Below are 57,671 nucleotides of genomic sequence, written 5' to 3'. Positions count from 1 at the left end.
CACCAAGTATTGCTATATAAACACTTCGATATTTAAATCGCTTCGTAAAGCGGTATAATCATCAAACAATTTTTCTACTTCTTTAACTACATTTGGTGTAAATGCGCCCACATTTCTACGGGTAAAGGTCGAAATGTTTAAACCGCGTTTTTGCAGGAAATATTTAGAGACTACCGGGTAAACATTATGCATTACATCCATATTATCAATCAGGAATTGTTGCACAACTGCCACTTCATCTTTTAAATGGTTATCGTTATAGTGGTCGCAAAGCCAGACAATCAATTCTGGAAAATAATTGCCCTGAATGCAGGATAAGCCAGCTGAGCCTGCTTTGAGTGATTCTACAGCATGAACCACGTAAGCGTCGTACAAACCAAAAGCATGGCCTTCGGTCAGTTTTAATTTTTGTTTAATGGCGGCAAGATCCAACGAAGTATCTTTATGGTAAATTACACGACCGGTAGCCACAAAATCGGCCAGTTGCTCGGGTTTTATCACTCTTTTATAGGGTACAGGGCACTCGTAAAAGCCTAAAGGGATATCGTCTGTTTGTTTTAGCAAGTCGAAAACACGCTCACTAAAAATCTGATCGTTTTCTTTTTCATCAGCGAGTAAGCTGGTTATGGCAATCACTGCTTCAACACCAGTATCGCTCACTGCTTTTACAAAATCGGCCTGTTGGGAAATGGGGCCGCCAAAGGTTCCTGTAGCAACAACGGGTACTGCCCCATTAACTACTTTGATAACGTGTTTTATGGCCTGAATACGTTCTTTATCGCTTAGTTCGAACATTTCGCTCGAAAGGCAGTTGGCAAATAAACCCGATGATCCGGCCTGCAAATAAATCTCTGTAAGCTGGGTAAGTGCCGGATAATCGATATTTCCGTTGCTTAAAAAAGGCGTAAGCATAACCGGGATGAACCCTTTTTGTGAGTTTTCCATTGTATTCTGATGTGATAAAATTGTCCTAAATAATTGCCCGATTTAACCTTAGCCAGGTTTTAACTAGCAGTCTTGAATTTTCTGTTTTTAATTTTCGTCAGGAAAAGCCCTGCTAAAAAAATGGTTAGAGTACCGGTTACAATAATCATGTTTTTATGCAACGGATTTCTAAAAGCTTCATATTCCGGAGGAAGAAGGGAAGAAAATGTCATCCATATAATTACGGCAATGCCGATAATAGTTGCGGTTATGGCTTCGTGGTTTTTGGTTTGCCGACTTATGATGCCCAATAAAAACAAACCCAGCATACCAGCGGCGAAGATGCCCGAAAGCTCCCACCATACATCCAATATGCTTTTTACCCCAATCATGGCAATGCCGGCAATCATGCCCAATAAACCAAAGACTACAGTTGCGATGTGCAGCAGCGATAAATTCTGCTTTTCACTGATCTCGGGCTTAAAATACCTTTTGTAAATATCGACCGAAAAAACGGTTGCCGAAGCATTCATTCCTGAACTGATGGTACTCATGGCTGCTGATAATATCGCCGAAACTATCAGCCCTACTAATCCTACTGGTATTTTAGTCACCATAAAATGCGGCATAATTTTATCGCCGTAATCTGCCGGTTGCAAAGCGTTTTGCACTTTTAAAATCTCAGTTGCAGAAGCATGTAATGGCAAGCGCTCTATCGCTACCTGGTGTTTGATCGATTGTACCAGTTCGGGGTTAATTTCATAGTAGGCAAATAAGCAAGATCCTATAATAAAAAAGAGTAAGGATGCCGGAATATATAGCCATACACATAGCCAGATTGATTTCGAGGCCGCCCGGCTTGATGAAGCCGTGTGGTATCGCTGGATATAATTCTGATCCATACCGAAATTATTGAGGTTGATGAAAAAACCGTAAAGCAGTACCACCCAAAACGACGAACTGATAAAATCAGGTTTAAAGCTTCCCAGGCTAAATTTATCGGCGGTTTTACCAATCTCTACTATTTTCGCTACCCCACCAGGCATATTGCTGATCACAAGATAAAGGATGAGTAAAGCACCAAAAGTCTTTACGATGGCCTGCACAACTTCTGTCCATATTACCGCTTCAATTCCTCCTAAAACGGTATAAACGATGATACAGACGCCCATTACAATCATAATCATTTGCATGGAATAGCCGGTTAAAGCCTGTAAACTCAAAGCGATGCCGAAAAATATAGAGCCCATCCTTGCCAGTTGCGTAAGCAGGAAGCAAACTACGGCATATACCCTTGCCCAGGCACCAAAACGCTTTTCGAGATGGGTATAGGCCGATATTTCGCCCGTATTTCGGTAAAAAGGCACAAAATATTTGGATGCAACCCACGCGGCCAATGGCATCGAGATGCTAAATACAAAGGCATTCCAGTTACCACCAAAAGCTTTTCCGGGTACGCCCAAAAAGGTATTGCTGCTTAAAAACGTTGCATAAATAGATAAACCTATTGCCCATCCGGGAATAAGGCCCGAAGCTTTTGTAAATTGCTCGGAATTTTTATTTTTCCGCGAAAAATAAACACCAACTAATATCATTCCAACCAGGTAAATGGAGATAATCGCAAGATCGAATATAGGCAGACCCTTCATTATTGGTTGGCTCGTTTATTAATTTGGTTAAAACAAATATGCACGTCTAAAAAACAGTATTCATATAAGATTTTGGCTACATATTGTACCATCTTATCTTATTGAACATCCAAAGCATCAATACTCAATCCTTTGGTTTCAATGGCAGTAATTCTTAACTGATAGGCACCTGCGTTAATCATACTCCCCGTATTGGTGCTAAAATAGTTCCATTTACCAGCCTTGGTTGGTGAAAATTCTGCCTGCTCTGTTTTCATTAAAGTACCATCGGCCGACAAAAACTCGAGTTTAGCTTTGAGGTTTTGTTCAAAAGGGTTATGATATTTAATGGTTAAAGAATAAGTATCGGCAACGCCTACAGCGATATTCCAGGCTAAAACAGCATCAGTATTGGCTTTAAAAGTAACGCGCTCCTTGCCCATCAACTCTTCTTTTGTAATGTTATTGCCTTTTAAAATGGCATCGGTAGCCTTGTAGGTGGTAGTATTTTTTAAATCGTAAGCAGGTTGTAAATGTGTAACCGGTAAAACGAAAACAGTTGCAGTTCGGCTATCAAAAATGATCCGCTCGTTTGGATTAAGTCTTTTGCGGAACAGCTGAAAGTTTTCTGCTTTGCTGTTGATCAGGACCGTCTTAGTATCTTCAAATCCCGTTGGAGCGCTGCTGTTGGGGTTTAGTGCCACAAAGGTATCTACTGTATCGGTAGCAGTAAATTCGATCCCCTCCTGCCCGCGCGAAGCTTTTAGCCACTCGGCACCAAATAAGTTGGAAGGCAGGTTGGTAAAGTTTGTTTTTTCGTTGGTAAATTGTGCCTCTCCGATATCCAGCCAGTTATGCAGCTCTGCATTTTTAATTTTGGTTAAAAACGATTGGCTTGCTGGTGCAGGCTTAATGTTTTGATTTAGGCTGGCAATGGCTATGGCTGATATTACCGCCTGCCCCACTTTTATTTGAGGAAAATGAATCGTTAAAGCACCACCCTTAACGGTTGTTTTAATGGTTTTCTTCAATATTGTATTGCTACCCGCTTCTTTCCAGATATCTAAATCTTTAATGACGGTTTTGCCATTAAAAGCCACATCGAATAAGCGCATGCCTTTCGCATCTAAACCACTACCTATGCCCAGCCAAGGCTCTATAAAATAAAGTTCTACCAAATAATCGCCATCAGGTAAAGGAAAGTGGTATTTCAGCTGATCACGGCCATACCTGAAAGTCTGGAATAGTTTCCAGTCGGCTGTGCCTGCAATGGGTTGAAAAGTACGGCGCTGACTGGCGAAAAAAACAGGTACGCCAGGAAAATCTTTAGTCCAGGAGCTTGAACCAAAACAATCGTTCGCCGTTAAGTTCCTGTCGGCCGCCCATTTGTTACCGTTAGCATCAGTGTAATCATCGCCGCCACAGTTTAAACGGTAAACATAGTGGTGGTTTTTTTCGGGAACCGTTATTTTTTTGTCGGTAACCAGTTGATTAAAATCAGGGCTTTGTGGTAGATTTTGTAAAACGAGCTGATCTTTGGCGACAACTTTTCCGTTAACATAACCTACTGCATACAAAACATTATACTTAATATCAGGCTTGTCCCACTGAAAATGGGTGCCGATTACCCCTCGTTTTTTTTTGCCTAAAGATTGTCCGTTAATGTCGTTAAAAAGCTCTACTTCATCGCAATTGGAATATACCACCACACTATCTTTTATCCCAGGCGTGCTCCAGCGGTTTGGCCAGGTATGCGATACGATATACACCATCGGTTGTGTTGTTTTTGGCGCATAGTTGGCCCTAAACATGTAAAAAACATCTGTAGGTTCTTCCCAGGGCGTAAACATACCTTTATAATTTACAGGGCCAATGCGGTCTAGATCCCGAAGTCCTTCGCCACCCTGAACACGTCCCGGATTATCATGCGAGCTATACAGCCAGAAAAAATGACCTGCTGTTTTATCTTTTACCGTTTCGGCAAGGCGCACTTTGGTTTCCATCAAACTGGTCATTTTATTTTCGGTATACCCCTTGCCAGCTGCATCAACATCATGCAGATCGAGGGTTCGCCAGGCGCCATACTCGCCTACCAAAACCTGTCTTTGCAGATCTTCGCCATAAGTTAAGGGATTGCCGCCATAGGTGCCTGTCCAGTTTTGGGGTACATCCCAATCGGTCCCTTTACCGCCATTACAAGTGGTTACTTTCCTTTGTGAAGATGCGGTTGGATCGAGTTTGCGGATTAATTCGGTGCATTCCCGGGCGAAATCTTCAGGTAGAGTACTTTCGTTTTCCAATCCCCATAAAACCACAGCCGGGCTATTTCTTCTTTCCTTTACCCAATCGGTTAAGAGGGCTTTGAAGTTTTTTCTAAACTCAGGAGTATCGTACCAGATGTGCGCAGCCATTTGTGTCCAGCATAAAATCCCTTCCTTATCCCAATAATCTGAATACAGCAAGTTGTGCGGTTGATGCGCATCACGGAAGGCATTAAAACCTGCAGCTTTAATCTGCATTACGCGCGAGCGGATCTGCTCATTACTAAAAGCATGACTCTGGCCGATTAAATGTTCATATTCGGCAATCCCATTAATAAAGACAGGTTTTCCGTTTAAGAGAAATACTTTCTGATTGGCCTGATCGCTTATTGGCCAGCTAATCCAGCGGATACCGTAAGGTGTTTGCTGTTCATCTACCACCGTTCCATTTTCAATAAGGGTGGTTTTAAGGGTGTAAAGATAAGGAGTTTCCAGCGACCATAATTTGGGATTACTGATGGTAGCCGTTTTTTGTGCCACATCAATTTCTTTCCCTGGAGCAAGATGAACGGTACTCTTTAAGGTTTGTATCACTTTTCCATTCGCTTCTGTTAACTGATTGATCAGGCTGAGCGATCTACCTTTGGAACCATAGTTTTTAAGGCTTGTAGTTAAATTTAAAACAGCAGCCTTTTCTGAAATTTTATTGTCGTTCCAGATGTGAACGCCAAAAGGCTCTACCCGAACTTCATTGGTAACGATCAGGTTTACAGGTCTGAAAATTCCCATAGGCTGCGAGCCTTCTGAAAAGCCTCGTTCAGTAGAGCAACCGCCGTCAACCCAGGGTAAATCCTGAATGTTAGCCGGATGATCGGCCCTCACCGCCAGTACATTTTCTGTATTATTCAGTTTAATCGCAGCTGTAACATCGAGCGTAAAGGTAGTTCTGCCACCTGCGTGGTAGCCCACCTTTTTGCCATTTAACCAAATAGTTGCATAAGAGCCCACTCCTTCAAAATATAAAAAGAAGCGTTTCCCAGCCTTGATTTCATTTGTTTTAAAACTTTTGCGGTACCAGGCATAACCATGTTTGTTACCATGGAGTTTGCGTTGATAGCCTTCGTACTGATCCCAGTTGTGGGGTACATTTACATTTTTCCAGTTTTTTGTGTTATAAGCGGCTCCCTGAAAACCCTCAAAAGCATTTATATTTTTTTCATCGGCAACAGTAAGCCAGCTGGCGTTTAAGGAAATCGTTTTGCGTATTGGATTTTGTGCATTAACGAAATTAATGCTAAATAAAGACAGCAGCACAACAATTAGATATTTGCTATAGTTTGGTTTGTGTAGACACGAACCAAAGCGTTTGAAGTATCTGTTACAGGAGATTGCTTCGTCGTTCCTCCTCGCAAAGACGATTTTATTATTCATGTTTTAAAGCAATTTCAAATCCCCGTTCAGTTTATAGGTTTCGCCTGCTTTGGTGTGCAGTTGTACCACTAAATTTTTATAATGCAACCTGCAATCTCCACCAGTTTTAGATTTAAGTGTAAAAGAAGTTAATGTACCTTTATCCCAGCTCAAATCTACCTCAAAACCGCCTCGGGCTTGTAAACCTTTGATGTTACCCGTAGGCATCGCCGTTGGCAAAGCGGGTAAAATATCCAGATAACCCTGATGGCTTTGCAATATCATTTCGGCTATCCCGGCTGATCCTCCGAAATTGCCATCAATCTGAAAAGGTGGATGCGCATCGAATAGGTTTACGTAAGATCCGGCTCCATTATTGGCTGGTTTCATTAACATTTTTACCAGTTTCATGGCATGGTCGCCATCTTTAAACCGGGCCCAGAAATTTATTTTCCAGGCTAAACTCCAGCCGGTTGCATCATCTCCGCGATACAAAAGCGATTGTTTGGCAGCTTGCATCATTTTAGCATCACCATCCCAGGTAATGTCGTTGCCAGGATAAACACCCCACAAATGCGAAACGTGACGGTGTTTATTGGTTGTATCATCTTTATCGGTCAGCCACTCCTGTAACTGGCCGTATTTACCAATCTGGTTAGGTGCCAGTTGTTTTAGTTTTTCCTCCAGTGTTTTTTTGAAATCCGCATCAGCATGGAGTACATCGGCAGCCGCAATACAGTTCTTAAAAAGCGAGCGGATAATCTGGTGATCCATAGTTGGTCCGGCTACCAAACCTCCATTTTCAGGTGAGTTAGATGGCGTACTGATTAACCAACCTGTTTTAGGATCTTTCACCAGAAAATCTACAAAGAACAGCGCTGCCTGTTTCATTGAAGGGTAAGCTTCTGTTTCGAGGAATTTCTTGTCCTGGCTAAACTGGTAATGTTCCCATAAATGCTGACTTAACCAGGCCGCACCGCTCATCCAGATCCCATGGTTAGAAGCATTTATAGCAGCGGTTCCGTTCCATAAATCGGTATTGTGGTGTAATACCCAGCCGCGCGCGTTGTAATATTGTTTTGCAGTTTCACTACCAGTTTTGGTTAGACCTTTAATTTTCTGGAATAAAGGCTCGTTTAAGGCCGATAAATTTAAAACTTCTGTTGGCCAGTAATTCATTTCCAGGTTAATGTTGGTGGTGTATTTACTGCCCCATGGCGGGGTTAGCAAATCGTTCCAGATGCCCTGCAAATTGGCTGGTTGCGTACCAGGTCTTGAGCTCGAGATTAACAAATAACGGCCATACTGCATGTACAAAGCTGCAAAGGCAGCATCGTTGGCGCGTGCAAATTTTTCCAGGCGCTCATCAGTAGGTAATTTTTCATTTTCTGAACGACCAAAACTAACCTCAAACTTATTGTAGTATTGCTGATATTCTTTAATGTGGTTCCGCTTAATTTCAGTATAGGTTTTCCCTTTCAGGCTGTTTAATGCTTTAACATTGGCGGTAGCCGGTGAGCCTGAAACATCCTGCGCATTAATAAAATTGGTGCCTGCGGTTAAATAAAGTGTTACTTCATCGGCCTGATTTACACTGATTTTTCCGTTTACAATTTTTAAACTGCCTTTTTTAACAATAGCTGTTAACCTGCTTTCTCCTTTTAATGCACCATTTTTAACCGCAACTGTTAGTGCAAGTGTTTGCTTATCCAGCATTTTAACTGTCGACTGGCGGTGCGGGCTTGATAATTCGGCATCGAAGCTGATTGCTTTAGGTTTATCGGCAGTTAAATGAATAACTACGGCCTGGTTGGGTTGACTGGCCAAATATTCGCGCTGATAGTTTACTCCATTGCTGGTGAAGGTAGTTTTAGCAACCGCTGTGCTGATATCTAGCGAACGCTTGTAATTGCTTACCAGTGATTTAGTAAGTTTAAAGTATAGGTTTAAGTCGCCAAAGGGTTGATAACTTCCCTGGTATTGTGGTATAGCAGGTGGGTTTTCGTCCTGTATTTTATATTTCCATGCTTTTTCCAGTGAAACTCCTTGCGTAATATCTGATCCTACAGGATAAATACCAATTTTCTTGCTGGTGTCTTTATAACCAACCAAACCGCCTTTATCGGCATAGTTAAGCACCTGAATCGCGATGCTATTGCTGCCTGTTTTAATCAGTTTTGCCGGAATGGTGTATTTTCTTGGTTCGGTATTATCGGTATTGCCTACCAGTGTACCATTAATGTAAGTAAAATCCTGATCGCGAACACGGTTAAGATCGAGTACCAAATCTTTTCCGCTCCAGTTTTCGGGCACATTGAAAGTAGTTCTCAGCCAAACTGCCCCATCTAAATTGGCTAATCCAACTGTTTCCCAGCCATCAAAAGCAGGTACCTGAAGGGTTTTCCAGCCTTTGTCATCGAAATTAGCCAGTGCTGGATTGCCAGTTAAGCCTTTGCCGGCTTTCATCTCGTTTACCCAGGTATTTTTGTCTCCGGCTTCGCTTTGTAGGCCCATAAACTGTGCCTGTGCAAGCGTTTCGGCTTCTTTTTGTTTACCTTCAAAAAGTAGTTCTCTAACATCGTTTAAATATTTATAGGCACCTTTGCGGTTGTAATCTCTTGGCTTTCCGGTCCACAGCGTTTCTTCGTTAAACTGGATATGATCAACCATGGTACCTGCAAAAAGCATCGCGCCAATGCGGCCATTCCCAATCGGTAATGCATCTGTCCATTTTTCTGCAGGTTTATTGTACCACAAAGTATGGTTGTTTTCCTGCGCCCATCCATTCAATTGAACGGTTACCGCTAAAATTAAAGTGCCAAGTAAAAATTTAAATTTCATGTTATTGTCCTTTGTCGCCTGAAATAATTTCGATGGTGGCCGTTACTTCTTTTTCTTTTTTAACAGGCGTTTTCACCCTTCTGAAATTATTGTTGCCTAAAAATATGTTTTTGGTTTCAGCGCCGCTCAATTTCAGGTAAGTATTTATTTCGGCAGGAGGAAAAGCATTGTATAAAAACAGGTCAGAAACATTGGTTAAATCAATTACAGCGGCATTTGCAGGCACTTTGTAACTTTTTAAAGCATCTATAACCAGGTTACTTACTTGAGTGGCTTTTACAGCAGGACCAATTTGCGTATTAACGGCTACATTGTGTAGTTCGATATCCGTAGCATTTCCAATCGAAAAACCACTTTTTGCATCCAGGTTGATGTCGTTAAAAGTAATATTGCTAATGGGCATTTCTTCCAGCCCGTTTAAATAGGCTGCCTGGTTTACCTGCCCGGTAATATTGGCGAAATGAATATTCCGGAATGCCGGAGTACGTTCTGACACAGGCTCAACCTTGGTTTTAGCGTATTGCATATCGAGTACAATGGCTTGCTCGCGGATGTTTTTCATGATGATGTTACTCACCCTGATTTCCTCCACTACACCACCCCTTCCGCGTGCAGTTTTAATGCGGATGCCGCGGTCAGTTCCATCGAACACACAATTGGAAATGGTTATTTTACGCACATCGCCCGACATTTCACTGCCAATTACCACGCCGCCATGACCTGAGAGCATAGTACAATTGGTAATCACGTAGTTTTCGGCCGGAGCTGCCATTTTCCTGCCTGGCGCATCTTTACCCGATTTGATGGTAATACAATCGTCGCCCACACTGATGTGGCAATCGGAAATGTGTACGTTTTTACACGATTCTGGGTTAATTCCATCGGTATTGGGCGAATGCGGATTGTTTATGGTTACCGCATGAACTTTCACATTCTCACAAAACTCCGGATTAATTGTCCAGAATGGTGAATTGCGAATGGTAATGCCATCTATCAACACGTTTTTGCAAAACATGGGCTGGATAAACGGCGGACGTAAAAAGCCACGTTTCATTTGTTTGGGATCGTCAGGTAAAATGATATCCTTATTCAGACTGGCAAAGGTGGTTTGCCATTTGGAAATTGGCTGACCTTCTTTATAACCTTCAACAAAATCCCACCATTTTTTGCCATGACCATCAATAATACCACGGCCAATAATCGAGATGTTTTCGGCTTTATAGGCATAAAATAAAGGCGAAAAACTGGTTACATCTACCCCTTCGTATCGGCTTTTAACCATCGGAAGGTAATCGTCAAAGTTATCGCTGAAATGCAGTTCGGCTCCGGCATCAATTAAAATGGTAATATTGCTTTTTAAATGAATTGGCCCTGTTAAATATTTACCTGCAGGGAAATAAATGGTACCTCCACCAGCTTTTGAAGCAGCATCGATCGCATTTTTAATGGCTGTAGTAGCCAGCTTACTGCTGTCGTTTTTCGCTCCATATTTGATAACATTATAGTATTCCTGTGCGTTAGCACTAAGGTAACCAGTTAAGGCTATTGCAAAAATTAGGATCTTGATTAGATATTTCATCTGATTTAAATATTTTACTGTACCATCGTCCTCGTTTGTAACGAGGATGAGCGGGAAGTGCGATTGTATCGCTCTAGCTCATCTCTGTCCGTAGAGTTCCGAAGGGCTCTACGGATTTTAGCATGGAAAAGAGTCTCTGACTCGTTCCTGGTTGTTGAGTTAATAAACTCAATTTTATTCATTAATCCGTAGTGACGCTGCGCTTAACACTAAGGATAGGATTTGTTATTTAATTCATCACCACTTTTAAAGGCTTCAAATCTTTGCCTTTAAAAATCATTTTACCGTCTGCAAACACTAAAAACCCTTTGCCTTTGTGGTATTTGTTTCCGGTTTTATCCCACAATACCGTTAAAATTTTGTTGTGATAAGAAACATTATCGAGGACAAACCAATCCCATTGATTTTTGGGAATCAGTGGGTAAATTTCCAATGTATTGTCGGCACGTGGTTTAATCCCAACCAGATCATTAATAATCAAATCACAAAAAGTAGAGTGATTATAAAAACTGCTTCTCGGATTATCGCCTTTTAACCACTCGCCATTCTTCTCGTCCTGGTACTCGCCGATATAAGGTTTGCCGTTTTTGGTATGCGATGCAGCGAATTTATGTAACTCTTTGTAGAAAACGGCTGCATTCATTTTACCATGTTCTTTATAATTGGTAAGCAGATTAGCCAATCCTTTGAGCGTTTGCGAGCTGGCAAATGGCCAAAGCGCACCATCCCACTCGCAACTGTGCCCTGTACCGCGCGTTCTGAATGTTGGGTTTCTGCGTTCGGCTGTTGTTAAGCCCCAGGGTGCATTGAAGCCTGCAGTATCTAGTAACTGATCCCAGGCTTTTGCGTAACTGGCTTTATCGTCTGGCAGATTGAAATCCCATGGAATAAAACCTATAGCTTCGCGAACCTCAGCATGTCCACCTTTTGCCTTCCTGGTCTCGAAAAAAGCTGAAGCTGGATTCCAAAGACTATCCTGAACAAGTTTTTTAATCGAATCGGCCTTAAGGTTGTATTTAGTAACTAAGTTGTTGTCGCCAAACATTTTACCGAGCTTACTTAAAGCAATAGCATTGCCATACATGTAGCTGTTAATGGTTGGCCTTTGGTTTTGATCCTTCCTCGATCCGCTAATCGACTCCTCCATTCCATCTTTCACATCGTTTTGCCAGAATAAGCCGTTTTTAAGTTTACGCTCCGATTCCCATTTTGCATAATCTTTGTCTAAAGCAGGTAATATCTCCTTTAAGAACTGTTGATCGGGTTTTACCAGATTGTTTTGATATACCGCATCATCTACCCAACTGCTAAACTGGTGAAAACGTTGCTTGGTTTGACCTACATCAGCATGATAGAGCCAAAATTTCACGTAGTCCTGCAAATAGCTATTGTCTTTTAACCACCTGCCTTCGTAAAGGTGGTGACCTAAAGCGCAGCTAATTGAATTGTATTTACCTGCATGTTTTACCGGCTCTATAAATTCGGTAAAAATGAAACCCTCCGGTGTTTTTACCAGATGCTTGCGATAAGTCCACCAGCGGTAATAATAGTTTTGCTCCAGCACCTCGTCCGGGCATTCGAATAAAGGAATCTGCCCCGAAAGCCAGGTAAACGCTTCGGCATTGGGTACGTAGTTTTTTACAGCCTCAGTATCAATGGTATTAAAGTATGTGACATACTTTTTCAGTTTATCTGTTCCGATAATCTTTTTTTGTTGCGCAAAGCCTGTAAAAGCACATAGCGATAATGCCGCTGTGGCTATAAAATTTCTAGTGTTTATCATTATTCAAATAACCAATCTATATCTTTTCCATGTCCGTCCAGGCCTGCGTTAAAAATCCGCAGTTCCTGTTTATCATCAATAAAGCCCAATACCAAACAAGCACCTTTGCCTAAGTTTAAGGTATGCGTACCTGCGGCAAATGAATAAGCATGTACGTTTACCGGCGGAAAGCCTGCTGCAACCAGCGCATTCGATATCTTAATTTCCGACTGACCATAATTATTGGCACTTGCATCGGTTTCCAATTGTGGTGGCGCCAGGTATTCAGCGTTTTTCTGGTTAAAAAAGCCAACCAGCAATTTAACGGGCTGCGCGGTAGTAAACTTAATTTCGGTTCCGTTTTTAATTTGGCTGGCTTTGGAAAGTTGAATACCCTTTAAACCCAGCAACTCGTCGGCAACCTCTTTAATTTTAACCGTAGTATCGCTAAAAACTACAGCATCTTTAGCAATTGTATAACTGGCTGTATGATTTAAAACTTGTACTGCAACTCCTTTGTAGTTGATGATTTTAGCCGTTTCTCCTTGTTTAACCGATTTTAAAGAATCGATACTGTGCTTAAAATGATTAAGCTCCTTAGTGAAAACCGGTAGCATCTCTCGCCAGTGGATAAATGTCTTATCAACCCCGCGCATTGGGATTTTACGCTGCTTGGTTTGCATGCTGTTGGCATACAAATACGTTTTTTCGGTGTATTTAACCAGGTTGGCATAGTGTGCTACACTTTTTTCAAGAAAAGGGAGCGCCTGATCCAGATCGGCCACATTATTCGAGTATTTATAGCGTAAGATCCAAAGGGCAGCTTTTACTTTTTCAGCATAAAAATTGGCCATGGCATCATAACAATACATGTCGTTTTTAAGCCGGTTAAATTCTGCGGTATCTTTGGTTACGGTTGGGGCTGCGTTTTGTATAGCAGCTAAAGCTTTCTGACCATGTGCTACAACCTCTTTGGCAATTTGCACAGGTGTTTCGCCAATATGGCCTTGCTTTTTCCATTCTTTCTCGGCGTAATCGATAATCATCTCTCCTTCTGGCGCTTCCGATTCGTACATTAAGGTAAATACGCCATAACGGAAAGGATTAATCAGCTGCGTCATTAACATGCCCAGTGTTAAAGTTTGGCGGTTGCCATCGGTTATACCATACCTGCGCAGGAGTTTGGGCGAAATTTCTCCCGATTCTTCATAAGCATTTAGAATAGCCTTGCCACCCGTTAGGTTAGTACCGTATTTATTGGCCAGTGCTTTGCCCCAATAGTTTATTTCCTGCGTACGGTCTCTTTGCGAATTCCACGAATACCGGGCCCATTCCTTGTACCAGATCCAGTCGCGGTCTACTTCTAACAAGCGATCTTTTACGTTGTCTGCAGCATAAGGCCAGTCCCAGTAACTGGCTTGTGGGTAGAGGTGTAAGCCCTTGGCACCATAAATTTTGTTCATGGCCTGTACCGATTTTTGGATAAAATCTGCCGATCCATATCTGAAAGGCTCCAGATTGGCCAGGATGTGTACGTTTGAGATGTTTACGGTGCCAATATCAGCCAGTTTACGGTTCAGCTCGGCCCAGGCACCACGTGGTGTGTAAGTAGTTAAAGCTTCACCATTAAATTTATTCTCGGTATACAGATTTTTATAAAGTGGTAAAGCGGCTTTCATTACACTGGGCGCATCGGTATCGTGTGCGCGCAATACAATAGGCGGCTCTTCTTTTATACCGGCAGCTTTTAAACCGTCTTTTACACCGGGGATAATGGTTTTGGTAAACCAATCGATGTCATCCTGCCCAACGCCTTCCATCGCTTCGCCTAAAGCAACCATTAAACCTACGTTCGGGTATTTTTCTACAAAAGCTGCAATTGATTTTTGCGTATAATCGGCAATTAAAGGGATAATCGGGCGGTTACGGTCCTGCGTTTTTAAGCCATGTTTATCGGCAAAAGGTTTAGGAATAATGATATTGTAAAACATCTGGATTACCCAAATTCCACGTTTATCGGCCTCATGCGTTAAAAACCTGAAAATATCCTCGTTCTTTTTGAGGGTAGCATCGTCTACCTCTACCGCATAAGGATAGGTTTTTAGTCGCAATAAAGAAGAAAACGGGTGACCGTTCCACAGGTAAAGCGAGTTGTAGCGGTTTTCCACCATCATATCGAGGTACTTAATCCATAGAGCCTTATCGTAAAGCCAGGGAAAAGTTTCGGGAGTATACGGATATTCATAAACATCGTGTCCGGGTAAATAATCGGGCTTTTGCAAACCAATACAAGTGCCACGTAACACCATTTCAGGCTGATCAGTAAGCGATAAGGCAGCAGGTAACTTGCCAGAGTCTTTAATTTGGTCGGCTAATTCAATGCAACCATATAAAGTGCCCGATGCATCATGACCGGCTATATAAATGGTTCCGTTTTTATCGGTATAAATCGTATAAGCTTCTTTTTTAGCGGCGGCTACCTTGTTTTTTACGGCTGCCGGAAGTTTACCAGCCATAACCGCATCAGAAAATATGCCGATTACAATGCCCAGTTTGCCCGCTCCTGCTTTAGTCTGTTGTATTATTTTAGTCTGATAACCAATTTTATTCAAGGCCTTTAAAACCTGGTCAGCACCAAACTTTACCCTTACATGCGCAGCCGGAGATATTAAAATGTTTTTATCCGCGCGGTTGCCGGCACTTGAAAACGAGATCGATAAAAAATAACAGGAAATAAAAATCAGAAATTTTCTCATTCAATTTGGCTCTTATAACAAAGCCTTAAAAATTAGGCTTTTGTATGATATTTGGTTGTAATATTATTTAAATATAAAAATAATATTCAAATATAAGTAAATTAGCCTTTCGCTTATGTAATATTTATGCAAGGTAAAGCGCTTATAAAGGTTTGTAGCGGGTATGACAATATCTGTTAATATTTAGACAAGAAGATAAAATTTTTAATCAACAATATTTATTTTATTTGTAGTCGTATTCTAATCAATTATAACATTATGCCATTTTTTCGGCTTAGCAAGCTAAACCTATAATATTAAGGATGCGAAATCAAAATACGTATATTACATCATCAATCAATTTAAACAACAAACATGTTTTCACTCAAAAATAAAAAAGCAGTAGTTACCGGCGGTGGCAGTGGAATTGGCAGGGCTATAGCAACTATTTTAGCTAAACAGGATGCCGAAGTGCACATTATTGAACTGGGTATCGAGCAGGCACAAGATACATTGGATGAAATTAAAGCAGCAGGTAAGCAGGCTTTTAGTTATGCCTGCGATGTTTCAGATCATCAGGCGGTTAAAGCTGTTTTTGAACAAATTGGAAGCATCAATATCTTGGTAAACAATGCCGGTATTGCACACATTGGCAAAGCCGATACTACTGAAGAAAGCGATTTCGACCGGGTAATGCGCGTTAACGTTAAAGGTGTTTACAATTGCCTGTATGCTGCTATTCCGCAAATCCGTTTAGCTGGCGGAGGTGTAATCATCAATATGGCTTCTATTGCAGCATTAATTGGCTTGCCAGACCGTTTTGCCTACAGTACAGCAAAAGGTGCGGTAAAAGCCATGACCATGAGTGTAGCCAAAGATTACATTGGCGAAAACATCAGGTGTAATTCTATTTCTCCGGCAAGGGTACATACCCCATTTGTTGATGGCTTTTTACAGAAAAATTATCCGGATAATATCCCTGAAATGTTCGAGAAGTTATCTAAAACCCAACCCATTGGCCGTATGGCTAAACCCGAAGAAATTGGTGCACTGGCTTTATATTTATGTAGCGACGAGGCTGCATTTATTACCGGTTGCGATTATCCAATTGACGGTGGATTTACGACCTTAAACAATTAATATCCTTTTTAAATACAATAAAGAAAATATAACATGAAATTAATAAGATTTGGTGAAGCAGGAGCAGAAAAACCAGGCGTAATTATCGGCGATAATTATTATGATGTATCTGCATTGGTTAGCGATTATAACGAAGCGTTTTTTGGTGGCGATGGTTTGGAAAAACTAAAATCAGCTATCGCATCGGCTGATTTGCCACAAGTAGATAAAGGTGTTCGCCTTGGTCCGGCTTTGGCGCGCCCTTCAAAAATTATCTGTGTAGGCCTAAACTACAAAGACCACGCAGCCGAAACCAATGCCCCTATTCCAACCGAGCCGATTTTATTCTTCAAAGCTACTACCGCTATTGTAGGACCGAATGACGATTTGGTTATCCCTAAAAACAGTAAAAAAACCGACTGGGAAGTAGAATTAGCCATTGTAATTGGTAAAAAAGCCAGCTATGTAACTGAAGAAAATGCTTTAGATCATATTGCGGGTTACGTTTTGCATAACGATTACAGCGAGCGCGAATTCCAGTTAGAGCGTAACGGACAATGGGTTAAAGGAAAAAGTGCCGATACTTTTGCACCAATCGGGCCATTTATTGCTACGCAGGATGAAATTGCCGATGTGCACAACCTGCGCCTTTGGTTAACGGTTAACGGTAAAACTTTACAGGATGGAAACACTTCGAACCTGATTTTCAATGTGCCGTTTATGGTTTCCTACATCAGTCAGTTTATGACCCTTTTACCGGGTGATGTAATTACTACAGGTACGCCTGCAGGTGTTGGTTTAGGCCAGAAACCTGAGCCCTGGTATTTAAAACCTGGCGATGTAGTTGAGTTGGGTATTGATGGTTTAGGTACCAGCAAACAAACTGTTAAAGCTTACGGCGAAAATTAATATGAAAAGATATTGCCTGGCGCTCGATTTGGTTGACGATGTAAAGCTTATTGAAGAATATAAGCAATACCACCAATCGGTTTGGCCCGAAATTAAAGAGAGTATCAGCTCGTCTGGTATCGAAAACCTGGAGATATACCTCACTGGTAACCGCCTATTTATGATTATGGAAGTAAATGAAAGCTTTTCTTTTGAAGCCAAAGGAGCAGCCGATTTAGCCAATCCGAAAGTGCAGGAATGGGAAACTTTGATGTGGAAGTTCCAGCAGGCTTTACCGGGAGCCAAACCTGGCGAAAAATGGATCTTAATGGATCAGATATTTACACTTTAGTGCTTTTATAATATGATTGATACCCACGTACATTTTTGGAATTTCGACCCGGTTAGAGATAACTGGATTAACGATGATATGCAAATCATCCGCAAAGATTTTTCTCCGGAGAATCTTTTGGATGTGTATAGCGAACTGAATATTACCGGGTGTGTCGCTGTACAGGCCAGTCAGTCGGAAGAAGAAAATCATTTTCTGCTAAAACTGGCGGAAGAGAGCGAAATCATCAAAGGTATTGTAGGCTGGGTTGATTTACTTGATCCCAATCTGGATGAACGCCTAAGCTTCTGGCAAAATCATGAAATCATTAAGGGCTGGCGACATATCCTGCAGGCTGAAAACCGCGATTTTATCTTAAATCCGGCTTTTATTACAGGTGTTAAGCAATTAAAAAAATACAACTATACTTACGATTTGTTGTGCTACCACAACCAGTTGGAAACCATTATACAAATGGTTGATCAAATTCCCGATCAGCCATTTGTATTGGATCATTGTGGCAAGCCAGATGTAAAAAGCGGAGATTTGAAAGCCTGGACAGCAAACATTAAAACCCTCGCCGCAAACCCCAACGTATTGTGCAAAGTATCGGGTCTTTTAACCGAAGCCGACTGGCAAAACTGGACGGAACAGGATTTGTTTAATTGCTTTGATGTAATATTCGAGCAGTTTGGCCCGGAACGCGTAATGTATGGCAGCGATTGGCCGGTAATGTTATTAAGCAGGCCTTATCAGGATTGGTTTAATGTAGTAAATAAATACACCGAACGTTTTACCGTTGCAGAAAGGAGAATGATTTTCTCTGATAATGCAAAGCAGTTTTACAAACTTTAATAGCTGTTTTTAGTGTTGCCGAGGCTAATACCTGGCAACGCAGTGCTTTAAAGAAACCAAATATAGCCGATAGTGCAGGACGGAGATTACATTATATTGTGTTAGTTTTCGCTTTTTAATACGCCTGCGGCCAAGACAATAAATAAAATAATGAGTAAAAAAATTACCTTTCCTTATCATTCTCAATATCCTTCGGTAGCTGATCTTAGAAGTAAAGCAAAAAGAAGAATACCAAAATTTGCATTCGATTATCTAGAAGGCGGCTGTAACGAAGGGCTAAATCTGGCCCGTAACGAATCAGATTTCGATGATATCTATCTAAAGCCAAACTATTTACGCGTGGGCGGAGATATCGACATGTCGGTTGAGCTTTTTGGACGTAAATACAGTGCGCCTTTTGGTATTTCTCCTATTGGTTTACAAGGCTTGATGTGGCCCAATGCACCAGAAATCCTGGCCAAAGCGGCAGCCAAACACGATATTCCTTATACGCTGAGTACCGTATCTACCAGTAGTATCGAGCGTATTGCTGAAGTTTCGGAAGGAAAAGCCTGGTTTCAGTTGTATCACCCTACCGAAAATAAACTGAGGGATGATATTTTATCGCGATTAAAAGCGGTTGAATGCCCTGTTTTGGTGGTACTGGTAGATGTTCCTGCATTCGGTTTAAGGTACAAGGAAATTAAAAGTGGTCTTTCTATACCACCTAAAATGTCGGTAAACAATATTTTGCAGGCATTTGCAAGGCCATTGTGGGGCATTAAAACACTACAGCATGGTATCCCCTCTTTTGCTACCTTAAAACCGTACATGGAAAAAGGAATGGATATGTCGCAGCTGGGACAATTTATGAACCGGACCTTTACGGGGAAAGTCGATATCGAAAAGGTTTCTGCTATCCGCGAAATCTGGAAAGGCCCATTGGTATTAAAAGGCATTGCTACTGATGAAGATATGCAGGCAGCTATACAGATCGGTGTTGACGGGGTGATTGTTTCGAATCATGGTGGAAGACAAATTGATGCAGGTGAATCATCGATCAATTCTTTAATCAAACTGGCCGGAAATGATGCCTATAAATCAAAACTCAAGATCATGCTGGATGGCGGAATCCGTTCGGGAGTTGATTTGGCCAGGGCACATGCCGTAGGCTCCGAATTCAACTTTATGGGCCGTCCGTTTATGTATGGTGTTGGTGCATTGGGTAATGAAGGTGGCGAGCATACCATCAATATGTTTAAAACTCATTTGTACCAGATTATGCAGCAGCTTACGATCGAGAATATTTCGCAATTCCCTGATCGGTTATTGTAATTTCAGCCGGATACCCTTTATACAATCCGTCATTGCCAGCTTGACTGGCAATCTTAATACAATAAAAAAACCTCGCAGGTTTCAAAAACCTGCGAGGTTTATCACATATAAACTACTGGTTGTTGTCACATCAACCAGCTCATATCATTTTCGCATGATCAGCTCCAGTTCATCCCCCTGCCCCCTTCAAAGGGGGACGAGATAGGCTACTTGATTAGCTATAAGAATCATGCTATTCCGTGATTATCCGTGCTTCTGTGGCAAAAGCCTTACGCATAATAAAAAGCCCTCACAGGTTTCTAAAACCTGTGAGGGCTATCCAGTGTTTCGGTCGGTGAGACACCGACCGATAGATGAAGCTTATTTCGAAAACTTATAAGTAGTACTCGTTTTATACGTTTCTCCAGGTTTAAGTACGGTAGAAGCAAAATTTGGGTGATTCGGTGCATCAGGGAAATGTTGCGTTTCTAAACAAAAAGCCGAACGGTGTGGGTACGATTTACCACCTTTACCATCTTTATCTGCACCCGTTAAGAAATTACCACTATAAAACTGCAAACCAGGCTCGGTAGTAATTACCGATAAAACAATACCAGTTTTGGTACTTTTAACCACGGCTACCGGGGCTTTACCATCGTGGTGGGTTAAGGCAAAGTTATGATCGTAACCTTTACCAAATTTTAACTGCTCATCATTATCGCCAATCTGTTTACCAATTAGTTTCGCTTTGTTAAAATCAAAAGCTGTACCTGCAACAGGTTGTAATTTACCCGTTGGAATCAAGGTCGAATCAACTGGCGTATAAGCGCTGGCATCGATCATTAATTCATGATCTAAAATCGTACTGTCGCCTTCGCCGTTTAAATTAAAATAAGCGTGGTTGGTTAAGTTTACAATCGTTGTTTTGTCGGTAGTAGCTGTATAATCAATTTGCAGCGCATTGTCATCCGTTAAAGTATAAGTTACTTTCACGTCCAGTTTACCCGGATAGCCCGCTTCGCCATCATTAGATACATAACTCAATTCCAGCTTCGAGCTATCTATTTGTTTGGCATCCCACACTTTGCCGAAAAAGCCATCGGTACCACCGTGTAAAGTGTTTACGCCGTCGTTCAGTTGTAACTGGTATTCCTTACCATCTAAAGTAAATTTACCTTTACCAATGCGGTTTCCGTAGCGACCAATTAAGGCACCAAAAAAGGGCTCTCCTTTTTTACGGTAAGCACCCACACTATCGTAACCCAATACTACATCGGTTAGTTTATTGTCTTTATCGGGCACCAGCAGCGATACCACGCGGCCGCCGTAATTGGTAATCGATACCGAAGCACCTTGTTTGTTCTTCAGGGTATATAATTTAACCGCTTTACCATCAATGGTACTGCTGTATTTTAACGAATCGGTTTGGGTACTGGCTGCTGCTCCTTTATCCGTTTTCGGGTTGCATGCGCTGAAAGCAAGGGCTAAACATAAGGTAGCCAATGGTAAGGCCTTAAGAAGTGGTTTTTTCATCAGTTATGGGTTTTTATTTGATGAAGCAATCGTGATTTTACCGGGCAAAACCCCTGATGCTTACATCCAGATTTATTTTTGGTTACAGCTAAAGTAGTAAAAAATAATTAACGTCAAAGTGACGATTATAATATTATTTCGCTTAATATTGACCATCATTTCCCTACATCAAAAAAAATCACATAATTTAGCAAGAATATGCACGATTTTAATTTCAGACCTAAAGCTTTTCTTTTCGATTTAAACGGCACCATGATTAACGATATGGAATACCATACGCTGGCCTGGTACCGCATTATGACCGAAGATTTAGGCGCAAAACTGGATTACGCTAGTGTAAAAAAAGAAATGTACGGTAAAAACCACGAAGTGCTGGAGCGCGTTTTTGGTATAGGCAAGTTTAGCCCTGCAGAAATAGAACGCCTTTCGGTTGATAAAGAAAAGCGTTACCAATCGGGCTATTTCCCGCATCTGGCTTTAATAGCTGGTCTGGATCAGTTTTTGGAGCGGGCAAAGGCTGCGCAAATCCCGATGGCCATTGGCTCAGCTGCCATTCCTTTCAATATCGATTTTGTGGTAGATGGTTTAAACATCCGCCATTACCTGGATGCCATTGTAAGTGCCGATGATGTACAAACGAGTAAACCCGATCCGGAAACCTTTTTAAAGGCTGCAGCTGCACTGGGTATTGCCCCTGCCGATTGCCTGGTGTTTGAAGATGCACCTAAAGGCGTAGAATCTGCCCTGAACGCGGGCATGCCCTGCATTGTACTTACCACCACACATACCATCGAAGAATTTGACGGTTATCCGAATATTTTGGGTTATATTACCGATTACAACGAGACTAAATTAAATATGCTTTTTTAAAACATGGGAAAATATTTAAATCAAAAACCTGTACTGGTTGCTGTTGACTGTATTATTTTTGGTTACGACGGCGAAGAACTGAAACTTCTGGTGATTAAAAGGGCTATTGAGCCGGTAAAAGATCAATGGAGTTTGATGGGTGGTTTTATTGGCGAAAATGAAAACCTCGATGGCGCAGCCAAACGTATTCTTTTAGAACTTACGGGTTTGCACGATGTGTATTTAGAGCAGTTGCACGCTTATGGTAGTCCGGATCGTGACCCGATTGAGCGTACGGTATCGGTTGTGTACTTTGCCCTGATCGATATCAATAAGTACAGCAAACAAATTAACGACCAGTACCATGCCGAATGGTTTAAGCTTAAAGAGGTACCCGAACTGATTTTTGACCACAACATTATGGTAAAGGCAGCGATGGATAAAATCCGTTACCAGGCTGCCCTCCACCCTGTTTTATTTGAGTTGTTGCCTAAACGCTTTACCATACCGCAATTGCAGGCTTTATACGAGCAGGTGTACGATGCCCCGATCGATAACCGCAACTTTATCCGTAAAATAACCGCCAGTGGTTTGCTGATTAAGCAAACCGATAAAGATAAATCGAGCTCGCGGCGTGGTGCTTTCTATTTTAAGCTGGATAAAAACAAACACAAAGCGCAGTTTCAGTCGTTTTTAAACTTTATACCCAAGGCGGCTAAGTAAGCTTAGTTGCTGCCTGTTTAACTGGTATCGTTTTTTATTAAAAAAAAAATAAAAATTATTTTCCGGCTTAGCCATTTTAAAATCAACAGGTTACAAAAACATAACCTAATTTTAACGTTAAAGACCAAAAACATTTTATAAAAACATTTGCAAAGAAAGGATTAATCTCTATATTTGCACCTCCTTAAACAAAAGGAAATGATTCCGTAGCTCAGCTGGTAGAGCATTACACTTTTAATGTAGTGGTCCTGGGTTCGAATCCCAGCGGGATCACAGAAAGCCTCACAGAAATGTGGGGCTTTTTTGTTTTAAAAGTTTCGACAGCATTCACGACAGCCTGTGCTGCACAATTTCAAATGCATTATAAATATCCTAGTTCATGTGTTCCTTCTATTTCATACAAGAAATATGCGTACATTTTTTAAAGGAAACTCATGTCAGATAAAGCTTTGAGAAAATGTATTAACCCCATATGGATTCATGCTATTCAGATGCCTAATAAGCCACCCTATTTCTACTGCCTTTTAGGCTTTATTAATTCCCCTTCCATATTAACCCTGTTGCCGTATTGATCATAATATTCCATCAAACCTTGTTTTGATTTAGCATAATAATAAACCTTTCGGTTGATAATTTTAGTTCCAGATTTTTCGAGCAAAGTATCCTTGCCAATTTTACCATTGGAGCTTGTTCTACCCGTTCCTTCATCTCTGTTTGATTTATTTTGCTTATCATTAACTCCATTCCCAAACCGATCGTAATAAATAGTAGCGCCATTCTTTGCTTTTGCGTAGAAATAGTCTTTTCCATCTATAGTAGCTGTTCCGGATTTGATTAATTCTGAAGTGCCTACTTTAGAATTATTTGCGTACGATCTTGGGATAGCAGCTGACGGTAATTTTTCTCCGTTGCTATTGAGTTCATTACCATAGTGATCGTAATATTTTTTTATTCCGTTCTTTGTTATATTGTAGATGTAGGGTTTTTCTCCTGCAATTATCTTTGTCGATTTTTTTTCTTGCTTAATCGTATCTAATGTTCCATCTTCTAGTTTCTGTAAAACGATAATTGTATCCTTGATTTGCTCCCCACTGCCCTGTGCATGTGCTGTAAAAATGGACAGGAACAGACTTAGGATTAAAAGACCTATACTCATAATCCAGTTCCTTTTTGTTGCTGTTTGTAATTTCATAATGTAAAAGATTTATGTTTATTGAAAATAAGATTATTTGCTTAAATTATTTTTAAGAGATTAATTGCCTAATTCCAGCTGGTTCTTAACAAGGTTAAAATAATCTGATCTGTTCTGCACCAATTGGTGATGTGTTCCGATCTCTACCACCTTGCCGTGCTTTAGAACAATTATCTGATTCGCATTTTTTACAGTAGATAATCTATGGGCGATAACAATAGCTGTCTTTCCCTTATAAAAGGTCTGAAGATTGTCGTGAATGATTTTTTCATTCTCAGCATCTAAAGCAGAGGTTGCTTCATCAAAAAATATATAATGCGGGTTTTTATAAACAGCTCTCGCAATTAAAATGCGTTGCTTTTGTCCTCCAGATATACCATTTCCACTCGCTCCTATTTTAGTGCTTAAACCTAATGGTAGCTCAGCTACAAATGATTTAATGTTGGCTATAATTAATGCATTGTTCAATCTTTGTTTGTCGATATCCGTATCTTTGGTTACAATATTCCGTTCAATCGTGTCAGAAAAAATAAACCCATCCTGCATTACTACACCACAATTCTCCCGCAAATTTTTAGCGGAAAGTTCATTTAGATTATCCTCATTATAGTAAATATCGCCATCCGAAGGTGCATAGAATTTCAGTAACAATTTCATGAATGTGGTTTTGCCGCTACCACTTGCGCCAACAATAGCCGTTACTTGTCCTTTCGGAATTAAAAAGCTAATATCTTTCAATACATAGGGGGATTTTGGTCCTTCATATTGAAAGGAAAGATTTTTGATGTGAATGCCCTGAGGTTTATCAGCTGTTTCTAATCCTGAAAAAAAGGATAACATTTTATGATGATTTTGTTCTTCCTCCTTGTGATTTTGAACTTCATTAAGTCTTTCAAGGCTAAGCCTGGCATCCTGCAGCGAACGGAAAAAACCAACCAGTTGATTTACCGGTGAGTTTAATTGACCAATGATATAGGAAATTGCTAACAATTCACCTAAAGACATTGATCCTTTTACAACCAGTGTAGCGGCAAGAAAGGTCACTAATATGTTTTTGATCTGATTTATAAAATCAAAACCTGAAACCTGGAACTGGTTTACTTTTAAGATCCGAATATTGGTCTTAAATAATTTCTGTTGAATATTTTCCCATTCCATTCTTTTGAAATCTTCAAACTGATTCAGTTTCATTTCTGTCACCCCATTGATGATCTCATATATACTTTCCTGATTTTCTCCTTTTTGTTGAAAGCGATAGTAGTCTATGATTTTACGCTTTCTTAGCCAGTAAAACGACCAGAGCAGCGCTGCGCCCGTCAGTATTGCATATATAGCCACAATACCTAAATTATAATACCACAGTACCCCAAAAAACACAAGGAAGGTGATCATCGAAAAAAAAGTAATGAGGCTTTGAGAGGTTAAAAAATCTTCAATACGCTCGTTGTCCTGTATTCGCTGGTTAAAATCACCCAACATTTTGGTATCGAAAAATTTAATGGGTAATCGTAAAATTTTCTTCAAAAAGTCGGATATGATGGTAATGCTGATCTTCGTACCCACATAAAGCATAAGCCAATTTCTAATAATCTCTATTGTAATGCTTCCAACGTATAAGCATAATTGTGCCAGAAGCACCAAAGAGATCAAGTTTAGATTCTTACCATTTACGCCTTTATCAATTAGCTTTTCAGTTAAGAAAGGAAATATTAAGGAAACGATGCTACCCAGGAGTAATAATGAGAATAATAATGCTATTTGCCTTTTGTAAGGTAGTAAAAGCTTGAAAATCCGATTCAGCTTTATTTGTTCGATCTTAGGAGGAATATTGTTATCAAAATCAGCGGTAGGCTTTAAGAACAACACAACGCCCTTATCATTATTACTGATCCAGGATTGTTGAAATTCAGCAGCAGATAGCTTGATCCATCCATGCGCGGGATCCGCAATGTGATATTGATATTTCCCTGAAATTATGTTTTTTGAAATCCGATCTAAAACCAAAAAATGATTTTGGTTCCAATGTAATACACAAGGGAAAAAATCTCTTTGCTTATGAAGCTCTTCTAAATTTAAAAGTGCCGTGAAAGTCTGAAAACCAATTTTCTTTGCCGCTTCATTGATGCTCAACAAAGAAACCCCCTCTCTCGTCAAAAAAGAGTTATCTCGTAAATATTGAAGAGGATATACCTGTCCATAATGGCCGGCAATCATTGCCAGGCATGCCGGACCGCAATCCATTTGATCATGTTGTGCAACAAACTTAAGCAACTGTTATATTGTTTAGCATTAGTAAAAACTTATTTTTTACCACTTCTGTTTTTCTATCTTCATCAAAATCATACATACAATATTCTTTAGCATGCTCCAGCGCTTGCTGACTACATCCACCATTACAGATCGGTAAGAGCCTGCAGCTTAAGCAGGGCTTGTTTTTAAATTTTGCATCGAGCCGATGATAATATTTTTCGTTCCATTCAATCTCACCGTTTGTATTCAGTAAACCTTCTCTGTTTTTAGCGTCAAAATCTCTTGCAGTACATTTAAAAACATTACCGTCATAATTAATCGTAGCATGATTTTTTTTATCAGCGTAACAGGAATTTCTGACATAATCGACATTGCTGATGACTGCACTTACCTTAAAGCCATCATTTGAAAATTTATTCATTAACCCTAAAACCTCTTCCCTGCTTTCTTTTGAATCTTCGGCTTGCCATACTCTTTGGAAGTCAACTTTTAGATAAGCCCTGGCTGAAGCCTCAAGGTGTTGCAAGTCGTTATAGATGTCGTGTACAGTGGCAAGCTTCTCTTGGGTATAGTTTATACGCAGGGAAACAATAATGTTGTTCCGGCATAGTTTGAACACGTTCTCTAAAATTTCCCTGTAAGAACCTTTGTTCTTATGCACATACCTTACTTTGTTATGCTCTTCTTCATTACCATCTAAGGTGATCTGAAAACCATTGACCTCATATTTTTTAAAATCTTCAATCATTTCATCATCGATCAGATAGCCATTTGTCGTGAACGTACAAAGGAATTGTATTTCTTTTTCCTTACAACGCTCATGGGTAAACTTTATAATCGGCAATACATTCTGTGCATAATACAACAGTGGTTCTCCTCCAAACCACGAAATTGTAAAACTCTTAATGGGCTTTTCTGTCTCTTTGTGGATCAGGGAGGTAATCCGCATTAGATTTACATTGTCTAACTTGGAGCTTTTAATATGACTCTCATAACAGTACCAACACTTGAAATTGCAGTTCATCGTAGGGTTGATCGTTAAATGATAATGATCCTCGTTCATATCGATCTTTTGTCTAAGATCGATAACCTTTTTAACCTCATCCACTTCATCCTTAACAATGATTTCATTTTCAAGCAAAATATCATACAATTCTTCATGGTATTTTGATATTTCATCTATTTGGTTTTCTTTTGCCGCTGCCTGGTACAACTCATACACAATGGGTTCCAGCAGAATAAAATTATTGTTCAATGAATTATATAAAACAAATTTTCCGTTATAGAAAAAACTTGTGTTAAACTGGCTGTTTTTCATACCATTCTTTTTTTTAACCTTCACTCTGTTTTTTAACGCATCTAACATCCTTCTTACCAGAACAAGTGTTAGAAATTATTTAGCAATAGTAATAATGCTTCATTTTTCTTTTTATAATCCCACACTACTAATTGGTAGTGTGGGATTAACTCTTTCAATGGTCTAAGATGTAGATTTTGGACACTCGGTCTTATTATTAAAGCAAAGCCCACTATTTACCTCCTTATCGCAGTTGCCTGTATTGGTACAGGTACCCGAATTTTCAAAAAAAGCATCACTAGTAGCAGAGATTACAGCTATTCCGCCTTTCAGTTTTCCTTGGCGGTCTTCAGATAATCCATTCATCGCTTTCAACAACTCATTAAAAGACTTTTGTTCTTTTTTCATTTTAATAGATTTTGGTTTGTTTGATACCTACTCATTGCTGGCTTTTCGGTTTCCGCCATTTAAACGCTTTTGCATTAGCTTTTTACGTCCGGATAATTATGGCAGGTTCCGGTATTATTTTCGCCGGAGCAGTCGCCGTTATTTACACAGGTACCTGAGTTGGTACCAAGCAAATTATTTCCGGGGTCACTCACTACTGAAATACCTCCTTTTAGCTTACCCTGCTCGGTTTCTTTCAAACCTTCCATCTTTTTAGCAAGCTCTTCAAAAGCCTCTAAATTTTTCATAAGAAATTAGTTTATTTATGATACCTACTCATTGCTGGCTTTTCGGTTTCCGCCATTAGATTCTATTGATTACAAATGCGCTTCCTCCAGAAATCTAAAGCCTGTTTTTCTCCTCCTGATTTCCTGTTTGTCGGTCTATGCTCTTTATTTTTTTATTTCCAAAGCTGTACGCCGCGGATACTTTTAAATACCTATTGTCGTAGTAAACATTGGCTATTCTTGTTGTACCATTATTGTAAAATGTAGTCATATCTGGGTTGCTTGTTTTAAAAATATCGTAATAGTTTACCCCTAACTGCAGATTTTTCTTTAGGAACAATGCTTTAACCCCCAGACTCAAGGAATAAGCACTTTCTTCTTTATATAATCCCGATTTTTTAGGGGATAGGTACCAAAAATTTAATTCGCCGAGCAGGGTTTTATCCTTGTTGAAAATAAGAGTGGTATTATTGGAGAAAGTGTAAGCAAATCCGTTTTGCTCCTTTCCGATAAGAGCACTTCCAACATCCTGATTGAACTTTGTATCAGAGTAATATATTTGGCTATGGAAGAAACTGTTTAACCAGGCTAAGGAGCTAATGCTGTAAACCATACCCAAACCATAGTTATACTTCGTAAAGTAATTTTGACGGGTAAGCGCTAATATATTCGTGGAAGGATCTACTGAAGGGATTTGACCAAAACCATTGTCGGTCACATTTAAAAATGCAATCGCCGTTAAATTCCCTTTGTACAGATAGTTAAATTCATAATTATCACTATAAGATGGTTGCAAAAACGGATTACCCTCTGAATAAGTATAATCGTTTACATACCATCTGAATGGATTTATTTCCCAAAATCTTGGTCTCCTTATCCTTTTTCCGTAGCTTAATGAAAAGGTGTTATCTTTATCAGGTGCATAATTGACATAGGCTGTCGGGAAAAATTTACTGTAATTATTTTTGTTTGTTGTAGCAAGCGTTTGAGAAACGCCTTTGGTATTTGTATTTTCGAAACGTAATCCTAATTTAAAGCTCCATTTGTTATTAGCTAACTTGTGAGAAGCACTAAAGTACAGGGCTTGAATATTTTCTTTATAATTAAATTGATCGCTCTTTAAGGGGTCTATAACAGGTTTTCCAGATTTCAGATCAAAAAAGGATACAGCATTTTGATTGTTAATAAAACTGACTCTCCCACCATAATTCAAAATGATTTTTTTTACTGGCTGCACCATATCGGCTTTAAAACTATAATTATTTATATTTTGATTACTCGTATTATTGTATACGGAAAGATTATGCCCCGAAGTCCCATCCACAAAGACCGTTTCAGTTCTAAAATCCCTATCTTGATCTTCAATATATTTGAAATAGTCGACGTCAAGTGAAAGTATTGTACCCATAGTATCTAACTTGATTATCGCATAGCCGTTTAAGGAATGGCTTAAATTGCTCCTGTTGTTATTTCCGGATGAAATATTAAAGAATCAGTTGTATTTTCGGAGCCGGTAATGACTGTCTTGTTATTGTCTTTAATATCGGGGCCTTCAAATCCTCCGCTGTATTGAGTACCGATACTTACTTTTTTTGAAATATCATATTGTAGAGAAAGTCGGGTGGACAGGTAGTCTTTGCTATCTTTTCTGACTGTTCTTCCATTCCAAAATTGATTGGGATAGTAAATTTTAGAATCTTCTATGACACCTTCACTCCCTTTTTTACCATTTACATCTAAGAGCAGAGAGAATTTGTTTCTATAGTAGGACATATTGCCTCCAGCAACATATTCAGGATAAGTGGTTTTTAAAAAATTTCCATAAATTCTACCTGTCCATGAATTTTGGCGCTTTTTATAGATAATGTTGATCAGTCCATAATTATCTTCTGCTGCAAATTGGGAGGGTGGGTTGGTAATCACTTCTATTCGTTCCACTTCATTTGCTGGAATAGAATTTAAAAAATTAGTCAGTCCGCCACTTGGAATGGTTATCTCGCGGTTATTGACCATTAATTTTACTGCGTTTTTTCCAACAATAGAAACGTTATCATTCATCACGGAAACCCCTGGAGTTACTTTCAATACATCAATCAAATTTCCACCTATAGCATTAACGGAGTGGCTTACGTCAAAAACGAGTCGGTCTACTTCTTTCTTGATAAGTCTTCTATTTGCTTTAATAGTAACTTCATCCAATATCAGCGATTTATCAATGGGTATCTCGCCAAGATCAATATTCTGATCAATTGAAATTGTTTTTCTGAGTAATTCTCTGCCAAACTGTTTTAACAATAAGGTATAAACACCCGCTTTAATTTTTAACTGAAAAAAACCTATACTATCTGTAATACTTTGCTTGGTTGGTATATCGTTCTTTTGTAAAAAAACTACGTCAACAAATTCTAAAGACTTTTTTTCAACATCAAGAACTTGTCCTCTTATATTAAATTCCTGACCGAATGCGGAAATATTTATTATCATCAGAGTAAAGAGAAAAAAAATCCGATCTGTAATCATACTTATAATATCTATGTAGTTTTTTCTATATTTTTTTGAAGCTTATTCTTTACATTATTCGTAAATGTAACCATCACTAAGTTGTGTATCAATATAAACTCGCCAGATGGGCATTAGTGCTCTGTGAATGACTAACATTGCTCTGTAAAGGGAAAATACAATTGATTTTTCCCTACTTTTTTGTATTTCGATAAATAACAGAAAACCTCACAGAAATATGAAGATTTCTTGTGTTAAAGTTTTGACATTCTATTCGTCAACATCCTGAGCGAACTTTTTCTATCTCAGAGTGTATACATCAGGGTATGGAATGTCTTTTTTGTACTTCGGAGTATATTCGTCGAGGTGCTGAACGAGCTTTTTCTATATCTGAGTTTATTCGTCGAGGTACGAAGTGTGTTTTTTGTACTTCGGAGTATATTCGTTGACGTTCCGAACGAGATTTTTCTATCTCCGAGTGTATTCGTCGAGGTACGGAAGGCCTTTTTTGTACTTCGGAACATATTCGTCGACGTTCCGAACGAGATTTAAGTACCTCGGAGTGTATTCGTCGAGCTATGGAGTGTGTTTTTTGTACTTTGGAGTGTATTCGCCGACGTTCCGAACGAGATTTTAGTACTTCGGAGTGTGTTTTTTCTACTTCCGAAGTACCTTTTAGTACTTCAGAAGACCAATTTAGTCTTCCGGAGTACTTTTAAATGCCCGTTAGGGCACTTTTTAATTTATTGGGTTTATTGTTCGGGTGATGGTTTTTGCTTTCCACGGCCTGGGAAACGCTGCTTTAAATCATCGTGCATGGTCTGGGTGCCAGGCACATTCGAACGACTTGCGCCTTTAATTGAATGGTAAATCACTAAAGCTGCTTCGTAAGCTTCGCTGCCAGCCACCATACCGGTATCTTCCATGGCACGTAAAAGGGTACTCAACTGCTGAAATATGCCATAGATATCGGAAGCAAGCTTATTGTCTTTCTTCGCTTCGGCTAAATCAATGTAGTTGGGTACCAATAATGGGTTTTGGGTGGCATACTCGAGCGTTTTGCTGACGAAAGCGATGGTTTTATCGCCCATTTTTAAGGTAGCTTTACGCTCTTCGGCCGTTAAATTAATAATTAAAACTGGCGCCAACGCTGTTTTTAACTGCTCGAAGGCGGCGGCTATGGCTGCTGCCTGTTCTGGTGTGATTTCTGATGAAATCCGGTTGCTTGAACTCATAATGCTTTTAATTTAGGTTGATAGTTAGTTAATTGGTAATCTTTATCTATACGCACTATACTAAGTTAAATTGCAGCAGTGTAATAAAAAATAGACAATCGGCAGAAAGGCACAAACACTCCGTGAATGCCACAAATTGCTCTATAAAGCATTAATAATGAATTATAAGTTTTAGTATTTATACTTATTAAACACGTGGTTTATTGCTTCGATTTGCAAGAAATGAAAATAGCTGAATTACGATGTAGAAAGTCACATACCATTGCCATGGCTCGCGTTACTACGAACTATTTTACCAAAGCTTGTCATTCTGATAAGAGTTGAAGGACTTTCAAAACCAGTGGTATATTTTTATCATTAAGAGATTAAGCACATTAAATATCTTAACCAAGTTTAGCATTAAGCACAGGGTAAGTGCCAACATGCCAGCTCCATAAGTGATTTTCTTTTTCATTTCACTAATTTGGTTTTAAATGGTTAATAATAGATTGATTAATAGTTGTTATTCTATACTAAAATGTCAAATGGCTTAGAATCCAAAAAAGGTCTCCTTTCCGCCAACCTTGGGCTTGAAGTTTTGAATGTTGTAGCTTAAGGTAGCCAGGGCATAACGTCCTATATTTCTGGACTGGATATCCCTAATCGAATTTTCTGCAATCAATACTGATCTCCTTGCATTGTTTTGTAAAATGTCGTTCACCGAAAATTTCAGTTGGGCACGATCATTTTTTAGGAATAGATAAGTCAGCCCCATATTCCAGATTTTAATGTTATTGTTATAGCCTGGTATATCCTGGTTATTAAGTAGTATATTAAGATTACTTTCAAAAACGATCTTTTTTGGCCACCTCACTACAAGTTCAAAGTCATTGCCGTGTGAGGCTATACTTCGGTCAACATAGTAGCTGTCGTTATAATCACTTTTGTTATAGGATAGGTAATACCGTTCAAAAATCTCCACCTTATCGTGAAGGTTTAGCCTGATACCGACATTCGGAGAGATGATATAGCGGTACAATTTGCTCCGCACGTTGTTTACTTCTATTGGGGAATCGAAAGCACTGATTGAATACCCAGCATTCAATGTTAGCTGGCTGGATTTGCTCCTAAAGGTTTTGTTGATGTTGGCATTGTGTGTAAGGCCACTTGCGTTAACATTCACCGGCTTGCTAACTTGAACACCACCTGCATCTATGGTTCTGGCCATGATTACCCCATCCTGATCTAGGTTACCGATCAGCGCCACGTTATAGCTAATGGACTTTTGCATATTAAATTTCATATAGTTTAAGAACACTCGGTGGTTCTTAGTTGGTTTCAGGTCGGGTGTTCCAAGTTGGACAAATAAAGGGTCAGTATTATTAGCAATTGGTTGTATGTATTGTACCTGAGGTTCTAAAAATGATTTCTGATAACTGATTGAAAAATCTTTATACCGAATGTTCAACCCTGGATTCAGAAAATAAAAGTTCTGGTCAAAGCCCTGGAGGCTGACAAATCTATTAATGATGTTTATCGAACCAAAAATCGCCGCAGGTTGGATACTGAGGTCATTGTTTATATTCCATCCGAGCTTTATAGTCGCATTGCTTTTAAAGCCTTTCTGCTCTACAGTTTCGGTGAGGTTTGGAACTACTATATCGTAGGATTGGTTTACTGCATTCCTGTAAAAGGTATAAAGTGCATTTTCATTGCGGAAATAATTGCCATCGAGGCTAAGGGTAAGTGCAAGCTTGCCAGTAAGTTTTTCCGAAAAACTACTTCTAAAACCTGCATCGAAATTCCTGATATTGTTTTTGCGGAATTGGTTCGTTAATTGGCTGCCAGGGGTATTTTCAAAAAGAATGCTAGAGTAATTGTAATTGTCATCTCTGTTGTCTCTCTTTAGTAAAGTTACGTTGGCAAACAGACTACGACCGGCCTTATTAAAATTTTTAAACAGATCCCCTGTTACTTTGTAGCTTTGGTTCAATCCATCACGGATATTCGCTACCTCAGAGGTACTAACCTTGTCTCCGCTTCCATCTGATACTGTTTTAGACTGCATAAAGTTGTAGTTTCTTGGAGAAATTATTGCGGTAGGATTGATGATCAGTTGTGTTTTTGGGGTGGGATTAAGTGTTATTTTGGCGCTGATGTTATGGCTGTTTACGCGGCTTTGATTATCGGCATAGCCCAGGGTGTTTAATGTATCATTGCCCAGTATCTGCCCTTCATTAGAGCGTTCTTCGATTGTGTTGCGAAGTTGTCCATAGAAATATTTACTGTTAATCTTTATTCCGCTTTTGGTTAGGGTATTGAAATTGGCGCCTACGCCCGCAGGACGTTGGATACCTTCCCCGAATCCACCAAAAGAAATATTGTCGATTGAAAAGCCACCACCGTTATAATTAACAGAGCTGTTGCCTGCTCTCTGAAAGCCCCCAACTCCCTGCACTTCGTTTAGGCTGAAAGCTGACTTGCTGAGATTATTTCCATAGGCTAGGATACTAACCTGTGTAGTGTCTCTGAATATGTTTGTAATACCACCAAGCTCATAATGTTCTTTAGGACCCAAACCGGCGTATAACCGTCCAAACATCCCCTGCTTAACACTCTTCTTAAGGGTCAGATTAATGACTTGCGGTATATCCGCGGCAAAGATAGTGGGATTTCGCCGCTTTACCTCGGCGTCATCCATAACCTGCACTTTATCCACGATATTCGATGGTAGGTTCTTTGAGGCGATTTGATTGTTACCTTCAAAAAAATCCTTTCCGTCTACCAGTATCCTGCTCACCTGTTTTCCATTGAAAGTAATCACCCCACCCGCATCTACTACAAAACCAGGTAATTTTTTAAATAGATCTTCAACCACAGCAGTTGGTAATGTTTTAAAACTTTCTGCATTAAATTCGACGGTATCGTTGCGTACTATAATTGGCGGCCTTATCCCAACAATAACAACGTCATTCAAATTATTCAGTTTAGGGCTTAGCGGGATATTTTCCAGGTCTATATCCGGCTTTTGTTCATTTAATAGGATCACCTTATTTACAGTATTGCGCTGCCAAGCAGTGATGACCAATCGATATTTTGCGTTGAGAGGAAGGGAGGTTAATTTAAAATAACCTTTTGAATCGGAAAGTTTATAATTCACAAGCACGCTATCTGTCGTGTTATAAATTGAAATGGTGGCGTACGCGATTTTTTGGCTCTGCTTAGTACTATCAACGAGCATTCCACTAACAGAGCCCTTGATTTGGGAATAACAGGTAAAAGAGATGAAAGCTAAGAAAAAGATAATCAGAGCTTTCATTAACGGAGTAGATAAATTAGGTAGCAAGGTAGATCAGTAAAAAATACAATAGATAAATTAGTTATTATGCATGAGAAAAAAGGGTGTTTGTAAACTAGCACAGCATTTAAAAAAGCCTACTATCTATTGGGTCTTTTAGATTTGAAGCTAGACCAAACCTCTTAAACAACTGATGTAATCTAATTAAAGGCTGTCAATTGATAACATGCTTTTGTAGCCGTAAAACAGCCATTTTTTAACTGCTCGAACGCGGCGGCTATAGCAGCTGCCTATTCTGGTGTGATTTCTGATGAAATCCGGTTGCTTGAACTCATAATGCTTTTAATTTAGGTTGATAGTTAATTAATTGGTAATCTTTATCATCATACAATATACTAAGTTAAGCTGCATCCGTGTAATATAAAATAGGATGATCGACAGAAAGGCACAAACGCTCCGTGAATGCCGCAAATTGCTCTATAAAGCATAAATTGTGAACAATAAATTATTGTTATCCAGTTGGTTTGTTGCTCCTGTTGTAAGGGGTAGAAATTGCTGTGTTAAAGGTTAAGAACTCCCCTACGCAAGTATGGTTGAATAAGATCATCGGCTATTTTTGAATCAAAAAAAAGCCGCCCCTGCACAAGGGCGGCTTTAAGGTAGTTATAGATTAATTGTTTGTTTATTTGTAACCAGGGTTCTGATCGTTTGGTGTAATTTGATCATTCAGTTTCATTTCCGAGTCAGGAATCGGGAACAGGCTGTTAAAAGCCTGAATAGTTCCGGACTGTGCCGCCCATTTGTTGTATTTTTTAACCAGATCGACAAACTTTCCGGTTCTGATCAAATCAATTTTACGCCAATTTTCTGCAAAAAGTTCACGAATGCGTTCATCCATAATTTTTGTACGGAAATCGTCTTGCGACATAGCCGTCCATGCTTTATCAGCAGGAAGTGTTCCGCCCCAGGCCCTGGTTCTAACCTGGTTAACAATGGCAACGGCATCGGCGGTTTTACCAAGTTCGTTCAGGCATTCTGCGTAACATAGCTTAATATCGCCAAGTCTTAAAACCGGCATATCCTTACCAGAATTGTACATGTTGTTGTATCCTAAGCCGCTATGCGAATCCGTGCGGAAATCCTCGTATTTTTTAATGTGCGGATTTAATTCATCATGGTTTGCACCAAGGCCTTCCCACGAAATGATATCATAGGTTGGGGTTACACCATAATATGAAAAATCATAACGGATACTCTGATCCCGGCGAAGGTCGCCATCTTCCCAAACCCCTCCGTTGGCTACTGTTTCATAGGCATGAATTGTGGGAACAATTTTGTCATACCCCGAAAAATAGCAACCATCTCCGAAAGTATTTTGTACCGCACGCGATCCGATCTGAAATTGAACTTTATTATTATTGGGCGATACCGGGCTGTACTGGAATTCTAAAATTGCCTCAACGGTATTGGGTTTAGTGTAATCGAACAAATTCTGATAAGGAACCAAGGTATACCTGCTCATCATTTGCTCAAAGCAATTTCTGGCTTTGTCAAAATCACGCAGCCCGGTTGATTCAGGTGCCGACATATAGGCCTTACCCAGCATGGCCAGTGCAGCTCCGCTGGTTGCTCTGCCAGGTGCATTGGTTTGGGGGCATAGCGTTGAAGCTTTAATGAGATCTGAAATAATAAAGGCCCATACATCCTTTAGGGGTTGGCGTTTTAGACCCAGCGCGCTTTCCCGGCTCAGGTCTCTTATTGGAATAGATCCCCAATACATGGCCAGTTCAAAATCTATAAAACCCCTTATAAAACTGGCTTCGCCCACAACACCTGCTGCTTTAGAGCCCGGTACTAATCCTGGTTTATCGAGGCCATTAATGATTTTCGCAGCCTCATTAACCAGGGGCCAACGCAGGTTCCATTGCGTGGTGATCTGGCCCTGAAGCGAATTCAGGTTCCCGTCGTAACGATCAAGACCTCCTTTGGAAGCATCAGTTTTCATCTGAAAAGCCCCTTGTTGGGTTTCATCCGTTCCCATCATTAACACGGTGCCTTGTTCGTCAACACGGCAATTTAACCAGTTGGCATAAATGCCCTTTAAACTGCTTTGTACTAAATTAACATCAGAATAAACTGCACTTTCGTCAAGTTTGGTTAAACTCTCTTGTAGCAATAGCTTTTTGCAAGACGCTAAACCTATAAACGCACTTACAATAAATACTTTTAGAATAAATTTTTTCATAATTTTCTGTATCAAAAATTAAAACCCAAAGTTTACACCCACTACAAATGTTCGTACAGGCGGGTAGCCGTAATCACCGGTTTCCGGATCAAGCCCCTTATATTTTGTGATTAAGAATAAATTGGAGCCGGTGGCGTACACACGCACGCGACTTGCATGCCAGCTATCCAGCAACTTTTGCGGTAAATTGTAACCCAAAGTAAGTGCTGAAAGCCGGAGATAAGACGCATCCTGTATGGAGTAGTCTAAATCAGATGGGGCAAACCTGTTATAGCTCGTATTGTCAATTACTTTCGGAATATTGGTACCCGTATTTGTTGGCGTCCATCGATTAAGCAAATCAACCGAAGCCATACTCGACCCAACACTGTTGATCAAACCCTCGTAGTAACTGCTTATTTTTTTTGCGCCATTCGAATAAACGAAAACTGCATTCAGATCAAGGCCCTTGTAAGTCAGGTTAGTTGAAAAACCGCCGTAATATTTCGGATCCTCCTTCCCCACAATAACCCTGTCGTATTGGTTTACTATCCCATCTTTTACGCCATTAGGACCTGAAACATCAAGTGCAAAGAGGTCACCAGGCGCTACTGTTTTGCCATTGTAATTTAATCCCTGCCATTCAGCTCGATTGTTTTCTTGCGCTATACCTCCTGAACGAAGGGTATAAATACTATGCAGGGCTTCCCCAAGAAACAAATTGTTTCTGCGGCTATCGCCTGAAGAGTTGTAGATCACAGTTGCATTTCCATACAATTGTTTTACTGAATTTTTTGCAAATGAGATGTTTCCTGCTACAGTCCAGTTCCAATCGCTGTTTTTAATGATTTGTCCGCTTAATGAAAGCTCAATACCTTTATTGTTTACCCGCCCGATATTCTGTAATTGATGGCTGTAACCTGTGGTAAGCGCTAAGCCACGATCAAGCAAAAGGTTGTCGTTATTGATGTAAAAAGCCTCAGCAGTAGCAGATAACCTATTATTAAGGAAGGCCATATCCAAACCAAGGTTGGCTTGTTTCTGACGTTCCCAGGTCAGATCTGGATTACCTTTCAACCCATCATTGGCGAGTAATGCGTTGTTGTTATTAACCTTTGAACCGTACAGCGTCTGGAATGCATAATTGGTAATATCCTGATTACCAACCACGCCATAACCTGCCCTTAAGCTTAACTGATTAAATACTTTCTGGTTTTTTAAGAAATCCTCTTTACTGATCTCCCATCTCACTGATCCGGAAGGAAAAATACCATACTGATGCCCCGGAGCAAATCTTGATGAACCATCATTACGGGCAGTGGCGGTAACATAGTATTTATCGTCATAACTATAAGTGAAACGTGCGATTACCGAAAACATCGAATAGGCATAGAAGTTAGATCCTATCGTAGTTTTATCCTGCGCAGCAGCACCACCCAGATTAAAATAAGAAAGGTCATTGCTTGCAAAACGGTCTCCCTGCGCTAAAGTATAGTCAGAGGTGTGTTTACTTGCGCTGGTTCCCAAAAGTGCAGTTATCCGGTGTTTTCCTTGAAAGGTTTTATTATAGGTGACTGTATTATCCCATTGCCAATACAGATCGTTCCACCGCTCCGCTTTAGCCCTCGCATCGCCGTTATAATTGCGTATAGCTTCCTGGATATTGTTTGGCGTAAATGTAAAATAAGACTGCTGGCCATAATCAACCGAAAAAGTAGAGCGGATATCCAGCCCGGCAATCGGATTAACATTAACAAAATTAGAAGTTACCAATCGGTTTCGGTTTTGCCTCCTGGCAATTTCCATGGCATTAAACGGATTAAAGTTATTGTTGCTGTTCTGGCCAAGCGCACGGTAATAAATAGTCAGGTAATTGGCGGTATACCTGGTATCATCTGCCTGATATGGAGCATAATCCAACAAGGGATTCGCATTCAGTGCCTGATTATAGACATCATCATCGACCTGGCGATCATCAGTAAGGGTGTATCCGGTATTTGTTCCTATTTTCAACCATTTCTTTACCGAATAATCTGCATTGAAACGGCCTGTGTATTTATTTTGATTTACCTGTTGTATAATACCGGTATTGCCTGCATAACCTAAACTTAAATAGAAAGAACTTTTGTCTGTTCCACCTGTAAAGCTTAAAGCATGGTTTTGTTGATACCCCGTTTGTTTAATCTGATCAAGCCAATTGTAGGTGTTACCGCTATTGTACGTGTTAAACTCCTGTTGAGAGAAGGCCACATTGGTTTTTAGTAAGGTGTTATTGATATAGTCTTGTCGGTTTGCGTTTGGATTGTCTTTTAGGTATCCGTTGGCGTAAGCATCAAGCCGAAGCTGAAACAATTGTTCGGCATTCATGGTCTCTGGCATTTTTGCAATATTTGAAAAGCCGGCCCAGCCATCATAGCCAATTGTGCCATCGCCTGCCGTTTTCTTGCCTTTTTTTGTCGTAATTACAACAACCCCATTTGCACCACGTGATCCGTAAAGTGCTGTGGCGGATGCATCTTTCAAAATAGCGACAGAGGCAACGTCGTTCATGTTGATCGAATTAAACCCGCCAAGATTATTTTCCATGATTAAACCATCCACTACATAAATAGGTGTTGAGCCAGAATTAATCGTATTCGTTCCCCGAATTTTAATAACGGCATCATCACTCGGTTTTGATCCGCCTCCAATAAATACCCCTGCAACACGTCCCTGAAGTGCGCTGTTTACATTGGTAACAGGCCTGTCTTGCAAAGTTTTTGAATCTACATTACTTACCGAACCGGTGAGATCGCCTTTTTTGAAAGTGGCACCGACCACTACAATTTCTGTAAGGGCACTGCTGGATGATTTTAGGATTACCTTCATCGGTTCGGCAGTTGCCGGAAGTTCTAATGGATCGAATCCTACAGAGCTGAATATTAATGTAGCTCCCGGACTGGCGTTTATCGAAAAATTTCCGTTTGCATCGGTAACAGTACCTGTTTTCGTTCCTTTTACAACCACGTTAATGCCCACGGCAGGACCGCCTTTATCATCTAATACCCTGCCTGTTATCGGGCTTACCGATATGTCCAAACCGGCTTTGCGTTGATTGGTTTCAGGTTTAACTGCACTGATCACAATTACATCCCCTGAAGCCTGGTAAGCCATGTTAAGTGGTTCAAAAACCGCACTTAAAACAGCTCCCAATGGTTTAGCAGTAAACGAGGCAGAGATTTTTTGGTCGCTTTTTATTTTTATAAGCGCCTGACTAAAAACGAAATTGAGGTAGTATCTGGATTCCATATCTTTAATCACCGTTTTTAGCGATACATTTCTTTCGGATAAAGAGACTTTGGTTTTTAGCATAACTTGTGCCCCTCTGTCATTTGCAACTGCACTTCCTATCATTAATAGCATTAATGCCAATTGTAAAAATGTAATCTTTATTATGGTTATGAGGTTCGGTTTGAATTTCATAATTTTTATTTGGTTAATGGTTCATTTGATTCTCAACTGATAAGACAGCTCTTTTCAACCGCCTGGCGGTTACAATAAATGCTAGTGGAAAGCATTAATAAGGCTGAATAATTGAGATGGCAATACCGCAGATATTGCCTTTTTTATTTACTGATGTTTTAGTTTTTGTACTTTTTCGTCATAGATCTCATTTAGGTTTGGTTATATTTGGTTATTTATTAGCTGTTATGCTTATTCTGCCTGCTTTAAAATTGCAACTGGTATGAACTACCTTGCAAATAAGTTTTGTCTGATAGCTGGCCAGGATGAGAAGCGTTAAAATTTATGCTACGTTTTACCTGCGGTAATTTCTGGTATAAATTTTTCCTTTTACTTGATGGTGTTTAATGCTTTGGAAGCTGTTTTCGGCAAAACAATTTCCGAATCTTTGTGCTGCTGCTTGCAGGCATAACTTTTTGTGCAACTAACATAGATAACCCGGCGATCGGCCGTAAAAGAATTAAATTTTGGATCCAACTCACTTTTATCGGTTTTTTAATTCATAGGTAAAATAGCTTATGTTCATATGTAACTTATTCCTGCACCAACGATCTGTGTACCGGTATTGCGCTGTGATCACTATTTTTTGACTAAGATTTTGGAAGTTTATTCATTACATCTGGTGTAAATCTAATCGTCGTTGAATTATTTATCAATATAGACTCGCCAGATAGATATTATTGCTCTGTGAATGGCCAATATTCTTCGATGAATGAAAAATGAAATTGATTTTGTAGTGACTTTTTATGTTTTGTCAAACTTAGTAGTGCCCGTATTTAGTACGCCAATTAATGGGCTGATTATTGGCGAAAACAGCCTCTGATTCGTATCTTTGGTCATGTCTGCCAGTCCTGTCATTTTCGCTGTTTCCCTTATCATTTTTCTTGCAACTGTGTTCCGTTCAGCTTTCGGTTTTGGTGAGTCGCTTGTGGCCGTTCCATTGCTGGCGCTTTTTATGCCTATTGATCTGGCAGTGCCACTTTCGGTGCTTGTTTCGGTTACCATTGCCGGGTTTGTGGTTGTTCAGGATCATAAAAAAATACACTTTAAAAGTGCTGGTAACCTCACGGTCTACGCAGTTATGGGTATACCCGCCGGATTATGGTTGTTGGTACATGTGGAAGAATCGCTGGTAAAGGTAATTTTAGGAATGATTATTATTTTGTTCGCTATTTATCTGTTAACCGGCAAAAAATTAACCGAACTTAGGAATGATGACCAACGCTGGCTTTTTGGTTGTGGTTTCCTTTCAGGTGTTCTGGGTGGAGCTTATGGAATAAATGGTCCGCCACTTGTGGTTTATGGTGCCAAACGCAGGTGGAGCGCGCAACATTTCAGGGCAACACTGCAAGCTTATTTTTTAATCGCCAGTATGGTTGGGTTGATCGGATATGGAATAAGCGGCTTGTTTACCTGGGTTTTATTTCGCTATTATCTCTGGTCGCTGCCTGCGTTAATACCCGCCATATTGTTGGGCAGGTATATAAATGCCCGGATGAAGGACGATCAGTTTTTTAGCTATAGTTACCTGGTGCTACTTGGCCTGGGGATCTTGTTAATTGCCAATAGCGTGGCTTTTAAGTAAAATCGGGTTTTTATCCTGGCAGGAGTGTTATAACTTAAAAATACCTTCTTAAATCCGTGCCTTCCGTGCTTCCGTGGCAACACAAAATGAGACTATTTGCAGGTATTTTGATACGATAAGTGGAAAGCAAAATATGGATTTATTTAATTTTACAAATTCAATAAAATAACCATTTATAAGCGAAAACCTAAACAAAACAATGCCTGAGACCAGTCTTGCTGCAAAGCCACATTACCCCATATTAGACGGATTACGTGGCGTAGCGGCCATTATCGTTGTAACCTTTCACCTTACTGAGCCTTTGGGCACCGGACACCTCGATATCCTGGTAAACCATGGCTACCTGGCTGTCGATTTTTTCTTCCTGTTATCGGGCTTTGTAATCGGCTATGCGTATGACGATCGCTGGCAAAAAATGACGGTGGGTACTTTCTTTAAACGCCGGATTGAGCGACTGCAACCCATGGTGATATTGGGGATGACCCTCGGCGCCATAGGTTTCTATTTTACCGATTCGACCATCTGGCCGATTATTCATACCATTCCTCTTTGGAAAATGCTATTGGTTTTGCTGATTGGTTACACCATTTTGCCAATCCCTTTATCTATGGATATACGCGGCTGGCAGGAAATGCATCCGTTAAACAGTGTGGGCTGGTCGTTATTTTTCGAATACATCGCCAATATCCTGTACGCCATTGGTATCAGAAAATTCTCCAAAACCGCATTGAGTATTTTAGTATTGATTGCAGCTATAGCCCTGGCACATTTAGCCATAACCAGCCCTAATGGCGATGTGAGCGGCGGATGGACACTTAATGCTGAACAGCTCCGCGTAGGCATTACCCGCACCATGTATCCGTTCTTTGCTGGTTTACTGCTCTCACGTATAGCCAAACCAAAGCATATTAAAAATGCCTTTTTATGGTGCAGCCTGTTGGTGGCCATCGTTTTATATATGCCACGCATTGGTGGTGCCGATCATGTTTGGATGAACGGCATCTATGAATCGATATGTATCATCATTGTTTTTCCGCTTATCGTGTATATGGGCGCCAGTGGTATGGTGCATAGCCAGACAGAAAGCAAAATCTGCAAGTTTCTGGGTGATATCTCCTACCCGCTTTACCTGGTACATTATCCGCTGGTATATTTTTATGTGGCCTGGATCAGTAACAATAAAGGCACTACGATTGTGCAGGCCTGGCCTTACGCCTTGCTGATTTTGATTGGCAGCATTATTCTGGCTTACGTTGCTTTGAAATGGTATGATGAACCGATACGCAAATGGCTGAGGAAGAAATGGGGGTAAATTCTCCGTTACATTTTTCAGTTAAAATACAACAATATATTAAAAAGGCATCCTCAGCGATGCCTTTTCTGCGGATAAAGCCGTGCGTTACTACTTACCTTTATTCCTCATTTCCTACCAAAATTACTGTTCAGTAAACTTTTGCCGTACAAAATTGTAAATTAGGGTATTAAACTACGTTTAACTGTTGGCGCCACATCCAGGCGTAGTTAAGCGGCACTACAACTGCAATAATTAACAAAACATAAACTGAATCTCATGATTTCATTAAACGTTAATGACCAGAATTTCGACATTGATGCCGATCCTGATATGCCCTTACTTTGGGCCATTCGCGATTTGGTTGGCTTAACCGGCACCAAATATGGCTGTGGGGTGGCGCAATGCGGCGCCTGTGTAGTACATCTCAATGGAGAGGCAGTAAGATCGTGCATTACCAAAGTTAGCCGTGCCCGGGGCCAGAAAATAAGAACCATTGAAGGTTTATCTAAAAATAACGATCATCCCTTGCAACTCGCCTGGAACGAGGTCAATGTTCCGCAGTGTGGTTATTGCCATTCGGGCCAGTTAATGTCGGCAGCTGTACTCTTACGCGAAAACCCTAAGCCCAGCGATGCGGATATTGATCAGGCTATGGCTGGTAACATTTGCAGGTGCGGTACTTATTTACGGATCAGAAAAGCAATCCATCTGGCGGCCGAATTGCAAAAGAAAGGAGAAACCAAAGGATGACAGACAGGTTTTTAAAATTTACCAGGGGGCATGCTGGTGCTTTGCGCATGGTTACCGTACTGGGGGTAATTGGCTCTTTGGTTATATTGATGGCTTTTACGCTCCATCATGATCCTAAACCAGCAGCAACACCGTTTGTAGTGAAAGACAGCGTTGCCTCTGTTGCAGCCTTTAAAAAGGTGTACAAGGTATTGATGAGCCCGCGCTGTATTAACTGTCACCCCAGTGGCGATATTCCTTTGCAGGGCGATGACAGCCATTTGCACACCATGGCGCCGAGCCGTGGCGTAGATGGGAAAGGTGTGTACGCCATGAAATGTGCCAACTGCCATCAACCGACCAATACAGCCGGAAAACATACGCCGCCTGGTAACCCCGACTGGCATTTGCCACCTGCAAACATGAAGATGATCTTTCAGGGACGTTCGGCCCATCAACTGGCCAAACAACTGATAAATCCAAAACAAAATGGCAATAAAGACCTGAAAAAACTGCTTGAGCATGCCGATGATGGCCTTGTGTTGTCAGGCTGGAATCCGGGAGAAGGCCGTACACTCCCTCCTTTGAGTCATGCCGAATTTAAGAAACAATGGACCATTTGGCTGAAAACCGGTGCCTACGCTCCTGCTAAATAATGTAATCGCTATAGCATCAACCCATAAACTTTGGTGATATGAATGAAATTAATGAGATTCTGAATGCCTATAAGAAGGCCAGCAAAGCCAATATCAGAACGGCCCTGGCTACAGTAGTAAAGGTTGAGGGTTCTTCTTACCGCAGGCCAGGCGCCAGAATGCTGGTTACCGAAACCGGACAGCTTACCGGTGTCATTAGCGGAGGCTGTTTAGAAGGAGACGCACTAAGAAAAGCATTAACGGCTATACATCTGCAGGAAAATCGCCTCGTTACTTACGATACTACCGACGAGGATGATGCTAAGCTCGGCATACAACTGGGTTGCAATGGTATTGTATACATACTTTTTGAGCCCTTAAAGCCCGAAAATGAAAATAATCCCATTGCCATACTCAGAGAGGTGGCTGGCAAGCGTGAAGATGCCGCCATTGCAGTGCTGTTTTCGTTGGGTGGTCAGCAACATATCGGTACGAAGCTCCTTTTAAAGTCAAAGAACCAATTTAAAAATATACCCGGCTACTTTAACAGCAACATTGAAGCAGACCTTCGGGAAGTAATCTTAACCCAAACATCAGTATTTAAATCTTATACAGATCATGACCAGCCAGTTACAGCATTCTTGGAATTTATCAGTGCTCCTATTGCTGTTGTTATTGCAGGTGCCGGCAATGATGCGCAGCCGCTTGCGCAAATGTGCCATTTACTTGGCTGGAAGGTTACGGTTATTGATGGCAGGCCTGCACAAGCAACGAAACAACGTTTCCCAACAGCTGATTATGTACTGGTGGCTAAGGCGCGTGAGGTAGATCTCACAAAAAGTGATGCCCGCACCGCATTTGTACTCATGACCCACAATTACAATTACGATGTGGAACTACTGGGCAGACTGCTGACCACCAATATACCATATATCGGTTCGCTCGGACCAAAAAAGAAACTGCTTAAAATGCTAGATGAGCTGGGTTTAGATACAGAACCGAACAGACAAAGGGTACACGGACCGGTCGGACTCGACATTGGAGCAGAAACAGCAGCGGAAATTGCCGTTTCAATTGTAGCCGAAATTAAAGCATTCTTTGCAGGAGCAGCAAAAGAGCCCTTAAAAGATAAAATCCTCCCCATTCATCAACACGTTGGCTTATGAAAACAGGAATAATTATTCTGGCGGGAGGAAATTCGGGCAGACTGGGGCAACCTAAACAGCTGCTTACTTATAATGGCAAAGCTTTGCTGGATATTGTAAGCGAAGCCGCTATAGCGAGTGGTTTTTCGCCGGTATTAACTGTGCTGGGAGGCTATGCAGATCAGCTTGCAAAAATATTGAAAACAGATTTTATCATTAACAATGACTGGGAATCAGGGCTGTCAGGCAGCATAGTTACCGGACTTAAGGCCTTGCTTAAAAGCGAACCGGATTTAGATCAGGTAATCCTAACGGTGTCCGATCAGCCTTTTATTAGCGCAGCTGTATTTAAGAAACTTTTTGAAAATCAGCAAGTCAGCCGAACGGGAATTGTGGCGAGCAAGTATGCAGATACGATAGGTACCCCCGTGCTTTTTACCCAGAAATATTTTAAACAGCTTTTAGCTTTAAGTGGTAACCGTGGCGCAAAAGCGATAATTAACAATAACCCCAATGATGTAGCTACAATAGCTTTTGAAATGGGGCATATAGATATCGACACCATGGCCGATTATATCAATTTAACTGAACAATACACCTGAAAAGGAAAAAATAAAACATACAATTATGGAAGAAATTTCGAGACGCCATTTCATTAAAAGTGCAGGTACTGCTGGCTTTGCCATTTGGTTGGGTTTATCGGCAAAAGGAAATCCATTAATGGCAATGGATATTGCCTCAGCCAATTTTAGTCCTTACATACTCATTGAAGCCAGCGGAAAGATTACCATTTTTAATACCAAGCCTGAGATGGGTCAGGGTACACTGCAGTCGTTCCCGGCATTAATTGCCGAAGAGCTGGAAGTTTCTATGGATCAGGTGACCATTAAACAATCAAACGGTGAAAAGGCATTTGGTGGCGGACAAAGCGCAGGCGGAAGTGCTTCTATCCGGACCAATTACCTGCCCATGCGTAAAGTAGGTGCAGCCGCAAAAGAAGTACTCATCCTGGCTGCTGCCGAAATCTGGGGAGTTGATGCAGCCGAATGTTATGCCGAAAATGGGACGGTGATCCACAGCGCCAGTAAAAAAATGCTTCCGTACGGCAAGCTGATTGAAGAAGCTTCGAAAATAGAACTACCCAAAAACCCTAAGCTAAAAGACCCGAAAGATTTTAAAATACTAGGCAAAACAACCAAAAGGCAGGATATTCCACTTAAAACCAACGGAACGGCAGGCTTTGGTATTGATGTAAAAGTACCGGATATGCTCTATGCTGTTGTAGAAAGAAGTCCGGTTTTTGGGGCTACTTTAAAGAGTTACGATGCCACTGCGGTATTGAAAATTGCAGGCATTAAAAAAGTCGGGCCAATTGAACGTATTGTTGGAAAATACAAATATACCGGCATAGCCATTATCGGCAACAGCTACTGGACCGTGAGTCAGGCACGGAAGAAACTGAAAGTGGTTTGGGAAAACAACGGGCATGAAACATTTAACACGGTTGATTACGAAAACCATTTACGTAAGCTCGCTGCTGAACCTGGCATAACCGGTAAAAATATCGGTTCGGTAGAAACCATGCAGATTTCGCCTGAAAATACGTTCGAGGCTTTTTATGAAACACCCATAGTGGCACATCATCCACTCGAACCCATGAATTGTACCGCGCATGTAAAAGGCGATAAACTCGAAATCTGGACATCTACTCAGGTGGCCAGCGCCATGACAGGAAGTGGCCCTAACGATTTACCTAAACAGGTAGGTTTTGCGCCCGAAAATGTGAAGTTAAATAATCAGTTTATTGGTGGTGGTTTTGGGCGCAGGTTGTACTTCGATTACATTGTTGAAGCCGTGAACGTAGCCAAACTGGTCGATGTTCCCGTAAAACTGATCTGGTCGAGGGAAGATACTACAACACAGGGGCCTTTCAGACCCATGACTTTTTCAAAGCTTTCTGCAGGCTTTTCTGCTGATGGAAAACTGAGTACCTTTCAGCATAAGGTAATTAGTCCATCCTATTTCGAGTCGATGCAGGCCAATTACGATCGTACAAAAGTAGACACCATCATGATGGAAGGCATTGCCGAGCAAGCTTATGAAATCCCGAATTTAAAAACTACTTATGTAAGGGCCGATCTTCATATTCCTATTGCGGCATGGCGTTCGGTTACCAGTTCTACACTTGCATTTGCACACGAAGGTTTTATAGATGAGCTGGCCTATAAAGCCAAAAAAGATCCGATGGAATTCAGGCTTGAGTTGCTTAGTAAACCCTCAGATACTAAAAAAGTGTTGCTCAAGCTCAAAGAAGTATCCAATTGGGAGCAGAAACTGCCTCAGGGCAAAGGTCGCGGAGTAGCCGTTTGGGATTTCTTTGCCGGGCTTGCCGGACAAATTGTAGAAGTAACCCACCATCCCGATAAAACCATCAGCATTGATAAGGTAATTGCTGTGATTGATCTTGGCGCGGTAGTTAACGAAGATAATGTCAAAAACCAGGTTGAAGGCGCGATTATTATGGCGCTGGGAGCAGCAACAAAACCCGGTATCACTTTCAAAGATGGAAAAACAGTTGAACAAAACTTTTACGACAACCCAATGGTACGCATTAACGAAGCTCCGGTTGTTGAAGTGCACATCCTGGCCGATGGTGGAAAAGTAAAAGGGGTTGGCGAACCCGGTCTACCACCCTTTGCCCCTGCCCTTGCCAATGCCATTTTTGCTGCCAGCGGAACCCGTTTTAGAAAAATGCCTTTTGAACTTAAAACCGAAGGCTAATCTTTAGCTACTGCGGTTTAAAACCGCAGTAGTTCTTACAGGGTTTTGCTCATTCAGCATACTTCCACCAAATAATTCCCAAACATTTTTATCCTTAAATGGGTTTTATTTTAAAAATATTATCATGAATACTTCCAATAAATTATTAGCCGAACACAACGCAAAAGTGGTCGTACAGGATTTCTTAAATGCCTTAAATGCAGAAGATTTTGAGCTGGCAAGGCAGCAATTGCATGATGATATGCATTTTAAAGGTGTAATGGGCGAACGTGATGGGGCCGACAATTACATCGCCGATATGAAGAAAATGAAATTCAAATACGATATTAAGAAGGTATTTGTAGATGGAGAAGAGGTTTCCTTATGGTACAATATCAATATGGGCGGGAAAACCATCTTTTGTGCCGGCTGGTATAAACTTGAAGACGAAAAAATTAAATCGTTCGAAGTGATATTTGATCCCAGGCCTGTGTTATAATTAGCAAACCTGTTTAAGCTTTCTTACTGTTATTTCGCCAGCGGGCAATACAAAACGGAACATTAAAAACTCATCTGTTTCGCTGATTTCAATCTTTTCGATGTGGCCCGATATATCATGCCCGTTGCTAATCAAATCACCAACCTTCAGTTCCAGAAGTGTTGAAGTGGGCAGTTTATCGTGTACAAAAATGTTGGTCATATAAATGCGGATAAAACTATGCAAGTTACAGATTGAGCAGCAATTTAACAGGTTTTAAGCAAAAGAAAACCGTGCTTATATGAATCGCCTGCTTAAAAACAAGACGATAAACACAAGCACGGTTTTTAATAATTATGGTTTTAGTAAAGCTGGTTTCTCATGGTAAGTTTTCCAAAGCAACTCGCCAAATAAAGTGTTAGACCAGGCAAACCAGGCTCTTGTAAAGTTGGCCGGATTATCTTTATGAAACGACTCATGCATAAAGCCTTTACCCGCATGTGTTTTACGCAAACTTTCGATACAGTTTTTAATCTCCGTATCATCAGTAGAGGTTAATGCCCTCATGGTAATACTCATTGGCCAGATCATATCCTGTCCGGCGTGTGGCCCACCAATACCTTCTGCCGCAGTGCCTTTAAAAAAGTAAGGGTTATCTTTTGATAAAGCAAACTTCCGGGTATTCTGATAGATCGGATCGCTTACTTTCATGGCGCCTAAATATGGTAAACCCAATAAACTAGGTACATTCGAATCGTCCATTAAATACGAACTTCCAAAACCATCCACCTCAAAAGCATAAATTTTACCATATTTCGGGTGGTTAACAATAGCATGTTTTTGAAGGGCAGCATTTACCTCATCGGCAAGATTTAACAAACTGCTTTCCAGCGCCTGGTCACTATTTAAAGCCTTAATCATTTCGGCAGCTTGTTTTAAGCTCGATACGGCAAAGAAATTCGAAGGTACCAGGAAAGGGAAAATGGTGGCATCATCGCTCGGGCGGAAAGCCGAACAGATTAAGCCTACCGGGTTAACCGGGAAGCCGTAACCAGCCATTGGCAACGAATCTGTAGGTTGTGTAGTTTCTCTCTGGAAATGATAAGGACCTTTATCCGCTTTGCGTTGCTGCTCTTTAAATGTTTTTAGTGTAGCCTCAATTCCTTTTTTCCAATTGGCATCAAAAGGACTTTTATCGCCGGTTTTTTTCCAGTAGTGGTAAGCTAAACGAATAGGATAACACAATGAGTCGATTTCCCATTTACGTTCATGTACGCCCGGCTGCATAGCTGTTTTATCGGTTTTCCATTCACCTACTTTGGTGGCATCGCCATAAAAAGCATTGGCATAAGGATCTTTTAAAATACATTTGGTTTGGTGGATAATTACACCTGCAATCAGTTTTTTTAGCGGTTCATCTTCATTAACAAATTGCAGGTAAGGCCAAACCTGTGCCGAACTATCGCGCAGCCACATGGCATCAATATCGCCAGTAATTACATAAGTATCTGGTCTGCCGTCTTTTTCACTATGATAAACGGTTGTATCTAAGGTATTTGGGAAACAGTTTTCGAACAACCAGGCCAGTTCGGGGTTTTTAACGTTTGCCTGGAAGGTTTTAATGGCATTATCTACAGCCTTGCTTTGGAAATGTCTTTTCGCCGCGGCTACACGTACAACAGGAAATTCGGGAGCTAAATTAGCTGCAAACGAGAATTTGGAAGCTACTACGCCTGCTCCCAGCAAGCCTGTGTTTTGTATAAATGTTCTTCTTTTCATTATGATGTGTGATGGTCTTTTTTTAGTTTTGCCTAAACGAGGTTCGGCTATCGTTGATGTATGATCTGTTTTAATGATAGGTGTTATTCGGTTAGCGTTTAACAAATATTATCATAATTTTCCGAAGATCAAAATTCAAATTGCCAATTCAGGCACTCCTAAATCGATTTTCCAGTTTAGCTTAGTCACAAAGCCAAAACACCTGAAACGCAATGTTTCGGATAAGATCAGAAACCGTATGAATTCGTATCTTTAAGTAACCAAACTTATTGCTATGGATGCAGCACAAACTACGCTATCAAAACGCATTTTATCCATTGATATACTCCGCGGACTGGTCATGATCATCATGGCTTTAGATCATACCCGCGATTTTTTCCATATAGGCGCCATGACAGGCGACCCCCTAAATCCGGATACCACCACCGGAATGCTCTTCTTTACCCGCTGGATTACTCATTTTTGCGCACCGACTTTCGTCATTCTCTCCGGATTATCGGCCTATTTATCAGCGCAGGGTAAAGCACCTGGTCTGGCCAGTACCTTTTTATTGAAGCGTGGCCTTTGGCTCATCTTTGTTGAGTTAGTTATAATCACTTTCGGCTTAACCTTCAACCCTGGTTACAATTTTATTATCCTGCAGGTTATTTGGGCCATAGGCACGAGTATGATCTTTCTGGCAATCTTTAGTCGCGTGCTATCCTATAAAGTAATACTGATTATTGGATTGCTTTTGGTTTTCGGGCATAACCTTTTCAACCTATTCCCAGCACCAAAAGATCCAGCTGCCGGAATGCTGCTGAAAGTATTTTTTACGGCATCAGGCACAGTTGTGCCCCTTTCCGCCAATCATTTTGTGGGGGTATTTTATGCCATTCTCCCCTGGACAGGCGTTATGTTTGTAGGCTACGGCGTAGGGTCCTGGTACAGAAAGGGCTACGATGCAGAGCGCAGGCGCCGCAATTTATTAATGATGGGCTTTTTAACCGTATTTATCTTTGTTGCGTTGAGGTTAATCAACGTGTATGGAGATCCGGTTCCGCGTAAAGAATATGACGATCTGTTTAAAGACCTGCTTAGTTTTTTTAACGTGAACAAATACCCGCCATCGCTGCAATATATATCCATGACTTTAGGTCCGGCGATGCTCTTTTTGGCCGTTACCGAAAAGGTAAGCAATTGGTTTACCAGAGTAACTGCTGTATATGGCGCTGTTCCGTTTTTTTATTACGTACTGCACTTTTACCTGTTGCATATCTTACTGGTAGTTGTATTTTTTGCAACAGGCCACAGCAGTAAAGAAATTGTTCAGGTTCCCTTTATGTTCAGGCCTTCGGCATTTGGCTTTGGTTTACCAATTGTTTATTTCATATGGCTTGCTGTTGTGGCATCGCTCTATTTACCCTGCAGGTGGTTTAAACAGTATAAAGAAACACACCGGCAATGGTGGTTAAGGTATGTTTAACCCTTTTTCCATTTAATGCTGCAGCCAACCGCTTTGGTTGAAGTAACTACTGGCTTTTTACCGTTGCTTAAATTATTGATGGCATTTTTTACATAATCTTCTTTTGTGGCATTTACGCCTTCAGGATCATTATCTATTGCTCCAATATATTCAACCGTGTTTCCTTTATCGGTTTTATTTACGATAAAAACGTGTGGTGTTCTGCTGGCACCAAATTGTTTCGTAACTACATGATCCGGATCAAGCAGATAGGGATAAGTAAAATTCTTTCCTTTGGCTTCAGCCTGCATTTTTTCAAAACTTTCGGCCGGAACGGCTTCTGCATCGTTGGGGTTAATGGCAATAACCGGATATCCTTTTGCCGCAAAACTGTTATTCAGTTCGGCTACCCGGTTTTGATAAGCCTGGGCTACCGGACAAGTATTACAGGTAAAAACTACAATAAAACCTTTGGCATCTTTGTAATCTGCCATCGAAACCGTTTTATTGTCAACATTTTTTAAGGCGAAATCTTTAACTACATCACCAACTTTATACCCTCCGGTTTGTGCACATGCACCCAGCGAAATTAACACCAAACCCATTAGCAATAACTTTTTCATAACCAATTATTTTAAGTTTAACAAAGTATTTTTGAGTTGTTTTTCTGTAAATTCCTGCTCGTAAAACCGGCGGATCTTCTGCTTTACAAATAAAGTTGCAGGTATAGCCCCTGTCCATTTTGGATCTACCCTTTCAATGTATTTTTGCTGGTCGGTTTCATTTAATAGAAACACCTCAGCTTTGAGCTGATTTTTAACCACAAAAGGAATGACCTCTTTTTGCAGTTTCGATTTAAAATCTACACTGATTAATATCACCTTAACAGGCTTTTTTAAGTTCGCTACGCGCAGTTTTTCAAAGTTGGGTAGTTCGGCTACACAAGGCGCACACCAGGTTGCCCAGAAATTAACTACATAAGTGGTATCTTTTCCGGCAGCTATGCGTTTATCCAGTTCATCAAGTGTAAGCAGTTTTACCTGTGCACTTAGCGAATAACTAATTAAAGATAAGCAGATTAAAAGAAATATACGCATAGTGATATAACGCAAATATTGGCAATAAGTTTTGCTGAACAATTGTATGTTGCTGTGGGACTAAACCCATGGCAACGAATTAATTTACCGAACCTGATTTTACGAATACCCGTTGATAGGCTGGCAAGGTTAAATCATCAACAATAACTCCTCTGGTAGTGCTGGCATGGACAAAAAAGCCATTGTTGAGATATACTCCAACATGATCTACATCGTTGCCACCAAAAGAGAAAAACACCAGGTCGCCTTCTTTTAAGTTATCGATATCTTTCTTGCGGATTACATTGGCCTGATCGCGGGAAATGCGCGGCAGGGTCACCCCATAAATTTCCTTTTCCAGTAAATATGCAAAACCAGAACAATCAATCCCTCCTTTATCCAGGCCACCAAAACGGTAGCGTACGCCTGTCCAGTCGGTAATAAAGCGGTAAAGCGGCTTGCTCTTTAAATTACTCATTGCATCGGCAGCTTTTGCACCTTTGGTATCACTTTTAACGGTGTATTTACGCGTACCACACGACGACAGGAAGAGCACTAAAGCAACTAAATAGAAAGCGTAAGGTTTAAAGGTAGTATGCATAAGTTTAAAATATTATTCAGATTCAGGCTGTAAAGCTTACAACCTGAATCTTTTTCGGTTTAATTCTTAATTAAACGTTGTATTTCATCGAGTTTAAGTAAAGCTTCAACAGGTGTTAAGGCATTTACATCCAGGTTGTTCAATGTATCCCTTATTTTTACCAGAATCGGATCGTCAATAGCGAACATCTGCAATTGGTAAGCCTGATTTTGTACTTTTTTAATACTGTCTTTAATGCTTTGACCTTCAGTACGGTCAATCTCCAGCTTTTTCAGGATTTCGTTTGCACGACCAATCAGTTTCGGCGGCATACCAGCCATTTTGGCCACATGGATACCAAAACTATGCTCACTTCCACCCGGAACAAGTTTCCTCAGGAAGATTACTTTATTGGTCATTTCCTTAACCGAAACATTAAAGTTTTTGATGCGCGGCATGGTATTGGCGAGCTCGTTTAGCTCGTGATAGTGGGTGGCAAAAAGCGTTTTTGGCCGCGAGGTTGGGTGTTGATGCAGAAACTCTGCAATAGCCCAGGCTATCGAAATACCATCATAAGTACTCGTTCCACGACCAATTTCGTCTAATAAAATTAAGCTGTTATCCGAAATGTTATTCAGGATACTGGCCGTTTCGTTCATTTCGACCATGAACGTACTTTCGCCCGATGAGATGTTGTCAGATGCACCTACACGGGTAAAAATCTTATCTACAATACCTACTTCGGCATCTTTCGCAGGTACAAACGAGCCCATTTGCGCCATCAGTACAATTAATGCCGTTTGGCGTAAAATAGCCGACTTACCGGCCATGTTTGGTCCGGTAATCATAATAATCTGCTGACTTTCGGTATCCAGGTACACATCATTGGTGATGTACTCCTGGCCCACCGGCAATTGTTTTTCAATTACCGGGTGACGGCCACCTTTAATGTCGAGCACCTTATCTGGTGTAACTTTTGGCTTGTTGTAATGGTTTTTAGCGGCCAGTTGTGCAAAGCAAAGCAAACAATCCAATTGTGCAATCAAAAACGAATCTAGCTGAATGGGTTTAATATAACCCGCTGTTTCGTACATCAATTCATTGTACAAACGTACTTCAATGGCCTGTATCTTCTCTTCGGCACCTAAAATCTGGTCTTCGTACTCTTTCAGTTCTGGTGTAATGTACCTTTCGGCATTTACCAAAGTCTGTTTGCGGATCCAGCCTTCGGGTACTTTATCTTTATGCGTGTGGGTTACTTCTAAATAATAACCAAAAACGTTATTGAAAGCAATTTTTAAGGATGGAATACCGGTAGCTTCGGCTTCGCGTTTCTGGATTTGTACCAGGTAATCCTTTCCGCCAAAAGCGATTTTACGCAGCCGGTCAAGCTCCTCGTCAATACCATCGGCAATTACATTTCCTTTTACCAGTAAAGCTGGCGGATCGGCTTGTAATTCGCGTTCAATACGCTCGCGAATAGCCAGACAAGGGTTTAACTGATCGGCGATTTTGATTAAGAACGGATTTTTTGATTCGGCAGCCAGTTTTTTAACCGACTCAATATGGTATAAAGCACGTTTTAAAGCCACCAACTCCCGCGGACCAACGCGTTGCAAACCTACTTTAGAAATCAAACGTTCTAAATCGCCAATTTGCTTAATGTGCGATAAAAATTCCTCCTGTAAAGTTGCGTTGGCCACAAAATATTCTACCATGCCCAAACGCTCCTGAATAGGTTTCAGCTCTTTGAGCGGCATGATGATCCATTTTTGGAGCAAACGCGCGCCCATCGGCGTACAGGTATGATCGAGGATATCGAATAAAGTTACCGCGTTATCGTTAGCCGAATTTACCAGTTCCAGGTTGCGGATGGTAAAACGATCGAGCCACATGTAACGGTCTTCCTCAATGCGACTAATCGAAGTAATGTGCTGCAGATTGCGGTGTTCGGTTTCGCCCAGATAGTGTAAAATCACCCCGGCAGCTACAATTCCGCTTTGTAAACGGTCTACACCGAAACCTTTTAATGAGCTCACCTCGAAATGCTTCATCAGCGTTTCGTTACCATAATCGCTGGTAAAAGGCCATTCATCTAAACCGAAAGTATAAAAACGATCGCCGAAATTTTCGGTAAAGGACTGCCGTTTCGATTTCTGAAAAATAACCTCTGTAGGTTTAAAACCCTGTAAAAGTTTGTCAATATAATCGCTGTTACCCTGCGCAATTAAAAATTCGCCGGTCGAGATATCTAAAAATGAAACTCCCAGTTGTGTTTTATCGAAGTAAACACAAGCCAGGAAGTTGTTTGATTTCTGGTTTACAATATTATCGCCATAAGCCACGCCTGGCGTAACCAACTCTGTTACACCGCGTTTTACAATCGTTTTGGTTGCTTTAGGGTCTTCCAGCTGATCGCATATCGCTACACGCTGCCCGGCACGTACCAGTTTGGATAAATAGTTATCTAACGAGTGGTGCGGAAAGCCGGCCAGTTCGAGGGCGCCGCCATTGGGCCCTGTTCCCCTGCGGGTTAAAACAATACCTAATATTTGTGCTGTTTTTACGGCGTCTTCGCCAAAGGTTTCGTAAAAATCGCCTACCCTAAATAATAACAATGCGCCCGGATACTTCGCTTTTATCGCGTTGTATTGCTGCATTAACGGGGTTTCTTTATTCGTGTCTTTAGCCAAAACTGAAATTAATTTGCAAAAGCCATAAAGATAGCACGAATATACATTCTGCGGTTGTTTTGTTGAAAAGTTGAAAGATTGTTAGCAAGGTAAGGTCAGGCTAACTGGTTAATGGTTTGAATCAGTTAATCGACAGCAAGCTTACAGTTAACCAGTTTATACAATTTAAACAATTAACCAGTCTTCCTAAACATTATTTGAAAATGAAGGGTTCTGCACCTTTCGGAAAGTTCAGTCCTGCTCATATCTTTATATTTATATATAACAATCAGAAAAGAGAGGCAAGTTGAGGTCCCGCTAGACACGAAATATTACAGATGTTGACGGAGAGGATTATCCTCTCTTTTTTACTTCTTAAAGTCAGAACAGTACCTATTGACCAGATCAGAGTATCTGGATCAGCGATTAACATGAGCAAAGACTGAGAGTAGTTTCTGATTGTCTTATTCTAATCTATAGACTATGAGTAATCTAAAGTATTCAATCGGGATTGATGTGTCCAAAAAAGATTTCCACTGCTGTCTTTCAGTTATCGATACGGAGCAGGCTGTGAAGATTAAATCTACCCATAAGTTCGCGAATTCTACATCGGG

Annotated in this window: 41 protein-coding genes and 1 tRNA gene; 17 read left to right on the top strand and 25 right to left on the bottom strand. The window is 40.6% G+C overall.

The annotated features are described in order from the left end of the window. Nucleotides 1-12 precede the first annotated feature (12 nt). From BLR37_RS00210 to BLR37_RS00180, 7 genes are all read right to left on the bottom strand, one after another. Nucleotides 13-945: a dihydrodipicolinate synthase family protein gene (locus BLR37_RS00210; protein ID WP_090763016.1), complete on the bottom strand. Its 933-nt coding sequence runs from the start codon at nt 943-945 to the stop codon at nt 13-15. Between the two features lie 59 nt (nt 946-1,004). Then, on the bottom strand, nt 1,005-2,519 hold the full coding sequence (locus BLR37_RS00205) for a sodium:solute symporter family protein (RefSeq protein WP_244154553.1): 1,515 nt from the start codon (nt 2,517-2,519) through the stop codon (nt 1,005-1,007). Nucleotides 2,520-2,671: 152 nt separating this feature from the next. Next, nucleotides 2,672-6,244, bottom strand: a complete 3,573-nt coding sequence (locus tag BLR37_RS00200) for a malectin domain-containing carbohydrate-binding protein (RefSeq protein WP_090763010.1) — start codon at nt 6,242-6,244, stop codon at nt 2,672-2,674. 3 nt (nt 6,245-6,247) lie between these two features. Further along, nucleotides 6,248-9,064 (bottom strand): glycoside hydrolase family 95 protein, encoded by a 2,817-nt coding sequence (locus BLR37_RS00195; RefSeq protein WP_090763007.1) that lies wholly within the window; start codon nt 9,062-9,064, stop codon nt 6,248-6,250. A 1-nt stretch (nt 9,065) separates the two neighbouring features. Further along, nucleotides 9,066-10,643 (bottom strand): glycoside hydrolase family 28 protein, encoded by a 1,578-nt coding sequence (locus BLR37_RS00190; RefSeq protein WP_090763004.1) that lies wholly within the window; start codon nt 10,641-10,643, stop codon nt 9,066-9,068. Between the two features lie 229 nt (nt 10,644-10,872). Next, a complete protein-coding gene (locus BLR37_RS00185) occupies nt 10,873-12,426 on the bottom strand; it encodes an MGH1-like glycoside hydrolase domain-containing protein (RefSeq protein WP_090763001.1) in 1,554 nt (517 codons plus the stop codon). Beyond that, nucleotides 12,426-15,161 (bottom strand): alpha-d-galacturonidase, encoded by a 2,736-nt coding sequence (locus tag BLR37_RS00180; protein WP_090762998.1) that lies wholly within the window; start codon nt 15,159-15,161, stop codon nt 12,426-12,428. The genes BLR37_RS00185 and BLR37_RS00180 overlap by 1 nt, the downstream gene beginning before the upstream one ends. 354 nt (nt 15,162-15,515) lie before the next feature. Here BLR37_RS00180 and BLR37_RS00175 point away from each other — a divergent pair, with 354 nt between their 5' ends. The 5 genes from BLR37_RS00175 (at nt 15,516) to BLR37_RS00155 (ending at nt 19,647) form a co-directional block, all read left to right on the top strand. Beyond that, a complete protein-coding gene (locus BLR37_RS00175; RefSeq protein ID WP_090762995.1) occupies nt 15,516-16,280 on the top strand; it encodes an SDR family NAD(P)-dependent oxidoreductase in 765 nt (254 codons plus the stop codon). 33 nt (nt 16,281-16,313) lie between these two features. Then, on the top strand, nt 16,314-17,168 hold the full coding sequence (locus BLR37_RS00170; RefSeq protein ID WP_090762992.1) for a fumarylacetoacetate hydrolase family protein: 855 nt from the start codon (nt 16,314-16,316) through the stop codon (nt 17,166-17,168). A gap of 1 nt (nt 17,169) precedes the next feature. Continuing rightward, entirely contained in the window at nt 17,170-17,499 is a 330-nt protein-coding gene (locus tag BLR37_RS00165; protein WP_090762990.1) for an L-rhamnose mutarotase, read from the top strand. A 12-nt stretch (nt 17,500-17,511) separates the two neighbouring features. Beyond that, nucleotides 17,512-18,333, top strand: coding sequence for an amidohydrolase family protein (locus tag BLR37_RS00160; RefSeq protein ID WP_090762987.1), 822 nt, complete (start codon nt 17,512-17,514; stop codon nt 18,331-18,333). Nucleotides 18,334-18,483: 150 nt separating this feature from the next. Further along, nucleotides 18,484-19,647: an alpha-hydroxy acid oxidase gene (locus BLR37_RS00155; protein WP_039479042.1), complete on the top strand. Its 1,164-nt coding sequence runs from the start codon at nt 18,484-18,486 to the stop codon at nt 19,645-19,647. Between the two features lie 360 nt (nt 19,648-20,007). Here the strand turns inward: BLR37_RS00155 and BLR37_RS00150 are convergent, their stop codons facing one another. Continuing rightward, complete coding sequence (locus BLR37_RS00150; protein WP_090762984.1) at nt 20,008-21,159, bottom strand: aldose epimerase family protein; 1,152 nt, start codon at nt 21,157-21,159, stop codon at nt 20,008-20,010. Nucleotides 21,160-21,357: 198 nt separating this feature from the next. On the opposite strand from BLR37_RS00150, the gene BLR37_RS00145 reads away from it, so the two are divergent. From BLR37_RS00145 to BLR37_RS00135, 3 genes are all read left to right on the top strand, one after another. Beyond that, entirely contained in the window at nt 21,358-22,029 is a 672-nt protein-coding gene (locus BLR37_RS00145; RefSeq protein ID WP_090762981.1) for an HAD family hydrolase, read from the top strand. 3 nt (nt 22,030-22,032) lie between these two features. After that, on the top strand, nt 22,033-22,731 hold the full coding sequence (locus BLR37_RS00140) for an NUDIX hydrolase (protein ID WP_039479034.1): 699 nt from the start codon (nt 22,033-22,035) through the stop codon (nt 22,729-22,731). A 200-nt stretch (nt 22,732-22,931) separates the two neighbouring features. Next, a tRNA-Lys gene (locus BLR37_RS00135) sits at nt 22,932-23,004 on the top strand. Between the two features lie 241 nt (nt 23,005-23,245). Here the strand turns inward: BLR37_RS00135 and BLR37_RS00130 are convergent. From BLR37_RS00130 to BLR37_RS00080, 11 genes are all read right to left on the bottom strand, one after another. Beyond that, nucleotides 23,246-23,923: a hypothetical protein gene (locus BLR37_RS00130; RefSeq protein WP_090762978.1), complete on the bottom strand. Its 678-nt coding sequence runs from the start codon at nt 23,921-23,923 to the stop codon at nt 23,246-23,248. Between the two features lie 60 nt (nt 23,924-23,983). Beyond that, nucleotides 23,984-26,194 carry a peptidase domain-containing ABC transporter gene (locus BLR37_RS00125; protein ID WP_244154552.1) on the bottom strand — a complete coding sequence of 737 codons (2,211 nt, stop codon included), beginning with the start codon at nt 26,192-26,194 and terminating at the stop codon, nt 23,984-23,986. Next, nucleotides 26,187-27,491 (bottom strand): radical SAM/SPASM domain-containing protein, encoded by a 1,305-nt coding sequence (locus BLR37_RS00120; RefSeq protein ID WP_167356520.1) that lies wholly within the window; start codon nt 27,489-27,491, stop codon nt 26,187-26,189. The genes BLR37_RS00125 and BLR37_RS00120 overlap by 8 nt, the downstream gene beginning before the upstream one ends. 162 nt (nt 27,492-27,653) lie before the next feature. Further along, nucleotides 27,654-27,878, bottom strand: a complete 225-nt coding sequence (locus tag BLR37_RS00115) for a hypothetical protein (protein ID WP_090762972.1) — start codon at nt 27,876-27,878, stop codon at nt 27,654-27,656. Nucleotides 27,879-27,952: 74 nt separating this feature from the next. Continuing rightward, nucleotides 27,953-28,165: a hypothetical protein gene (locus BLR37_RS00110; protein WP_090762969.1), complete on the bottom strand. Its 213-nt coding sequence runs from the start codon at nt 28,163-28,165 to the stop codon at nt 27,953-27,955. Between the two features lie 94 nt (nt 28,166-28,259). Next, the gene (locus BLR37_RS00105) at nt 28,260-29,552 is read right to left on the bottom strand and encodes an outer membrane beta-barrel family protein (RefSeq protein ID WP_090762966.1); all 1,293 of its coding nucleotides are present in this window, start codon (nt 29,550-29,552) and stop codon (nt 28,260-28,262) included. Between the two features lie 41 nt (nt 29,553-29,593). Further along, complete coding sequence (locus BLR37_RS00100) at nt 29,594-30,628, bottom strand: TonB-dependent receptor plug domain-containing protein (protein WP_090762962.1); 1,035 nt, start codon at nt 30,626-30,628, stop codon at nt 29,594-29,596. 767 nt (nt 30,629-31,395) lie between these two features. Next, on the bottom strand, nt 31,396-31,878 hold the full coding sequence (locus BLR37_RS00095) for a hypothetical protein (RefSeq protein ID WP_090762957.1): 483 nt from the start codon (nt 31,876-31,878) through the stop codon (nt 31,396-31,398). Nucleotides 31,879-32,407: 529 nt separating this feature from the next. Continuing rightward, nucleotides 32,408-35,176 (bottom strand): outer membrane beta-barrel protein, encoded by a 2,769-nt coding sequence (locus BLR37_RS00090; protein WP_090762954.1) that lies wholly within the window; start codon nt 35,174-35,176, stop codon nt 32,408-32,410. A gap of 661 nt (nt 35,177-35,837) precedes the next feature. Beyond that, nucleotides 35,838-37,400, bottom strand: a complete 1,563-nt coding sequence (locus tag BLR37_RS00085) for a RagB/SusD family nutrient uptake outer membrane protein (RefSeq protein ID WP_090762952.1) — start codon at nt 37,398-37,400, stop codon at nt 35,838-35,840. A gap of 18 nt (nt 37,401-37,418) precedes the next feature. Next, nucleotides 37,419-40,772 (bottom strand): SusC/RagA family TonB-linked outer membrane protein, encoded by a 3,354-nt coding sequence (locus tag BLR37_RS00080; protein ID WP_208599577.1) that lies wholly within the window; start codon nt 40,770-40,772, stop codon nt 37,419-37,421. 946 nt (nt 40,773-41,718) lie between these two features. Here BLR37_RS00080 and BLR37_RS00075 point away from each other — a divergent pair. The 8 genes from BLR37_RS00075 to BLR37_RS00040 all read left to right on the top strand — a co-directional run bounded on the left by BLR37_RS00075 (nt 41,719) and on the right by BLR37_RS00040 (nt 49,527). Then, nucleotides 41,719-42,465 (top strand): sulfite exporter TauE/SafE family protein, encoded by a 747-nt coding sequence (locus tag BLR37_RS00075; protein ID WP_090762951.1) that lies wholly within the window; start codon nt 41,719-41,721, stop codon nt 42,463-42,465. A gap of 199 nt (nt 42,466-42,664) precedes the next feature. Beyond that, nucleotides 42,665-43,777, top strand: a complete 1,113-nt coding sequence (locus BLR37_RS00070) for an acyltransferase family protein (protein ID WP_090762947.1) — start codon at nt 42,665-42,667, stop codon at nt 43,775-43,777. A gap of 258 nt (nt 43,778-44,035) precedes the next feature. Next, nucleotides 44,036-44,509, top strand: a complete 474-nt coding sequence (locus BLR37_RS00065) for a (2Fe-2S)-binding protein (RefSeq protein ID WP_090762943.1) — start codon at nt 44,036-44,038, stop codon at nt 44,507-44,509. Further along, nucleotides 44,506-45,144: a hypothetical protein gene (locus BLR37_RS00060; RefSeq protein WP_090762940.1), complete on the top strand. Its 639-nt coding sequence runs from the start codon at nt 44,506-44,508 to the stop codon at nt 45,142-45,144. The genes BLR37_RS00065 and BLR37_RS00060 overlap by 4 nt, the downstream gene beginning before the upstream one ends. Before the next feature lie 38 nt (nt 45,145-45,182). Further along, nucleotides 45,183-46,289, top strand: a complete 1,107-nt coding sequence (locus BLR37_RS00055) for an XdhC family protein (protein ID WP_090762938.1) — start codon at nt 45,183-45,185, stop codon at nt 46,287-46,289. Then, nucleotides 46,286-46,870, top strand: coding sequence for a nucleotidyltransferase family protein (locus BLR37_RS00050; protein ID WP_090762935.1), 585 nt, complete (start codon nt 46,286-46,288; stop codon nt 46,868-46,870). The genes BLR37_RS00055 and BLR37_RS00050 overlap by 4 nt, the downstream gene beginning before the upstream one ends. A gap of 25 nt (nt 46,871-46,895) precedes the next feature. Beyond that, on the top strand, nt 46,896-49,049 hold the full coding sequence (locus tag BLR37_RS00045; protein ID WP_090762933.1) for a xanthine dehydrogenase family protein molybdopterin-binding subunit: 2,154 nt from the start codon (nt 46,896-46,898) through the stop codon (nt 49,047-49,049). Nucleotides 49,050-49,173: 124 nt separating this feature from the next. After that, nucleotides 49,174-49,527, top strand: coding sequence for a nuclear transport factor 2 family protein (locus BLR37_RS00040; protein ID WP_090762930.1), 354 nt, complete (start codon nt 49,174-49,176; stop codon nt 49,525-49,527). On the opposite strand, the gene BLR37_RS00035 is transcribed toward BLR37_RS00040, so the two are convergent. Further along, nucleotides 49,528-49,728, bottom strand: a complete 201-nt coding sequence (locus tag BLR37_RS00035; RefSeq protein ID WP_090762927.1) for a hypothetical protein — start codon at nt 49,726-49,728, stop codon at nt 49,528-49,530. Nucleotides 49,729-49,860: 132 nt separating this feature from the next. Further along, entirely contained in the window at nt 49,861-51,285 is a 1,425-nt protein-coding gene (locus tag BLR37_RS00030; protein WP_090762924.1) for a glycoside hydrolase family 125 protein, read from the bottom strand. 274 nt (nt 51,286-51,559) lie between these two features. Between BLR37_RS00030 and BLR37_RS00025 the strand changes: the two genes are divergently transcribed. Then, the gene (locus BLR37_RS00025; protein ID WP_090762921.1) at nt 51,560-52,750 is read left to right on the top strand and encodes an acetyltransferase domain-containing protein; all 1,191 of its coding nucleotides are present in this window, start codon (nt 51,560-51,562) and stop codon (nt 52,748-52,750) included. Here BLR37_RS00025 and BLR37_RS00020 read toward each other — a convergent pair. The 4 genes from BLR37_RS00020 to mutS form a co-directional block, all read right to left on the bottom strand. Next, entirely contained in the window at nt 52,747-53,352 is a 606-nt protein-coding gene (locus BLR37_RS00020) for a thioredoxin family protein (RefSeq protein WP_090762918.1), read from the bottom strand. The genes BLR37_RS00025 and BLR37_RS00020 overlap by 4 nt on opposite strands. 6 nt (nt 53,353-53,358) lie before the next feature. Further along, entirely contained in the window at nt 53,359-53,826 is a 468-nt protein-coding gene (locus BLR37_RS00015; RefSeq protein ID WP_090762915.1) for a TlpA disulfide reductase family protein, read from the bottom strand. Nucleotides 53,827-53,905: 79 nt separating this feature from the next. Beyond that, the gene (locus tag BLR37_RS00010; RefSeq protein ID WP_090762912.1) at nt 53,906-54,406 is read right to left on the bottom strand and encodes a C40 family peptidase; all 501 of its coding nucleotides are present in this window, start codon (nt 54,404-54,406) and stop codon (nt 53,906-53,908) included. Nucleotides 54,407-54,465: 59 nt separating this feature from the next. Continuing rightward, nucleotides 54,466-57,078 (bottom strand): DNA mismatch repair protein MutS, encoded by a 2,613-nt coding sequence (mutS, locus tag BLR37_RS00005; RefSeq protein ID WP_090762907.1) that lies wholly within the window; start codon nt 57,076-57,078, stop codon nt 54,466-54,468. Between the last annotated feature and the right edge of the window lie 593 nt (nt 57,079-57,671).

The sequence above is a fragment of the Pedobacter soli genome (assembly GCF_900101435.1).
Taxonomy (GTDB): domain Bacteria; phylum Bacteroidota; class Bacteroidia; order Sphingobacteriales; family Sphingobacteriaceae; genus Pedobacter; species Pedobacter soli.
Note: the sequence above shows the minus strand (reverse complement) of the source record. Positions and strands in the feature narration are given on the sequence as shown.

Excerpts from the sequence above, each read along its gene's own strand:
- BLR37_RS00210 (WP_090763016.1), bottom strand. The coding sequence starts at position 945 with ATGGAAAACTCACAAAAAGGGTTCATCCCGGTTATGCTTACGCCTTTT.
- BLR37_RS00205 (WP_244154553.1), bottom strand. The coding sequence starts at position 2,519 with ATGATATTAGTTGGTGTTTATTTTTCGCGGAAAAATAAAAATTCCGAG.
- BLR37_RS00200 (WP_090763010.1), bottom strand. The coding sequence starts at position 6,244 with ATGAATAATAAAATCGTCTTTGCGAGGAGGAACGACGAAGCAATCTCC.
- BLR37_RS00195 (WP_090763007.1), bottom strand. The coding sequence starts at position 9,064 with ATGAAATTTAAATTTTTACTTGGCACTTTAATTTTAGCGGTAACCGTT.
- BLR37_RS00190 (WP_090763004.1), bottom strand. The coding sequence starts at position 10,643 with ATGAAATATCTAATCAAGATCCTAATTTTTGCAATAGCCTTAACTGGT.
- BLR37_RS00185 (WP_090763001.1), bottom strand. The coding sequence starts at position 12,426 with ATGATAAACACTAGAAATTTTATAGCCACAGCGGCATTATCGCTATGT.
- BLR37_RS00180 (WP_090762998.1), bottom strand. The coding sequence starts at position 15,161 with ATGAGAAAATTTCTGATTTTTATTTCCTGTTATTTTTTATCGATCTCG.
- BLR37_RS00175 (WP_090762995.1), top strand. The coding sequence starts at position 15,516 with ATGTTTTCACTCAAAAATAAAAAAGCAGTAGTTACCGGCGGTGGCAGT.
- BLR37_RS00170 (WP_090762992.1), top strand. The coding sequence starts at position 16,314 with ATGAAATTAATAAGATTTGGTGAAGCAGGAGCAGAAAAACCAGGCGTA.
- BLR37_RS00165 (WP_090762990.1), top strand. The coding sequence starts at position 17,170 with ATGAAAAGATATTGCCTGGCGCTCGATTTGGTTGACGATGTAAAGCTT.
- BLR37_RS00160 (WP_090762987.1), top strand. The coding sequence starts at position 17,512 with ATGATTGATACCCACGTACATTTTTGGAATTTCGACCCGGTTAGAGAT.
- BLR37_RS00155 (WP_039479042.1), top strand. The coding sequence starts at position 18,484 with ATGAGTAAAAAAATTACCTTTCCTTATCATTCTCAATATCCTTCGGTA.
- BLR37_RS00150 (WP_090762984.1), bottom strand. The coding sequence starts at position 21,159 with ATGAAAAAACCACTTCTTAAGGCCTTACCATTGGCTACCTTATGTTTA.
- BLR37_RS00145 (WP_090762981.1), top strand. The coding sequence starts at position 21,358 with ATGCACGATTTTAATTTCAGACCTAAAGCTTTTCTTTTCGATTTAAAC.
- BLR37_RS00140 (WP_039479034.1), top strand. The coding sequence starts at position 22,033 with ATGGGAAAATATTTAAATCAAAAACCTGTACTGGTTGCTGTTGACTGT.
- BLR37_RS00130 (WP_090762978.1), bottom strand. The coding sequence starts at position 23,923 with ATGAAATTACAAACAGCAACAAAAAGGAACTGGATTATGAGTATAGGT.
- BLR37_RS00120 (WP_167356520.1), bottom strand. The coding sequence starts at position 27,491 with ATGAAAAACAGCCAGTTTAACACAAGTTTTTTCTATAACGGAAAATTT.
- BLR37_RS00115 (WP_090762972.1), bottom strand. The coding sequence starts at position 27,878 with ATGAAAAAAGAACAAAAGTCTTTTAATGAGTTGTTGAAAGCGATGAAT.
- BLR37_RS00110 (WP_090762969.1), bottom strand. The coding sequence starts at position 28,165 with ATGAAAAATTTAGAGGCTTTTGAAGAGCTTGCTAAAAAGATGGAAGGT.
- BLR37_RS00105 (WP_090762966.1), bottom strand. The coding sequence starts at position 29,552 with ATGGGTACAATACTTTCACTTGACGTCGACTATTTCAAATATATTGAA.
- BLR37_RS00100 (WP_090762962.1), bottom strand. The coding sequence starts at position 30,628 with ATGATAATAAATATTTCCGCATTCGGTCAGGAATTTAATATAAGAGGA.
- BLR37_RS00095 (WP_090762957.1), bottom strand. The coding sequence starts at position 31,878 with ATGAGTTCAAGCAACCGGATTTCATCAGAAATCACACCAGAACAGGCA.
- BLR37_RS00090 (WP_090762954.1), bottom strand. The coding sequence starts at position 35,176 with ATGAAAGCTCTGATTATCTTTTTCTTAGCTTTCATCTCTTTTACCTGT.
- BLR37_RS00085 (WP_090762952.1), bottom strand. The coding sequence starts at position 37,400 with ATGAAAAAATTTATTCTAAAAGTATTTATTGTAAGTGCGTTTATAGGT.
- BLR37_RS00080 (WP_208599577.1), bottom strand. The coding sequence starts at position 40,772 with ATGATAGGAAGTGCAGTTGCAAATGACAGAGGGGCACAAGTTATGCTA.
- BLR37_RS00075 (WP_090762951.1), top strand. The coding sequence starts at position 41,719 with ATGTCTGCCAGTCCTGTCATTTTCGCTGTTTCCCTTATCATTTTTCTT.
- BLR37_RS00070 (WP_090762947.1), top strand. The coding sequence starts at position 42,665 with ATGCCTGAGACCAGTCTTGCTGCAAAGCCACATTACCCCATATTAGAC.
- BLR37_RS00065 (WP_090762943.1), top strand. The coding sequence starts at position 44,036 with ATGATTTCATTAAACGTTAATGACCAGAATTTCGACATTGATGCCGAT.
- BLR37_RS00060 (WP_090762940.1), top strand. The coding sequence starts at position 44,506 with ATGACAGACAGGTTTTTAAAATTTACCAGGGGGCATGCTGGTGCTTTG.
- BLR37_RS00055 (WP_090762938.1), top strand. The coding sequence starts at position 45,183 with ATGAATGAAATTAATGAGATTCTGAATGCCTATAAGAAGGCCAGCAAA.
- BLR37_RS00050 (WP_090762935.1), top strand. The coding sequence starts at position 46,286 with ATGAAAACAGGAATAATTATTCTGGCGGGAGGAAATTCGGGCAGACTG.
- BLR37_RS00045 (WP_090762933.1), top strand. The coding sequence starts at position 46,896 with ATGGAAGAAATTTCGAGACGCCATTTCATTAAAAGTGCAGGTACTGCT.
- BLR37_RS00040 (WP_090762930.1), top strand. The coding sequence starts at position 49,174 with ATGAATACTTCCAATAAATTATTAGCCGAACACAACGCAAAAGTGGTC.
- BLR37_RS00035 (WP_090762927.1), bottom strand. The coding sequence starts at position 49,728 with ATGACCAACATTTTTGTACACGATAAACTGCCCACTTCAACACTTCTG.
- BLR37_RS00030 (WP_090762924.1), bottom strand. The coding sequence starts at position 51,285 with ATGAAAAGAAGAACATTTATACAAAACACAGGCTTGCTGGGAGCAGGC.
- BLR37_RS00025 (WP_090762921.1), top strand. The coding sequence starts at position 51,560 with ATGGATGCAGCACAAACTACGCTATCAAAACGCATTTTATCCATTGAT.
- BLR37_RS00020 (WP_090762918.1), bottom strand. The coding sequence starts at position 53,352 with ATGAAAAAGTTATTGCTAATGGGTTTGGTGTTAATTTCGCTGGGTGCA.
- BLR37_RS00015 (WP_090762915.1), bottom strand. The coding sequence starts at position 53,826 with ATGCGTATATTTCTTTTAATCTGCTTATCTTTAATTAGTTATTCGCTA.
- BLR37_RS00010 (WP_090762912.1), bottom strand. The coding sequence starts at position 54,406 with ATGCATACTACCTTTAAACCTTACGCTTTCTATTTAGTTGCTTTAGTG.